We start from the raw sequence: 57,671 nt of genomic DNA on the forward strand, positions 1-57,671 counted from the left end.
TTCAAACTGCGAAGGTGCCAGGTAAATACCGCGTTCTAACATACCGCGATGGAAGCGGCTGAACTTCGCCAAGTCAGATTTTTTGGCATCCTCGTAATTGTGGACGGGACCAGAGGTAAAGAACAAACCGAACATCCCGCTGATATTACCGCCGCAAACTGCATGACCTTTTTCTTTGGCAATTTGCAACAATCCATCGGCTAGCTTTTTGGTAATGCGATCGAGATATTCGTATGTCCCCGATTTTTGGAGCAATTCCAGTGTCTTGATCCCCGCAGTCATCGCCAGAGGATTCCCGGAAAGCGTCCCCGCCTGATACATCGGCCCGGATGGTGCCACCATTGACATAATATCTCTGCGTCCGCCATAAGCTCCTACAGGCAAACCACCGCCGATAATTTTACCCAGAGTTGTCAAATCGGGAGTGATGCCGAATTTTTCTTGGGCCCCGCCGTAGGCAATCCGAAAACCGGTCATGACTTCATCAAATATGAGCAAAGCGCCGTTTTCTTTGGTAAGTACGCGCAAACCTTCCAGAAAACCGCCATCCGGAGGAATAAATCCCGCATTGCCTACCACAGGTTCCAAAATGACACCGGCAATCTGGTCTGGGTTTTCCTCAAATAAAGCTTTCACAGCTTCTAAATCGTTGAAGGGAGCCGTGAGAGTGTTCTGTGTAGCCGATTTGGGTACGCCGGGAGAGTCGGGTAAGCCAAGGGTGGCGACACCAGAGCCGGCTTTGACCAAAAACATATCGGCGTGGCCGTGGTAGCAACCTTCAAACTTGATAATTTTATCCCGTCCGGTGAAGGCTCGCATCAGGCGCAAAACGGCCATGCAAGCTTCAGTGCCGGAATTGACAAAGCGCACCATTTCAATGCTGGGAACGGCGTCGATGACCATTTCGGCGAGGACGTTTTCCAGATAGGAGGGTGCGCCGAAGCTAGTGCCTTTCTCTAAAGCTTTGTGCAGCGCCTCGATGACTTCGGGATGAGCGTGACCGCAGATGGCCGGCCCCCAAGTACCAACGTAGTCGATGTACTGGTTGTCATCGACATCCCAAATATAAGCGCCTTTGACGCGATCGAAAACTATCGGTTGTCCCCCCACGGATTTGAAGGCTCGCACGGGTGAACTGACACCCCCTGGCATTAGCTTTTGGGCTGCTGCAAAAATTTCTTCTGACTTGGTGGTTTTAAATGAGGTAGTGACCAAAGTTATCTGCTCCTTACTTGAGTCTTATCTTGGTGAAATGCTTAAAGGTCTATCTTGAGATAGTGGAAACCATTGTTCAAGCTTAGTAAGCTCATAAATTATCCTATATAGCACCCATAACCGCGATGTTATACAAAACGAATCAAGATTTGCCTGTCGATGTGCGCTCTCGTCTTTCAGAGCCCGCTCAAGAATTATACCGAGCTGCGTATAATTGTGCGCTGCACTGGTACGGCACAGAATCTAAGGCGCATGAGATTGCTTGGTGTGCGGTGAGAACTCAGGCGGCTAGTTTTAACTCTATGGCTGTAAGTTAAGTGATTTAAAGCTCTCTAGGACAAAGCATGATATCGTGATCGAGTGAGCTAAAGCTTTAACTTAATTTATGCCTGCGGCTGAGCCTACTTCTCTTAGTCAATCTATCCCGATCGATAATATCCGCTACGATGAGCGCGGATTGGTTCCGGCTATTGTCCAGGATTATCTGGATGGTACGGTGTTAATGATGGCTTGGATGAATCGGGAGTCGCTGCAAAAAACTCTCGCTACTGGAAGAACTTGGTTTTGGAGTCGATCGCGTGCCGAATTGTGGCCAAAGGGCGAAACGTCCGGTCACGTTCAAAATGTCAAAAGTCTCCGCTACGACTGCGATAGCGATGCCTTACTCATTGGTGTTGAACAGGTTGGAGATATTGCCTGCCACACAGGTGAGCGCAGTTGTTTTCATCGCGTGGATGGACAAAAGCAAGCGCCACCGGCTGATACTTTGTCTCAAGTATTTGATGTCATTTGTTCGCGCCGGGACAATCCTACAGAAAGTTCTTATACCTGCAAGTTGCTAGCTGGCGGCGATAACAAGATTTTAAAGAAGATTGGCGAAGAAGCTGCTGAAGTAGTGATGGCTTGCAAGGATGACGATAAAGAAGCGATCGCAGCTGAAGTTGCCGACCTATTTTACCACACTCTTGTAGCTTTGGCTCATCATCAAGTTGATCTCAAAGCGGTTTATCGCCAACTGCAACAACGCCGACGATAGGGAATTGACAAAAAGTCAAAAGTTAAAAGTTAAAAGTCAAAATAAAAAATGGGTTAGGGAAGTGGGGGAGCGGGAGATTTCAAATTTCAGATTTCAGATTTCAGATTTATCAAAATTGGAAATTTGAAATCTAAAATCTGAAATTTTCTTTCCTTTCCCTCTTCCCTCTCCCTCTGCCTCTTCCCTAAATCAAAGCATCCGCATCGGTTGGATGTTCCGAACCCATGACGACATCTTGATAAAGAGGCACCGTGAAAGTTACCGTCGATCCGAGTCCCTCACCCATACTGTAGAAATTCACCACACCTTTCATAGCTTCTATGAGTTTTTGGGAAATTGTTAATCCCAAACCAGTACCGCCGTATTTGCGGGTGCGCGAACCGTCTACTTGACTGAAAGACTGGAACAGCCTATCTTGCTTTTCTAAAGATACGCCGATGCCGGTATCTATGACGCGGACTTTCACCATTCCAGGAAGTTCCTGGTTCTGAACAACCACCTTCTTTCGCACAACTTCCGCTGTAATGAGAACCCCACCCTCGTGGGTAAATTTAATCGCATTGCCAACTAAATTTAACATTACCTGCAAAAGACGTTGGTAATTACCATAAACGGTAATTTTATCTCTTGTGGGCGGTCTTTGAATGCGGAAGCTAAGATTCTTTTGTAAAGCCTGAGTTTTGGTAAAATCTTCAACGTCCTCGAACAGTTCGTCCAAATCTACTTGGCTTAGTTCCAGCTCCATCTTACCAGCTTCGATCTTGGCAATATCCAAGATATCGTTAATAATGCCGAGCAGATGTAGAGCCGATCGATACGCTTCTTGGATGAATTCCATTTGCTCTTCCGGATCGTCTGTCATACCTTCCAGAATTAGCTTCAGGAATCCAATCATCCCATTTAACGGCGTGCGGAGTTCGTGGGAAGTATTTGCCAAAAACTCGCTCTTGTGGCGAGAGGCATCTTCTGCTTCCTGACGAGCTCGTTCCAACTCTTTGTATAGGGTGGCGTGAGTGATAGCAGTGCCAACTTGATCGGCTATTTCTCTCACCAATTCTATTTCTTCAGCCTGCCAGTCACCGAAACAATTTTCCCGATCGAGCCGGATCAAACCATTTGGTTGGTTTTGATAGCAAGTCGCCACAATCAGCATAGACTGCTGTAAAGTTTCTGGACTAGATCCCCGTTCTACCACTAACGGTTCCAGATTTGTGAGCGCTTCGGTTAGGTACGGTTTGTCCAACTGTAGTTTTTGCCCCAACAGCGAAGTTAGTGATTCTTGCCGATATTCGGCTACTACCTTCACTTCTCGATCCGAACTGCTGTAAGGACAAATAATGCACCGACTCACACCCAATCCTTGCCCCAGGTCGTCTACCCCTTGCTGCCAAATGGTATCGAGATCTAAGGTACGCCGGATATTGCGGGAAATTTTGCTGAGCAGTTTTTGGTAATTTTTAAAACTTGATAGTTGATCTACCGCAGGCGATGTGGTAGACAATTTCTCTTTAGAACAAGCGCTTAATTCATCTTGTATATCCAGATTTGCTTCTATCGTTTGGGCTGTCGCAATGGAGTTATGAGATACCACTGCTGACTGCGATCGCTCTATTTGATAGCCCATGACTAGCACCCTGGTAGCGCTGCCATCGGGCATTAAAATTGGGCTGATGACTAAATCGAAGGGGAAGGTATATTCCCTGTAGCGGAACTGACACTGGAAACGCTGGGGTAGGAGAGTTTCCAGAATCTGCCGCAAACGCTCCAGATACGGGTCAATTGCTGTTGGGCCAAATGCTTCGTTCGTTGAGCTAAAGGCGATCGCTTCTGGGTGCAGGCCATAGCGTTCTGCTTCCTGCCAGTAAAAAGATAAGTATTGTCCAGATGCGTCTTGGGTATATACCAATTGAGCCCCTAACTCCTGCCAACCGCTCGGATTAATTTGCCAAGCGGATTCCGATTTTACTGGAGCATCAGAAAGCCGTTTTTGGAGATCTATAGGCACGCTCATCAGAGTCGGTCTCTTAACTGCAAGTGTGAGTCATGAGGCAATCTGGGAAAAAGCCCAGATCTGATTTCGCCCGATCGCCTACGAAAGCACCCTGCACGATATGCCTACGGCAAGTGAAAGCGAAAGCGGCGAGCGGAAGCCGACAGGTATGCCAGATTACCGCTATTTTGATTAAAACCTAAATCTAGCATTACTGGTTAGGAATGTCTTTATCCTGGTCATTGCTACTTTGATGGTTATGGCGATCGAGTTCACAATCAGCGATTTTTTTGCTGGTGGCCGATGAAAATTTTAACGCCGCTAACTGAGTAAAGTATGAGTGTGTAGGTAAAAGTACTTCTCAAGTCTAGTCCGTCAATATTTTAGCAGTGGTTTTTCTGAGTATTCAGCCCTTCCTTCTTACTGAACCGATCGATCTTCTAAAATCACACGCTATTTAGGCGTAAAGGTATCAAAAATGCCGGATTTTTACGCTCAAACCATAAGTTTGTACTTTTATCAGTTATGCCTCTGAAAGCTAAAAAACCTTGAAATCGTTTAATTTCAAGGTTTTTTGTGGAGTGCCAGGAACCGGACTTGAACCGGTGACACGAGGATTTTCAGTCCTCTGCTCTACCAACTGAGCTATCCCGGCGGGTATGCTTTTTTTCCAGCGCTTAACTAACTTAGCAAACTTATCTGGGTTTTGGCAAGCCCCTATCGCTAAAATTGTGGAAATAATTTTAGCCTTACCCTGACACCCGATTTAACTGGGCTCAACAACGTCTCTTAGTGAGATCGTTAAAAATTTATAAAAATATATCTGAATAACTGTTCATACGTTAGAATAAAAAAACAACGATCGGGAGAAAACCATGATTGCGGTAAACACGATGAAATGCGCTTGCCAACCTTGCCTCTGTGTAGTCTCTATTTCCGAAGCCGTGCAAAAGGAAGGCAAATACTATTGCAGCGATTCCTGCGCTAACGGTCATAGCGATGGCAAAGGTTGCGGCCATCACGGTTGTGGATGCTAAAACATTCGTCGGGTGGGCATTGCTCACCCAAAAAGCAAGTCTCAGCTTTGCTGTATTTTCAGCTTGCGAAAACCGATAACGGCTAAAAATACTAAAAATTGGATTAATACGATACTTGGGCCGGAAGCCCAGTTGAGAAGACCGGACAAAAATAAACCGAGAATGCTACTGAGGACTCCCAAAATTACGGAGATTGCCAGAAAATGGCTAAATTGGTGACTCAGCAATTTGGCAGCAGAAGCTGGGATGACAAGAAAGGCATTGACCAGTAGAATGCCTACAGCTTTAGTTGCCAAGGCAACTGTGAGGGAAAGCAGTACAACAAATAAGTACCGATGCAGTTGCACTGGGATGCCTTGAACTTTAGCTACAGATAGATTAAGGGTCAACAGGATTTGCTGCTGGAGTGTGGATAAAAGATAAATAACAGCACCGAGCAATAATAATACAGTTAATACTATATCCGTCAGGTCGATCGCCAGAATATCGCCAAACAACACATTCATCAACCCACCTCGATAGCCTCGAATCAATCCGCTGAGGATAATGCCAACCGCCAAAGTTCCCGATAAGACAACGTTGAGAATATTATCGCTGGCTAGATCGGTTTGGTCGATTAAATAGAGTACGATTAAACCAAATGCGACGGTGAAGGGTAGCAGCATCCACGTGGGGTTTAACTGTAGCAGTATCCCTAAAACAATTCCTACCAAAGCAGAGTGACCGACTGCATGGCTAAAAAAAGATAACTGTCGCAGGGTGACGAAGCTACCGAGTAAACCTCCCAAGCATCCCATCAAGACGCCACCTGCGATCGCACGCTGCATAAAAGGAAACTGTAGCAGTTCTATCAAGTCGCTGCCAGAAGTGATAGCGAATAATTTAGGATGATATTGAGCAAGTTCGTCTAGCAAAATCATTATTCAAACACCTTGAAATACAAAAAACCTAAAAATTTATTTGAGTTGTAACTTTAATATGCCAATTCGCCCAAGCTTGAATAGTTTCCTTACTAATTTTGTTAAAGAGTCCGAAAACCTTGCCTGTCATCCGCCACACGCTCTTGAGCTTGTAGATGTCAACCATTTGCAACGACAAATCCTCAACACTGAAAAAGCTCAGCGGATGGCCGAATTTTTCAGTCTATTGGGAGATTGATGAACCAGCTTGAATTTCAAATTTGAGATTTGAGATTTCAGATTTAATTAAATTTCAAATTTCAAATCTAAAATTAATGTCGGTGTTGATAGCGACTGAAAGCTGGGCCATAGGTTGCTAGCAAGTTTTCTGGGGAAAGAATGATGTCGGGAGATCCGGAACAAACTAAAGTTTGGTTGAGACAGAGAACGCGATCGCAGTGACGGTTGACCATATCTAGATCGTGAGAAACTTGTAATACAGTCCAATGTTGCTCATTTTTGAGTTCGTTCAGTAAAGCGTAAAAATCTGCTTCTCCGGAAACATCCACTCCTGCGAAAGCCTCATCCAACACTAACAACCGTCGCGGACTCACCAAGCAGTAAGCTAGCAATACTCGTTTGAGTTCACCACCGCTTAAAGTGCCGATCGCTTGTTTGCGTAGGTGGTAAGCATTCACACGTTGCAAAGATCGTGCGATCGCTTCCTCCTTTTCCGGGTTGTGCCAAGATAACGAAAAAGGAAAAATCCCCAAATTATACTTTTGCCTTTTTTGCTTTCCTTGCCATAACTCGGCTTGGAAAAGCTTTTGCCTTTCATTATCCCATCCCAAGCCCACCAATTCAGCTACAGAAATGGGAAAAGAGCGATCGAAAATAAAATGTTGGGGAATGTAGCCAATATCGTGCCGCAAATGTCCTAGCCGTTTCACTGGACGACCGAATATTTCTACTTTCCCAGAAGTGGGCGCTATCAAATCTAGCATTGCTTGCACAAGCGTACTTTTACCCGAACCGTTTGGGCCAATCACTGCCGTATCCGTACCCGGCAGAAGTTCAAATGAAACATCCCGAACAGCTGGGTAAGTACCCCGGTATACCGTTAAGCCTTCTACCTTTAAAACCGGGGGTAATGTTGTTTCTTGTTTAAAGCTTTTCATTATTGACGCACGCAAGCAGAAAAGAATCGATTTTCATTGTGAATCTGAGTCTATCGAGATAAATACTTGCCAGATTCTATGCGATTGCAAGTTAAATTCATACAATTTAACTTCTTAATTCAAGCTCGATTGGAACTAATAACATTTTTCGTCTATCGGCAAGCAGATTCAAGGGTTTGCAGATTGGCTTTCATGGCAGTAAAGTAATGCTGCGGATCTACTGGCCCAGATTCCAGTGAATCCAACACACTCAGGTTTAATTTTAAATCTTGCGAAAGGTTTTTTAGCAATTTGTTATCTGTTCCCGATTCACCGAACAAAGCTTTCACTTTGTATTGTTTCACAGTTGATATTGTCTTTTGTATATCCCCAGGTGAAAGTTGATCTTCCGGAATTTGTACTACCGCAACTTGTTTAAGCTGATATCTTTGTGCCAGATAAGGATAAGCGTCGTGGAAAGTAACAAAAGTGCAGTTGGGATATTGCTGCAAACTCTGTTGAAATTCGCGATCGAGTGCTTGTAATTGCTGAATGTAAGCGGCAGCATTTGCCTGATAAGTCACTTTGTTTCTAGGATCGGCAGCAATTAAACCATCGCGAATATTTTCCACCTGTTTGATTGCTAATATCGGATCGAGCCAAACGTGCGGATTGCCCGCAGAGTGTTCGTGTTCGTGTTTGTGGTCTCGATCGGCTTTGTCGGCTACTTCAACGACTGGGGAAATTTCTTGTAAAGGTTTAATGCCCCTACTGGCTTCAATCTGTTTTAATTCGGTATTTTGGGCATTTTTTATCGTATTTTCCAGAAATTCTTCCAAGCCCAAGCCGTTTTTCACCAGCACATCTGCTTGTGCGATCGCCTGCACATCTTTTGGTGTTGCTTGATACTCATGCACCTCAGTACCCGGAGGCAGCAAAACTTCTACCCGAACTAAATTACCTGCTACCGCTTTGGTAAACCAATACATCGGCAAAAACGTCGTCACAACTTCGATCTGTCGCGACTGAGAGGAAGACCCGCTTGTCAGACTGTTGCGATCGGACAAACCTACTTCTCCTTCCCCCGTCCCTACGAGGGAAGGGGGCGAAACTTGACTCTCCTCTCCTTGTCGGGCAGGAGTAACGGTTGAATTAGATTGGTTGCAGCCAGCAGTTGCTAACATTGGCAACAACAAGGCTACTAGCAATCCTTGCAATTTAGGGCAAATCACGGTTTTTGTGCTGAAAGGGAAAGCCAGAAGCGATGCTGGCGAGTACAAAATGAGAACCGATCTAATTCTAACTTAGACGCGAGAATAAAACTCATTCTTGTACGAATTTGCTTTTTCTGGGCTTAAGGAATGTAAATGTCATAAAAACAGGGTATATAGGCTATATTTAGTCTATATATACAAATTTAGGCCATAAAACATTTGATTTGCCCAATTACTGTCTTTGTAAACTAGAAAAAACCCATAAAAAAACCTTTTAAATCTCTGCACAGAAGATAGGATGAGCTTAATGAGAGTTTACAAAGGGTCGATCCTGCTAACCTGAAAGTGGTGTGAGGTGAAAAATTTCGATATGTTGAAAATTTTGTGTAATTATGTGCTAATTAGCCCAGCCGTATTGGGCGCAACATTAGCGATCGCATTAGTGGGGATGCCTGCGTCCCAAGCACAAGAAGCATCGACAACACCAGAAGTGCAGTCTGATGCGTCAAGTATCCTAGAGCAAATCAACCGCTACAACAACCAAAAACCGAAAAACTCTCTCTCTCAAGTAACATCAGTTTCCCAACTGCGGGACGTGCAACCGACAGACTGGGCATTCCAAGCTTTACAATCTCTGGTAGAGCGCTACGGATGTATTGAAGGATATCCCGATCGCACTTATCGGGGCAACCGGGCCATGACCCGCTACGAATTTGCTGCCGGGTTAAACTCCTGCTTGAATCGGATTCAAGAATTGATCGGTACAATACGTCCCGACATCAGCGCAGAGGATTTAGAAAGAATCCGCCGTCTGCAAGAAGAATTTCGGGCCGAACTTACCACCCTGCGGGGTCGTGTAGACGCACTGGAAACACGCACCGCCAGATTGGAAGCCCAACAGTTTTCTACCACTACCAAACTGGCTGGAGAAGCCATTTTTGCGGTGGCAGGTATCGCCAAAGGAGATAATGCTTTTGGCGGCGACATCGACAACCAACCTATTTTTGGCGACCGAGTACGTCTCAACTTTGAAACCAGCTTTACTGGTAAAGATAGGTTGAGAACGCGATTGCAAGCAGGAAATCTGGGTGCGTTCTCCGCAACTTCTACCTTGACGCCGGAAGGAGACCTATCCTTCGCTGCGGGCGCTTTTGAGGAATCGGATAATAATAATATCGCCCTGGATGAGTTATCCTACACTTTCCCGATTGGAAAACGTACTGAAGTTGTGATTGGCGCAAATGCTACCGGCTCTGATAGTTTTGCCGATACTATCAACGTTCTAGATGGAGATGGCGGTAGCGGTGCGTTGTCTCGTTTTGGCACGCGCCACGCGATTTATTATCTTGCGGATGGTGCCGGTGTAGGACTGAGACACCAGCTAAACAATAACATTGAAATCAGTTTGGGCTATCAAGGCACATCAGTCAACAACCCCAGTGATGGTAACGGTTTGTTTGGTGGGCCTTATGGTGCGCTGGCACAAGCCGTATTTAAGACCGGTGGTTTAAAATTCGGTTTGACTTACGTTCACTCTTACAACACAGACCTGGGAACAGGTAGCCGAGTGGCGAATTTGCGATCGTATTTGGCGGCTAATCAGCCATTTGCAGGCGACAACGATTTGCCTATTTCCAGTAACTCTTACGGTGTAGAATTTTCTTGGCAACTAGCTCGTAATTTTGTCCTGGGTGGATGGGCTGGCTACACCAATACTCGCACTCTTTCTACCCTGAGCGGACAAATCAACCGTGGCAGTCTTGATATCTTTAACGGTGCGGTTACGCTTGGTTTTCCAGATCTGGGTAAAAAAGGGAACATGGGAGGTATTATTGTTGGCATTGAGCCGATCGCTGATGCGAGTAGTGCTTTATCCAACGATTTGTTTAGTGCTGGTTTAGGTGGCGACGATGATGATGCCTCCTATCACATCGAAGGATTTTACCAAATTCAAGTGAGCGATAATATTTCCATTACTCCTGGAGTAATCTGGCTGACAGCACCCGACCACAACGCCAATAACGAAGATGTCGTTATCGGTACGATCCGAACGACATTTAGTTTCTAAGCAGCGACGCATCTAAGTTGTATAAATGGGGCAGGCAAGATGCCCGCCCCACAAGAGTGTCACATTCTGGCAATTATTAAAACTAGATCCGCCACAGCTCAGTCATAGGTCAATACTCATTGGCACGCTCGCTCGATCCGTCTCTCAAAGAAACCCAGTTTCTAGCCGCCGCGATCGCCAACACATTTGTAAAGTTTCTATACAATTTTTTAATATCCAATACAAAAAACCAGCCTCCTCAAAGACTGGCTTGATAAATTAAAAACGTTGTGTTGTCGCTTCAATTCGAGGAAATTCCAACTGTGCGTTCCCAAGTTCACAGTCGGTAAAGCTCTGTAAACTTATTGTAACATGAGAAACAAATTTACAAAAGTTTACCTGGCATATTTATTTCCTTAGACAGAGGTACTTCCCATATACCTCTATTTCTATAGTCTACGCTGTTATGTACCAAATCCACCGTTAAAACACGTAAGTCAGTTTTTAATTTCGGTCACTTTGCGTGATATACTTAATAGCCTGCGGAGGACAACCCCAAATAATCCGTTCTTGCTTGTAAATAGCCACTCCAGGCTTTGCTCCTTTGGGCTTGTAGACGTACTTGGGTTGGGTGTAAACGACTGGAACGCGATCGCTTTGTCGAGAACGGCTATAGTAAGCAGCAAGATCGGCAGTAAACTGTAAATCCGCTTCGTCAGGTACAGCCCCAGGCTCCAGACGCAAGAGTACGTGACTTCCAGCAATCTCTTGAGTGTGGAACCACAAATCGTAATCGCCAGCAACCCGAAACGTCAGCTGGTCATTCTGGCGGTTATTGCGCCCGATCAATAACTCAAACCCGCTGGGAGTACGGAAACGGTACGGATGAGATTCCTCGTCGTTTTTGTTCGCACGGCTGTATTCTAATTCTTCAAGATATCGCTGTTGAATCAATTCTTCCCGTATTTCTGCCAGGGTTTGTAAATCTTCGGAAGTTGTGTATGTCTCTAGTTGAGATACGGTCGCTTCTACCTGCTCTAAATAATCAATTTCCGCTTTCACTTCCGCTAGTAGCGGCTCAACCGCTGCACGAGCGCGTTTGAGTTTTTGATGACGCTTGTAGAGCGCTTGGGCGTTTTGGACGGCATTCTTTTCTGGGTCGAGCGGAATAGTAACGGGATTTTCGGTGTTAAAGTCGGGCAAGGTAATCGATTTTAAGCCAGGTTCCCATTCCTGGAGATGCGCCATGAGCAAATCTGCTTGCTGTCGGTACAAATCCGATCCATCAGACTGGCGCAACCGTTCCGTGAAGGTCTGACCCTTAAGGCGCAATTTTCCTAAAATACTGTTGAGTTTCTGACTGAGTTGATGGCGTAGCTGAGAGAATTCTTGTCGATCGAGTTCTTCGGTATAGTAGCGATCGAGCAAAGTATGGATATCTTTAGCTGGTTCGATCGCACCCCAACCCAGTACGGTGTATCCTTCATATCGAATCAAATCCGATTTCTGTCCCGACTCCTTCCCTTGCAGGGAAAGGGGTTGAGCAGTTAGGTCTTTCCCTATCCAACCAAATTGAAATTTAGACTGTTCTAATGCTCGCAACCATTCTTGCCATTTAGCAAACAAACCCTGCCAATCGGATGGAGTTAAAGTTTCCGTAGATCGATCTGCTTCCAGTCCTGCGGCTTCCACCATCGACTGCACCAAAGAAGAACTTAAACCCCGGTAATTTTTCAGCAAACAGCGCCCGATTTTCCCAGGTACCAGACTAACTCGTTCCTGCCAGCGCTGTTGAGATTCGATCGAACTGGGTATAGGGTCAGTGAGAACTGGTGGAACTTCGTAGGGTTGTCCGGTGAGGATGGGACGGACGCTCGATTGTTGTGGGCTGACTTGATGCGCCGCAGTAATAATTAAATTGTCGGCATCAGCGAGAATGACATTACTGTATTTGCCCATTATTTCCACGTAGAGATGCCACAGTGGAGGTTCTCCGGGACGCCTACCAAACTGGAAGTCTAAAACCCTCTCCCAAGGGGCAATCTGTTCAATTGCGATCAGTGCCAAACCCCCTAATTGATGCCGTAACTGCTGACTGAACGTAAAGGTATCCGGAGTTTTGGGCGGCGGATCGGCAATGCAGAGGCGTGCGGCTTGGGGATGCCAAGAAACAGTCAGCCAACCGCGTCCCTTGAGAGTTCGCAAAGCTAGGGCAATGGTGTAGCGATCGCGCTGATAAACCTGTTCGATGCGCGATGGTAGCCAGTTGGCTCTCAAATCGCAGCTAGCAGCCGTCAGTGTGGTGAAATCAACAGGTTGCACGATCGAAGCTTTTTTGATTTACTCGCCAATCCCCAGTTTATAAGACTTGGACAAATAAACCCCTTTTCTATTTTTTATTTTGACTTTTGACTTTTAACTTTCTAGCCCCTCTTCAAGCTTTTTGCTGTTTTCTGCTACCTAAAGCCAGCGCACCAGTCAGCAACAGCGCACCCACGGTAGCAGGCTCAGGTATACTTTGAGACTGTGTATTACCAACTTTAATTTGATAAGCGAGTTGAGAATTTTTGGGGTTGTTGCCGATCCAGCTCATCATAGACTTACCGGTCAGCTTGAAGGGGGCAGATATATTGGCGATCTGGAGATAATCTACATCAGAGCCTGTGCCTGTAACGGAAGAAGACAAACTGCCAATTCCCACTTCTTCAAAAACCAGGTCGCTCAACCCCATTGTGCTACCATTGATTCCCTTGGAGACGTCTCCACCAGCACGGGTGCGGAGGAAAATGTCAGTTACTGGCCCACTAAAAGCTGTACTGCTGAGCAGCTGACCGCCAACAGTATAATTAACTACGCTTCCCGTATATTCCAAAACGAAATCCACTAGAGCCCCACTTGTCCAAGCACGTTCGCCAGAAACAACAGGCAAACCACCCACCAATTGATTAGGATTGTTAGGGTCAGGCGTAATAGCTGTATTTATACCTAATTCACGCTCTGCCGTACTCGTACTGTTGTTACCAATACGGCTTTCAGCAACAAACAATTCTGTAAATTTTCCCGTCTTAATGAGATCGTTAAACTCAGTATCGGTAAAACCGGTTCTATCCACTAGCGAGAAGGCGTTCGCTACTGCGGGTATCGAGAACATTCCCACCCCTGCTGCTGCCAGTGCGAATAATGTGTGGCGTATGCGGATCATCGTTTTTCCTCCCTAGCTTCCCTTGTGCTGTTTGTCTGGGTTTACTGAATCCGGGTTAAGTAAGACGCATCCCTTGCTAGATTCACATAGCGAACTCAGACATCTGGCTCCGTGTTCTTCCAGACTAAAGTGGGCATAACTGTACTGTCCATAAGGAGTAGTTGATTTTACACAATCTTTATATTGTCATTGTGTTCGTTAAAGTTTCAGGTAAGAGTGAATGTAGGGGAGAGGGGGAAATCGGTAACCCACAAAGCCTTACCATCTATGCCCTTCAGTTATATATCTTTTGATTGATGTCAAATTCGGAAAAAGGTGAAAAACAATAGATATAAGCTAAAAACAAGAACAATCGTCTTTTTTAGGCTTGTAAGTCCAAATTTTTGGAATTACCATTGAAATTATATTACTAGCTCCTCATATCGGTAGGCGGTCAATTGGTCATGGATATTCAGCTAATCAACATTGGTTTTGGCAATATCGTTTCTGCAAGCCGGGTGGTTGCCATTGTCAGCCCGGAGTCTGCCCCTATCAAGCGTATCATCACTGACGCTAGGGATAGGGGCCAGCTAGTTGACGCAACTTACGGGCGTCGCACTAGGGCTGTCATCATTACTGATTCTAGCCACGTTATTCTCTCAGCGATTCAGCCGGAAACGGTCGCCAATCGCTTCGTGATCAGTAAAGATGGTGCTGCCAGCGAACATTAAACCTGTCCATTTTAGATTTTAGATTTGGGATTTTGGGCTAAAAACCAATCTAAAATCTAAAATCTCAAATCTCAAATGGTTAATATGCAGACAGGCAGACTGATCGTTTTTACGGGGCCAAGTGGAGTAGGCAAGGGTACATTGCTGCGATCGCTCCTCAAACACCATCCCGAACTCGAACTTTCCGTATCCGTGACTACCCGTCTTCCCCGTCCGGGGGAAATTAACGGGCAGCATTATTACTTCGTCAGTGTCGAAGAGTTCGAGGAAATGGTGAAGCATGGCGAGCTGCTGGAATGGGCTCAATTTGCCGGCAACTACTACGGTACGCCCCGCCGACCCGTAGAACAGCTGATCTCGCAAGGCAAGTGCGCGATCTTAGAAATTGAGTTAGAAGGAGCAAGACAAATTCGACAGACGTTTCCTACCGCCTTGCGTCTATTTATCCTGCCACCTTCCCTATGCGAACTAGAGCATCGCATTCGCGGTCGAGGTCAAGATTCCGAAGATTCCATTACTCGTCGCCTTCGCCGCGCTAAAGAGGAAATTGAAGCTGCTAATGAATTCGATATTCAAATTGTCAATGACGATTTGGAAACAGCTCTCAAAAACCTGGAAGCAGCACTTTTTGCTCGATGCTAAGTTCAAATTTAAAACCGCATAGGAGTTACTCACACATCCTCCCAACCGGATTTTCGAGCGGTAAATGGCTAATACGGCCCATTTACCTTTAAGAAAACTGTTTGGTAGCGGAGGTACTGCGGCAGGCAAGCATTGATGAACGCAGATAATTTCATCGGCGTTCATCTGCTAGTTCCTGCGGTTTTTCTCCGCTATTTTTGGGCGCGATCGCAGCTACTTTTTGTAAATTAATAATATTTATTTCCGCGTATCCCTGCAATTTTGATAATTGCGATCGCATCTCTAATAAAATCTCGTTCAGTTTCTTTTCCAGATTGGCTTGACCTTCATAATGTTGCCGCAGTTTTTCAACGATCGGTTTTAATATGAAATTTATCTCTTCTGAAAGAAGATTTTCTCCCGTTGGAGATTTCCACAGGCAAAGGCGATGGAGCAGGTTTTTTTTATTAAAGGTTATCTCCTGAGAAATAAGTATAATTAAACGATTATTTACATAATCTTTAAATTCTGACATGGGAGTGTAAGTTGCTGAGTAGTTTTCTATGAGCGATCGGCTTTCCAAAGAAATCAGACTATCGGGTAACTTTTGCTTTGATTCCAGAGATAAAATATCCGATTGCAGTTCTACCATGCTCATTGGTTCCCGATTAATTGCCAGCCAATACATTATTTCTTTTTCCAAATCCGAACAACGGTTAAATTGTTCCTCTAAAAACTCGTTGATATTATCAAAAATTAGGTTACAGTGTTGCTGCAAAAACAGAAAATGAGAAATATTCCCATTAAATAAATCTTGAATTTTAGTTGCCACCATTTTTAACAAAAAAGGATTCCCACCGTAGTATTTCCCGATCGTTTCCCACTCCCACTCGGATGCTAAAAACGAATCTTTTAGTTTAAATATTTTGGAAATTTCTGCTCTTGATAAACCCTTTATCTGTAGAGAGCGAATAGGTAACTTTTCTCCTTCAAATAAGGCAATTTCCCTTGGTTTCTCCCGACTTGTAAGCAGCAAGCAACTATTTGATAAAGATTGTCCAAATTTTTTAAAGAGTTTGCCGTACTCTTCGTATCCTTGGCGATATTTACCAACTAATTCGCCAGTTGCAAAAAGTGACTCTACTTTATCTAGTATTACCAGGCACCGATACCGATACAAATAGTCAATCAATTGCAAAATACGACTATCTAAATCGTTTGGCAGAACACTTTCTTGATGATTGGAGAAAAACCCAATCATTGCAGCTAACTCATCAGCCAGATCTGGTGCGTGGCTCAGACTTCGCCAAATGATATAGTCAAATTCATCCCGAAGCTGTTGAGCAAGTTTCACCGCAAAAGCAGTTTTGCCAATTCCAGCCATCCCTAATAATGCTACCATTCGGCAACGGTCTTGCACGATCCATGTTTTTACGGTAGCGAGTTCTGCGGTACGTCCATAAAAATAGGAAACATCAATAGGTTCTTGCCAGTATTGTTGCGGATAACCGTTGGTAAAATATAAGCAAACAGCGTTTTCTTTTTGTCGCTCCGGTAATTGACTGAGGGTAGTTTGAAAGTAGGAATAGCGTTTTAAAACATTGCGAAAGTTAGTTTTGGTGACTCTTTCACCCAATGCTAAGCTGAGCTTTTTCCACAACTGACAGCCAATATTTTTGACATGACCGACATTGTAACCCGAACTTGTAGCGATTTCTTCATAACTGCGTCCTTCCCAGCATTGACGAAGCACCATTTTTTCAAATTTATTTAAAGGCTTTTCCTGTAAAGCTGCATTTATAATTTCTATGGCTTTTTCAACATCCATGTTGCTTAAGTATCTCCCGTCGTTGTGATGCACCGAACACTATGCCCAACTAGCACAGTATAACTTATTACTTTATTCTTACTTTCTGACTTTTTTGTTTTACTTCTTACAAAGAATGTGACTTTACTGTGACTTTTTCATATAGACAAAGTTTTTTAGAAAAGCTTTAATCGGAATCGTCAAAGAAAAAATTCCTGCTAATTGGAAGTTTTTTAAGCGACGTTGTGCATCTACAGCGCCGCTAGTTAAATGATTTTAGCACTTTTCCAGCTACCAGTCTAAGCCGGGACAGAAAAACCTTTGCCCCTGCCGCTAAAAGTAACTCGTGGGGTAGAAAAACTCCCCCTCTCCCAGATTCCAGAGGGAATTAGGGGGATGAGCTTTGTCTGGGCGATAGTTGCTAACCAATTTTTCAGGGATCGATCGTCATTAACTTCATTCAGGGTGAACAGATGAGTATTGATTTATTTGATGCCAGTTACTACCAAGCCGCCAATCCCGATTTAGCTAAAGCTGGTATAACTACAGAAGCTCAGTTACGCGCCCACTTTGAAACAACTGGGCTAAACGAAGGAAGAGAATTTTCGCCGTTTGTCAATCTCAACGTCTACCGCGCATCAAATGGGGATCTGCAAGCAGCCGGATTAACTACTAATCAGCAACTTTTAGCCCATTTACAAAATAAAGGTGTTGCTGAGGGGCGGAATTTTTCACAATTTGGCGACATAAATTTTTACTTACAAAGTAATAATGATGTCAACCAATTTTTTCAAGGAAATCGAGAACAAGCCTTCCTACATCTAAAAAATAATGGAGTCAAAGAAGGACGGCTATTTTCTCCCGTTGTTGACCTCAACTTTTATCGAGATGCTAACTCAGATCTGAAAAGCTTGGATAACAACCAAGCATTGCAGCACCTGGCAATGTTTGGGGTGGCAGAAGGACGAGAATTTTCCTACCCCTTAAACCTCAACTACTACGATTTAAACAATCCGGATCTCCTGACCTATTACGCTGGCTCTAGAAATTTGTCAACCGAAGCCGTGCTAGATAATCCAGCAGAGTTGTCATCTTATAACAAGTTTCTCCTGTCGCATTTTGCCACTTTTGGGATTCGTGAAGGTCGTCGATCTTCCGATGAATTTGATGTTAATTACTATCGCAGCGCTAATAAAGATTTAGCGAGTTTGAGCAACGAACAGCTTTACAATCACTTCCGCAACTTTGGCATCAACGAGCTGCGAGCATTCTCTGATTCTTACGATGCTGAATACTACAGCAAGGTAAGCTCGGCTCCCAACAGTTCTAACCTCACCTCCGCACAACTGTTCAACTATTATATTACCAGCGGGTTACAGGAAGGGGATCGTGCCGTCCGCAATCCTAAACCCCCAAATGAGGTGCTGCCTGGATTTGATTTGGTAAGTGGAAAAGGCTCAATTAGCGGCATCTTAAACGCATCTGATGGAGCAAATCTGAATCGCAAAGGTAGCTACTCAGAAGAGTATCTCCTCAGCGGACTCGATCCAGGTCAGCAAGTTCAACTGGACTTGACAGCAGATTATGACGCTTACTTGCAACTGGTGGATCCGATCACTGGAGAAGTGATTGCGGAAAACGATAACATTGGCTCCGGAAACGCCAACTCCCGGATCAATTTTACTGTGGAGCCAGGTACACCATATATGGTGCGCGTCAGCGGTGATAATGCCAATGCTGTAGGTGCTTTCACCCTTTCCGGTCAAGCTTCTTCAACCATTGTGGGCAATCTGGCTGCAAATGGTGGCAATATCTCTGACAATTTAACGAATACTGACCTGCCTGACCCGGATGAAGCCAACGCATTTAAACGCGATTACCGTTTGGATTTAACTGGGGTGAATCCAGGGCAAGAATTGAAAATCGTCCTCAATTCTTCCAGCTTCGATACTTACCTAGAACTGATTAATGCCGATACAAAAGAGTTCATTGACTCTAATGATGACAGCGATGACGAAACTACCAACTCCCAATTGAATTTTGTCGTCGAGTCAGGAATTAATTATGCAGTTCGTGTCACCTCTTGGGACGAGCAGGCAACAGGAAACTTTAGCCTAACCTCAACGCTGGAGGCGGGAGCTAATTCACAAATAGGTCGCGATGAAACGGTTGCAGGGACGTTTACCCCTGATGGCGATCCGAACAAGACAGATATTTACACTCTGCAAGGTGTTAATCCAGGGGAGCAAATTCGGATTAACGTCGAATCTGAAACATTTGACAATTCAGTGCGATTGCTTGCTAATGGCGTTCCTGTTAGCACCAATGATGATGCTAATGGCGAAACTGACTCGGAATTAACTTTGACTGTTCAGCCTAATACAACTTACCAAATTCAAGTCAATCGTTCTGATAAAGATAGGGCTGGTGACGGTCATTATACGATTACGACGACACCGTTAACAGGTGAAGGCAGTACGGTTACTCTCAGCGATCCGGGAATGCAAAGCCTCCTGGCAAATAAAACAAGCTTGGGGCGTGAAGATGTATTATCGTTCTTTAATCAAGCCGCAGCTGATGGAACGGTTTCGGTTCAAGAACAAGCGGATTTGAAGGAATTGGCTAGCGAGGCGGTAGCTTTGAGAATGCCTGATTCTGTCCAATTTCAGCTTGCTCAAGTGAACGATGCGATCGATCGAACAGGTCAAAATACCGCCGTCACTGCTACTGTACTTCAGAACGCGATGGCGGCGATCAAGGGAATAAATCCACTACCTCTATACATCGGAGCGGGTGATACAGCAAACAACAAATCCAACAAACCTGCTGTGGTGCAGACTAATGTTGAGCATTTAAAAATTGAAGGCGAGCTTTACGGTAAAGATAATGAAACAAGAATTCGTGGCATCAACCAAGGTGGTTTGGGTGACTGTACGTTTATGGCAGCGTTAGGGGCAGTTTTTGCGACTCCTCAATCTCAACAAATAATCGAGACAGGACCCTTCATTAAAGCAAACGGAGATGGCACTTATACATTTCGCTTTTTTGACGATAACCGTGAGACATATTACGTCACCGTCGATCAAACTGTGGCAACTGAGAAGCTGAATGTAAACTTGCCGGCAAACGTAATTGCTTTGACTAATTACAATTCCATACCTTTTGCTAAAAGGGGTGGGACTGAAACAGATATGCAATTGCCATTCCCAGTCAAGTTAAATGACGGGATCATACAAAACAGCACAATTAATCCCGATCGCAGAGTACTTCTTGTAAACAGTGACGCTTCAATTTGGGGGCCTTTGGCGGAGAAAGCTTATGCCGTATTTAGGGAGATAACGGCTAATGCAGGATTCATACAAGGCATAGAAACACGTTTGAATGGAGCAAAGGTTTATGGTGGTTATAGTTTGATTGGTAATGGTGATAATGTCAAAGATCCGCTTGAGCGAATTACGGGGCGCACTGCAACAGCTGAATTCAATGTTAAGACTATCGGCGAAGAACAAATAACTTTGTACAATGATACTCTACAAAGGCAAGTCGAATTTGATGAGCTTACCAACGCATTAAACAAAGGTCAAGCGATCGAGGCAGGTACACATTCTAAAACTGAAAATTTAGTACCCCTACTGGTCGGGAGTGCCAAAGGGACTCATGCTTATTCAGTCACTAGCACTTATTTAGAGCCAGGAGGTACTCAGCACGTCGTTGTGCGAAATCCTTGGGGTAAGGATAATGATGACAATTTAAGGAATGATCCTACTCGCTACTCTGGTGATTTCTATGATGGATTTATCGATCTGACTTTCGATCAATTCAAGAGTGGCTTTGGCGATTTGGCGATCGTCTAAACCTTTGCTTCAACCTCCCTCTCAATAAGGATTTGTCAAAATTCTCTAAGCTCTTTGATATCAAGTCCGGTAACATCGGATATCCATCTTGCAAGAAACAGAAATATTTCTTGCGAGATGGCTTTTTTCTGTAAAACCCACCTGCATTTTGTTTCTAATATAGAAACTATTTTTGTTTAAAGAAACAGGTTTCTATATTAGAAAATAGCTTTTGGCTAACTTTTATTGGAACAAATAGTTAGAGATAAATTTGGTTAAGTTCAATTTTAATACTCTGCCAAAAGATACAAAGATAAAACTCGCGATCGTTTACAGGACGCTACCCCAACGGCTATAAACAATCACGAGTTTTAAACAGTTATCCAATTGTTAAAGGTTGTTGCCAGTTTAGCTTACAGATATAACTTTAAGCAAAAACTAGCATACCTCTTTAGGTCGAACCAGCTCGTTAAGCGAGTTAGCCAAAAGATAGGTTCTTAAGGCATCGGGTGGAAAAGCAGGTCGGGGAAAAAGCGATTGAATTCAATCAAAATACCAGCAGTAATTGTCATCCAAACAGCGGCAATAACGGGAGCTGTGGAAAGATACTTAAGCAAATGCTGCATCGAACGATCCTCCTAATTAAGGCGTAAAACTAAACTAGCGCGGAGAAACAGGAATTTCTTCTTCCTTGGCAAACATTTCACCGGTGGTGATTTCTTTCAAAGCCAACAAAGGCCACAGTGGCCCAGTCAGCACTTTAGAAATCGCCAAAGGAACATCGATGATGATTTCTTTTTGTTCTGAGTCTTTATCTTTCTTGATGGCTTGCAGATAGGAACGACCTACCCAACCAATCCAACCGGTGATGTAGAGAAACAGAACGCTAGGAATCAGAAAGTCACCAGCGCGGTCTAGACGACCATCTACGACCAAGTGGGGCAAACCTTCTGGGCCGCAGAGTGCTTGGGAATAACGCTCAAAGCGCTTTTGGCCAGAAGCGGGGTCGCTGGTGGTATTGGCTGCACTAGCTGCCCGTTCTTGGAAAGCGGGGGAGTCTTTGCAAGGTACAAGACCGGCAACGTCAGCAGATGCAGCAGGGGCAAAAGTGAACCAGATACCGATCGCAAAAATCAGAGCTAACAATCGTCGCATGGATTGTTTCCTTTTGTTACAAAACAATAAGTTTTCCGAACAAGAAGTTGAAGTTGTTTGTACAACCAAGCTGGCTAAACTAGAAAGCAGCCAGTCTTGTTAAGAAAGCACATTGATTTTTTAAAGTACCAGTGAATGGCAACAGTTTTAGCAATTGAAACAAGTTGTGACGAAACTGCGGTGGCAATTGTAAAGAACCGTAAAGTTTTGAGTAGCATCATCGCTTCTCAAATACCAGTCCACCGACAGTATGGGGGAGTTGTACCGGAGGTGGCTTCCCGCCAACACGTCGAAACAATCAACCAGGCCATAGCCCAAGCCTTTGAGGAGGCAGGTACGGACTGGGCAGAGATTGAGGGCATCGCGGCCACTTGCGCCCCAGGTTTGGTGGGAGCTTTGCTAGTAGGCTTAAGCGCGGCAAAAACTCTGGCTATACTTCAGAATAAGCCTTTTGTGGGCGTTCATCATCTGGAAGGACATATTTACGCTTCTTACCTCAGCGCCCCCGATCTACAGCCTCCCTTTTTGTGTCTGCTGGTGTCTGGCGGTCACACGAGCTTGATTTATGTCAAAGATTGCGGTATATACGAAAAACTGGGAGAAACTCGCGATGATGCGGCGGGTGAAGCGTTCGATAAAGTGGCGCGGTTGTTGCAGTTGGGTTATCCTGGTGGCCCAGCAATTGATAAACTGGCGCGAGAAGGCAATCCCAATGCCTTTCCCCTCCCAGAAGGTAAAGTTTCGCTTCCTAGTGGCGGTTATCATCCTTACGATTCCAGTTTTAGTGGTTTAAAAACTGCTGTGCTGCGATTGGTACAAAAACTGGAACAGGAAGGCGTACAGCCGTTACCGGTGAATGATATTGCCGCTAGCTTCCAGGATACTGTAGCTCGATCGCTGACTCGACGTGCGATCGCCTGTGCCCTCGATCGCAACATCAACACGATTGCAGTAGGCGGCGGCGTCGCCGCTAACAGCGGATTGCGGAAACACTTGCAAGCAGCCGCAGAAACTCACAACTTGCGGGTCATCTTCCCCAGTCTTAAATTTTGCACTGATAACGCGGCGATGATTGGCTGCGCGGCGGCGGAACACCTCGATCGGGGTCATACCTCGGCTTTAACGCTGGGAGTGCGATCGCGGCTTGCTATTACCGATGTAATGCAGCTTTATTGAGAAACTGAGGAAAGTCAAAAGTCAAAAAGAAGAAGGAGCGGGGGTGCAGGGGAGCGGGGGTGCAGGGGTTAGGGGTGCAGGGGTGCAGGGGTGCAGGGGTGCGGAAAAATTAATATTTTCCCGTTTTCCTTTCACCTTTTCCCGTTTTACTCTTCCCCTTCCCTCTTCCCTCTGCCCTAGCCCCTAAACCCTACCCCCTGCACCCCTGCACCCCTAACCCCTAAACCCTAACCCCTAACCCCTAACCCCTAACAGGCTATTTTGTTACTAATCTTCAAGATGCGTGACGGTCAAGGATAGTAAAAATTTCTGTGGCGACGGTATCTGGCTGTTCTACCATTGCCAGATGTCCGCAGTTTGGTATTTCGATCGTATTCTCGCCACAGTACTGAAATAAGGCATGAAAGCTAGCCAAATGACGGACATATTTAGGTTCCATCACTGTGTCATTAGCACCGGCAATAAAATAAACCGGCTGTTTCAATTGAGAGACAATTTGTGGTAAGCGATTCACCTCTGCTTCCGTTGTCGAATCCAGCAAAGTCCCCAGTGCTGCTTCTGGGTGAGCCATGACAAAATCGATGAGACGCTGACGGCCCCAAGTACGTGCGATCGGGCGAGCCACGCTATCGCGAGTAAACACCAAATCGATCCAAGGCAGATGACAAAGCAAACGGGGCCGAAATCTAATCAGTTGCTGGCCAACAGAACGAAATCGCTCAAAAGCTTCCTTAAGGTAAATACCGCCACCTGCATTGATACAGATGACTCCGTTGATATAGTCCGGCCACTGTTGGGCTCCACAGAGGGCGATCGTACCGCCCAAAGAATGACCGATCAACCAGGCACTAGAAATATTTAATTTTTGCAGCAAAATGCCCAGATCGCGAGCGTAGACATCTGGGGTGTAGAGAGAAGTTGTCGAGTCTGAATTCGATTTTCCTAGATTTCCTCTACCGTTTGACTTTGGCTTGCTGCTGATTTGGGAATAGCCAAAGCCGCGTAAGTCATAAGATAAGCACTGATAAGTCGGTGCCAACCGCTCAATTAGAGGTTGCCAGTAGCGGCGGCTTAAGAGCCAACCGTGAATGAAGACTAAAACCGGTTCCGAGGTAGTAGGAGCAGTTAACTCGTAGGCGTGGGGCACACCCAGGATATCTATGCTTGGCATATTTCGATCCTATCCCGAAGTTTTGCCAAAAGCGATCGCCAGAAAAGTCAAAAGGCAAAAGTCAAAAGGGAGAGGGAGCGGGAAAAGGGAAAATATTAATTCTTCCGCTCCCCCGCTCCCCTGCGACCCTGCGACCCTGCTCCCCCACTCCCCCACTCCCTAGCCCCGGCCCATCAACCTGTAGCGTACACTTTCCGCTATTTTTTGGCCGAGATATTCTGGAATGATGTTTTCATTCGGGCCAAGCAGGTATAAAATCAGACGGGTTCGCCCGCGCCATACGAGTAAATTAGCGCTGATTACCAACAGATCTTCTTGCCAGATGGCATACATTACTTTATAGAACAAACCGGGCTGGTTATCTGCCTCAATCAATAGAGCGGGCAAATGGAAAACCTGATCGATGTGGAAGTCAGTTTCTACCTGCTCTAAGCCTGCATCGAGATTGAATTCCACAGCTAACATTTCTTCCACCTCAAACCGCCCTGCCAGCGCCTCTCTAATGGCGCGGCAGACATTTTCCGCAGTTTTCTCAGTCAAAGCTTTACTGCCACGGGATACTACCAGCTTAATAAACACCAACATCGGTGGGCGAATCTGACCGTATAGGCTAAGACTGTGGATAGTCAGCCCGTAGGCAGCCAGCACACCAAAAATGTCGCTGAGCAGGAAAGACTGATTGCGGTACGCGAAATAGAGAGCAGTTTTGTTGCCCTCCGGTTTCATTTCAATCACAGCTCGCCTACTTTTGTAGAGCCGATAGGCTAGCCTTAAGTTTTGCAGTTGGCTCTCACTGCTGACAAATTGCTCATAAAACTGAGGAAACGACCGATTAAAGCGTTTCAGCAGTTCGAGGGTAGATGATTTTAAGCCCTGGGCCATCATTTGGGGTCAAACTCGCCTGCCAGGTCAAAGGCCAGCAAAAAGGTACATTTCAACATTTGATCGATTCGATCGACTAATTTCCTACAGATGGCTGCACAGTAACAGCCGTCTGCCGATCGACCAATTTGGTAAAATCAGTCGATCGCTGAGGGGAAGACGAGAGATATACTAGCTAGTACGGCCATCCAACTTCCTTACTACTACTACAATAATCACGCCTGCATGGGTTTTTGGAAAAGCTGGTTTAGCGACTCTGATGCTGCCTCGACAACTGGGGCCATCCAAATGGAAGAAGATGTGGTTCCAGTCAATGGCGATCGAGCCAACCGGAACGGTCGTATCTTTTTCAGTACCGATCGGGATATAGACCTCTACGAACTAGAAGAACTCTGCGATGCGGTGGGTTGGTCGCGCCGTCCGCTGCGTAAGGTCAAAAAAGCCATTCAGCATAGTTTCCTCGTTACTTCCATGTGGGAAGTGCGAGGCAACCGCCGCCGTTTGATTGGCTTTGCCCGCGCCACCTCCGACCATGCCTTTAATGCCACAATCTGGGATGTGGTCGTTCACCCAGAGTTCCAAGGGAAAGGGCTGGGAAAGGCGTTGATGAAGTTTACGATCAAAAAACTTCGCAGTGAGGACATTAGCAACATTACCTTATTTGCCGATCCTCATGTCCTAGATTTCTATCGCGGTCTGGGATTTATTTCTGACCCGGAAGGTATCAAGGGAATGTTTTGGTATCCCAACTGAGTTAAACGCTAAGCATAGCAACCGATGAGGCATCGGTTAGGACGTTCTGAGTTCTGGAAACCCTTGATTTCAAGCGCTTATTGCCCGACGCCCCAGCCCCTAATCCCGACGCCCTAGCGATAAGTTTCGATCGTTTGCCCCCAATTGCCAAAAAGTCGGTTATAATAGAATCTGCGCGTCGGGATGTAGCGCAGCTTGGTAGCGCGCCTGCTTTGGGAGCAGGATGCCGGAGGTTCAAATCCTCTCATCCCGATTTACGAGTAATCTTGGCAATCACCGCCCTAGAAGTGCGGTGAGGATGTCAAGACCCACTCACAGCGATCGTATTCAGTACCTTGATACTACCGGTACTGTCAATAGTCCAGACATCGTAACTGCCCGTCACATCTCCTTGGGCGTTGATGTCCGCATTGCTGCTAGCTCCCTGATAATCGATTTCTTTGCCCTCGCGAATTAGGGATAGCGCTTGACAAACATCAGTGACTTGTTGTCCTGGTGGGTTGGCAACTTCTCGGATTTTGTCTTTGATGGCAGAACCGCTGGGAGATTTGGCAGCTTCAGCAGCCAGAAGCAGAAGAGCAGTAGCATCCCAGGTGTTGGCGTCAAAAACTCCCGGTTCCCGATTGAAAGCGCTTTTGTAGCGATCGAGAAACGCTGCCAAAGCTGGCCCTCGCGTATTGGGAGCTGTGCCGATAACGCCAGCTGCGATATATTGACCGGCTGTATTTTTCCCGATCAGCTGAGGTACTTTGGCATCTTTCATACCCTCAGTTAAGATAACTTGCGTTTTCTTTCCCAGCAATCCCTGTTGGTAAGCAGCTTTGAGGATTAAACTACCAGTTTCTGGATATCCAACTAGCAATACAGCATCCGGACTACCCCCAAAAGCCGCCCCTACTTCTGACTCGAAAGTGGAAGCGGTGGGAGGATATAGAACGGGTTTATCTCGATTGACCACTTTGCCACCCAAAGCTTCAAACGCTGTTATAAAAGATTGCGCCAAGCCCTTACCATAATCGTTATTGATAGCCATAACTGCCACAGACTGGAAATTTCTTGCTTTGGCCAATTTTGCCAGCGCTTCACCTTGAAACGTGTCCGGCGGTGCAGTGCGGAACCAAAATCCTTTAAAATCGCCTTTTTTCGCTCTTTCGCTAAAAATCGGACTGGTACTGGAAGGAGAAATTTGCACGACTTGATTGCGAACGGCAATATCAATAGCGGCGCTGGAAACGGCGCTGCCAGCAGCACCCACCACACCGGCAACGCGATTCACTTCTGCTAGTTTAGTCATTGCCGCAGCACCGGCGGCGGGTTGAGTTTGATCGTCTTCCGAGATTAGTTGTACGGGTTTACCTAAAACACCGTTACAGCTGTTAACGGTTTTAACCAAAAGGCTGGCGCTATCCTGCATGGCAGAACCAAACTGAGATAAGTCCCCGGTGATGGGTAAGAGGGTGCCAATCTTAACTCCACCGCTGCTATTTTGAGTCTGACAGGCAGAGGGAAGCAGTACCAGGGCAATGCCTACGGTAAGTTTTGCTAATGTCCGTTTTACGGACAACCGACTCGCCTTTGCGATGATAGATTGTTTGTATTTCTGCATAACGTCAAAGAGGGAAAAATAGGGATTTACAGTCATTTTGCATTTTGGAACTCTTGGTGCGATCGCAGAGTCAAAAGGACAGACATCCCACAATATGCGATTAGCGGTGGGAGTATGTCAAATCAGCCAAAATTATAAATGCTACCAAAAAAATCTCACAGCGAAAATTTTTACAGCAAAATTTATCGAAAATCGGCATCTGTTACACTATTAACCGCGCTAGGATAAAGCAGACCGGGAGCTATGTTAAATAAAGCAATATCCCCGCCACAGCTTAGCTTAGCTGAGGAGTGTCAATACTAAACACTAAACAGCCACCACATTCCAATTAAAAATGATTGCGATAGGATACCTAGTTAAGTGCTGTGCAATTTTTTCTAATATGGCATTACTTCAGGAGAGTTTATGAAATCAATTGTTCGCTGGGGTGCAACCCTGGGTTTGATTGGCAGTACCCTATTAAGCACTTTGTTTGTCGGGAATCTGAGGGCGCTTGCTTTAACGCAAGAGGAAATTGTCCAAAAGCTCAGACCGATACCAGTATTTATTGTTGCCAATCCACAATCTGGCGAACTGCTGGTCGGTCGCGTCAACAATCAACAAGGGGGGAATGCTGCCAACGCGCAGAACAATGTTTCTGTAGCTCGCATTTTTGTGAGCCAGCAGGACGCTGAGGCTTTTTTGAACAAGCTGAGAACTGAAAGACCGGAACTGGGAAGAAATATGCAGGTAATACCCAGGTCACTAGGAGAATTGTACCAGCGGGCGCAAGAAAATAAAAACCAATCAGAACGTTTGGTGTTTGATGTGGTGCCGGTGCAGCAGCAGGTAGATTCAGCATTGGCGCTGTTGCGGCAGAGCGGTCAGCAAGATAAAAACTTTGAAGGGGTGCCTTTGTTTATTGCCAGAGGTGGGCCAGACAAAGGATACATCACTATGCAGGTTCCGGAAATGGGCGAGCAGCAGATAATACCGGTATTTTTCAGTAAGGAAGATGCCCAGAATATGCTGAATCAGTTTAAGCAACAAAATCCCCAACAAGCTTCTAATGCCGATATTCAGGTGGTGAATCTGGAAGGGGTGATTCAAACTTTGTTGAGCAAAAACGACCCTTGGCTAAACCAATTAATGTTGGTTCCTCCTCCGGAGGCTAGGCAATTTTTGCGATCGCTCCAACAATCTTCCCCCCAAAATCAAAATCGTCCCGCTAATAGGGGAAATAATGCGCCTGCTCGCAATAATAATCAATCAGCACCTGCAAATAGACAGCAAAATCGCTAATTTGTCAAGAGTTATTTGTGAAATGCGAGTTGTCATTTAGCGATGGCGGACGATCGAAGTGTTTCCGGTTTAGAACTGTGGCGGTGGCGTCAGAATGCGTTGGCTGCGGCTAAAGCAGCTGATGTCCCGCTGACAGAGGTGGATTGGCTGTTGCAGGAAGTAGCTGGGCTCGATCGCTTGACGCTGCGTTTAGAATTGTATAAGGATTGGCCGGAAATTAAGTTAAAGTTGCGACTACCGGAGTTAAACCAGCTGTGGCAACGGCGTCTGCAAGAGCGCTTGCCAGTGCAATATGTTACTGGTATCGCTCCTTGGCGACATTTTAAACTGAAGGTTTCACCAGCAGTCCTGATTCCCCGTCCGGAGACAGAGTGCGCGATCGATTTGGCGATCGCATCTTCCCAAAGACTGAAAACTTTAGGTAATGGCAATTCTCCCTCTGTCCTCCACTGGGCAGATTTGGGAACTGGAAGTGGCGCGATCGCGATCGGTTTGGCAGAAGCGTTTCCGGATGCTACGATTCATGCTGTAGATAAAAGCCCAGCCGCTCTGGATATGGCGCGGGAAAATGCCCAAACTTTGGGATTTGCTAATAGAATTAATTTTTATCGAGGTTCCTGGTTTGCGCCTTTGGAACATCTCAAAGGCAAGCTGAGTGGTATGATATCTAATCCACCTTATATTCCCAGCGAGATGGTGCCAAGTCTGCAACCGGAAGTGACCAAACACGAACCGCACCTTGCCCTAGATGGTGGAACTGATGGTTTGGATTGCATTCGTCACCTGGTAGAAAAAGCGCCGGAATATTTGCGTCCTGGTGGTGTATGGTTAATTGAAATGATGGCAGGACAGGCCGATGCTGTCGCCGATTTGCTGCAACATCAGGGAAATTATGATGAAATTCAGATATTTTCAGATTTAGAAGGAGTTGATCGATTTGCTTTGGCTTATCGCTGTTAATAGTCTACGCCTTTGATGGGTCAATTCGCTGTTAGAAGAGTCATATCTTGTCCGGTTGCATTGGTAGTGTAAGCAGGTCAATCGCATCTAATTTTGGGTTGACAAAACGCTGAAAATATGTAGATGAGGGCCATCGCCGCACCGTATGCTCGCGGTACACTCGTTGCGATCGATAAATTAAACTGCAAAACTGTTGCCTCTTTCGTCACTAATTCTTCCTTTGAACTATAATTTTTTTTAATGAAACAGCCCTGCCCCAAATGGGAACTCTACTTTGAGCAACGACGCTTTCGTAGAGTGGCGGATGCGTTACCTCGTCGTCCAAAGTTACTGACCTTATCATTAATTCATTTAACTCGACAAGGAGAATATCAATACATGAACATTTCACCATTTCTCAATAAAAAGCTCGCTCGACGTTTTAAAGGATATGACTTTGATGGCAATGGCTACGTCGAGAAAACAGATTTCGAGCAGGCTGTTGCCAGGATGTGCGAGGCATTTGGTCATGGACCTGATTCCGCAGCGCGACAGCGGTTATATGACCTCACCATGCAACTTTGGCAGCGTCTTGTCACCACTGCCGATGCCAATGCAGATGGTCGTATCAGCGAAGCCGAATACAAGAATGCATTTGCCAACAGTATGCTTGTAACCCCTGAAAACTTTGAGCAAGGCTATCGTCCGTTTTGCGAGGCGGTCATGGACATCGTCGATGTCGATGGCGATGGTCGTCAAAGTTTAGAGGAATATGAACTTTGGATGCATACGTTGATCAACGTGCCAAAGGCCGATACATATGTGGCTTTCCGCCTGATCGATTCTGATGGCAGCGGCTATATCACCACCGATGAAATGGTGGAGGCTATCCGCGAATACTACTTCAACGAAGACCCGCAATCGATTGGAAGCTTGTTGTTAGGTCCGCTTGATTCCTAACCGGCACAAGATGGACTGGTACACAGCGGCAGAAGTAACGCCAAAACCGTTTGTTCATTCTTTTCCTTTCCTGTTACTTTTTCAGCAAGCCCTAAGTAGGTCTACTTGACAATAGCAGACCTCTTTTTTTTTGACAAAAAGCTGTAAAACCAGCACGAAGTAATGGTTTTACAGCTTTTTGTCGCCCCGCCAGGGCGGATGCAGAAAGATTATCTGTGGAGATCGGGGGTTAAGTTTTTACCGCAGATAAACGCAGATAAGAACTCCGCTCGGAACGTATTTTTTTATGCCAGTGATGCTCGCGGATATGATATGATTTGGTTGTTTTGAGAAAGTTGCCACATGACGCGATCGCTACTGTAGGTTTGCAAGTCAATTTCTGCAAAAGTTACACAGAATTAAGATCGAGAGCGGGGAAATTCTCTTGTTTTGCAACGGAAAGATAGAGCATAACTAATGAGTAAAAACCAATGACTGAGACCGATGACCCAAGTTTCTCTCGATATCCTCATAGATAAAGCGCGTTCTGGCTTTCTGGTAAGCTTTCCTACAGACACGGTACCAGCACTGGCGGTGCGTCCTGATAGGTCGGATTTAATTTTTGAGGCGAAGCGACGGGGGCAAGATAAACCGCTGATTTTGATGGGGGCGTCGTCCGATGACCTGTGGCCTTTTTGTCGCGGAACTGCCGAAGAATTGCCACTTTGGGAGAAAGTAGCCGATCGCTACTGGCCAGGTGCGTTAACTTTAGTATTACCGGCATCGGCAAAAGTGCCGCCAGCAGTTAATCCGGCTGACCCCTCCACAATCGGGTTAAGAGTGCCTAACAGTGCGATCGCTCGGCAGATTCTGGCCCAGACTGGCCCACTGGCCACTACTAGCGCCAATTTATCCGGTCAGCCAGCTTTGCAAACAATGTCAGAAATAGAGGCCCAGTTTCCGGAAGTATTGACTCTTGCTGCGATTGAATTGGAATTGACAAATGCAGGCGAGGGTATTCCTTCTAGTGTTGCCAAATGGACTGGCAATAGTTGGGAAATATTACGACAGGGAGCGGTAAAGTTGGAAGTTTGATAGGCTGAATTGTTGATATTCTCCTGTCAAGCTGACGAACAAAGTTTTGATTGTTGCGGTGTCCGAGATTAATTCTTGTTTAATCCGCAGATTGTAACCCACAACAACTTTGTTAATTCCTTGCTCAATACAGTGATTGATAAGTAGGGCTTGCCGTTTTGTTGAGGTAATATCTAACTTTCTGGTTGCGCCTATCAGTCAATCTAGCTTGTTGATGCGTAATCCCTTTAATCCCTTGCAAGTCTTTCATAGATTGCCATTCGTAATTACGTTTGTTATACCACTGATTGAAAGATTTCAATTTTTTCCCATCAATGATAAAAGATTAATTTTTTGTGGTAACACAACTAGCCGACACGAATCGGAATAATAAGAGCGAAATATCCTTCTTTATCCAAGTAGCGAGGGAGGCTTATTTTTGCATCAAACCTACCTTTTTGCTTGGCTTGAATGAGTTCGTAAAAAGATTGAAAACCTCGGTCTACTACTTTAAGTGTTTGTTGTCCGACATCTGTTGCCAACAATTTATAGTTTTCGTTGGTTTTACAGATGTGATAAGCCCCTTCATAAGGCAAGTGCTTACGCTCAGTAAAGAAGTATTGCCGCACTGCATAAAGCCCGACATTGTAAAGGTTTTTAGACAACCGACACAACTGTCTCAAAACGTTTTGCTCGCTTCTATTCAGTTTAAGTCTGTTGGTTTGAGTTAACAATATAAACATATTCCACTATATACTTGTAACTATAGCGGAAGTGATATTAGTTAGCAACAAGTAGGGCATCGAACCCTACTTGTTGCCCCAAATTCCTCTCCTGTTAGAGCGATAGCTTAACGGGAGTCCCCTTTAGAGGTTTTGATGGACTCTGACTCGGAAGTATTTGCCCTCAAACAACAATTGCAGAAAACTGAGCTAGCCTACCATATGGCAGCCCAGATGAGCCAGTTTAAAGCTGGGTTTTTGGCTCGGATTTCTCACGAATTGCGATCGCCGCTCAATAGCCTGATCGGTCTGCATCAGATCATTTTGTCCGATTTGTGCGAAGATGAAGCCGAAGAGCGCGAATTTGTAGCGCAAGCTCACGTCTCTGCCCTGAAGATGGTAACGCTTCTCGATGAAATTCTTAACGTTGCCAGAACAGAGTACGGCACAAATAAGCTGGAGATACAACCTTTGCAGTTAGCTCAGGTTTTAGCGCAAGTTTATGATTTGACCCATCTCCTGGCGGCAAATCGCAATATTCGTCTTCAGGTAACACCTGCTGACTCAGAAATTTACGTTTTGGCAGACCCTCGCTGGTTGCGCCAGGTGCTGCTCAATCTGGTAGACACGCCGCTGAAATTAATGCAGGAAGGTAGTGTGGCGGTTTCCGCCGATCCCGATTTGGCGTCCGGGTATGTTCGCATTGTGATTGAAGATGAGCGTCCGGCGAGTGCTTGGAGCGAGCCGATCGACTTGTTCGAGTCTCCTCCCCAAACCGATAAGTCAACCGATAAGTCAACCGATAAGTCAGATGATGAAAATTTTACGCTTTCACCCGGACTTTCTCTACTGATTAGCCAAACTCTTTTGGATTTAATGAAGGGACGCTTGGAAGTTTTGGCAGTCCCTTCACCAAGCGAGCAGTCTCATCTGACTCGCTTGCAATGTTCTATCCCCTTGGTGACTCCCCAGACACCATAGCTGGCGTGGCAAGGGAACTGGTAGCTTGAGGTTTGTTGTATAGCAGCATTGTGGTACTGGGGTTGGGAAACTGAAAGCCCAGCCGCAAGTAAAAGCCTTGTTGATACGTAGTCATCAGATATACCCGTTCTACCCGCACAATCCGGGGGTGATTGAGAAGGGTTTCGATCATTTTACGTCCCAAACCTAGACCCCGGTAGTCTGGGTGAACTACCACATCCCAAATTGTGGCTCGGTAAACGCAATCTGAATTAGCCCTGCAAAACCCGATTAAGCGATTTTCATCCCAAACGCTGATGACGGGATCGCTGTTGGCGATCGCAACTGCTAAATCTTCTATTTTCCGGTTTTGCGCCCAAAAAGCTGCTAATTTAAACAACTCCTGGAGTTGGTTGAGGTCTACCTGCGATTGCAAATCGCAGAACCGAATCTCACTAGAATTCATCTTTGTCGATAACCTAGAGTCTCTTACCGGGTCATTTTACTAATCAGTTTGGCGTCGATTGGTGTTCGATCGCACTGAAATTTTGCCATTACGGGCTTTTCGGACAAAACTTAACGGCAATACTATTGGGGCTCTCTTTCGTTGTAACAGTATCTATAGGTGGAATTTCAGATTGCAAATTTTAGATTGCAGATTTAAAGAGCTTATTTGCAATCTGAAATCCTCAATTTTTTATGAGACCTCTCCAAAAAGTCTTGTAGGGTAGGCATCCTGCCTGCCGAGATTCTTGTGGAGGAGATGTCTGCTGACTACAACCAACGGGCGGCGTCTTTGGCGTGGTAGGTCAAAATCAAGTCAGCACCCGATCGCTTGAAGCCGGTCAATGTTTCCATGACTACCCGTTCTTCATCGATCCAGCCGTTGAGAGCAGCTGCCTTAATCATGGAGTACTCGCCAGATACGTTATACGCAGCTACAGGTAAGTTGGTAGCTTCTTTGACACGCCAGATGATATCCATGTAGGCAAGCGCCGGTTTTACCATCAGCATATCGGCTCCTTCGGCGATGTCGAGTGCGATTTCTTTGAGGGCTTCGCGAGAATTGCCTGGGTCCATTTGGTAGGTTCTGCGATCGCCAAACTGCGGTGTTGACTCGGCGGCATCCCGGAACGGCCCGTAGTAAGCCGAAGCATACTTAGCTGCGTAGGAAAGTATCGGTGTATCTTCATACCCAGCTTCATCCAGAGCAGTCCGAATTGCTTGCACGAAACCGTCCATCATTCCCGAAGGCGCGATAATATCCGCACCGGCTTTAGCTTGGGAAACTGCTGTTTTTTTCAGCAATTCCAGCGTTGGATCGTTCAACACCCGGCCCATCAAGTCACCTGTTTGCAGATAGCCGCAGTGACCGTGACTGGTGTACTCGCACAGACAGGTATCAGCTATCACAACTAAATCCGGTACGGCTGCTTTGACAGCAGACGCTGCTTTTTGTACAATTCCGCAATCGTGCCAAGCCCCAGTCGCATCTGCATCCTTATCTTCAGGAATGCCAAACAGAATGATGGCAGGGATTCCCAGGTCGTAGACTTCTTTTGCTTCTTCGACAATTTTGTCTACCGAAAGTTGGTAGACTCCCGGCATGGATTTCACTTCTTTAGCAATTGCTTGACCGGGTACGGCAAATAGGGGGTATATTAAATCACTTTTGGTAAGTGTAGTTTCCCGCACCATGCGACGAAGCTGAGGAGAGGTGCGAAGGCGGCGAGGGCGATTAATGGGGAACATGGTATTTGATAAAGCTCGGTTGCAGAATAAATTTAGGGGCAATTTGCAAATTGCCCCTAAGCAGGAATTTTATCGAAATTGTGGATCGTGCCGACTGAAAATATTGCGAACTTGTATGAAGTCAGCAGTCTAATACGGCTCGGATAAGCATGAAATTCGGGTTTTCGTGGGTTGGGTTTCCTGGCGTCAACCGAACCTACAATTCCTTAACTTATAGCTCCCCGAACCCCTCGTTAGTTAAACTGCGGCTGCTACAGGTTCGGAAGCGGTAGCTTCAGATGCTGCGGCTGGATAAACGCTGACTTTCTTGCGAGTTTTACCTTTTCTCTCAAAGGTGACGATGCCATCGATGAGGGCAAACAGGGTATCGTCGTTGCCGCGTCCGACGTTATTGCCGGGGTGAAATTTGGTGCCGCGCTGACGGACTAGAATATTACCCGCTCTGACAACTTGACCGCCAAAGCGTTTGACGCCGAGACGCTGGGCATTTGAGTCGCGCCCGTTGCGCGTACTGCCTGTTCCTTTCTTATGAGCCATGATTTCCTTTGTTTGTTTCTACTACTATCTATTCTGCTGCGTTCTCAGTTGTTTCTTCTGGAGCAGGGGTTTCTGGTGCGGCGGTTGCAGTAGCTGGTGCGGCTTCGGCGGATGCGATCGCACTACCGTTCAAGTTGATCGAGTCTATCATCAGGCGAGTAATTTCCTGGCGATGTCCCCGTTTTTTACGGGTTTTCTTTTTGGGCTTCATCTTATAGACAAGTACTTTGCGCCCGCGAAAATGCCGCATCACCGTGCCTTCTACGGTAGCACCTTCAACTAGGGGCTGACCGATGGTTACTTCACCGTTGTTGTGAACCAAAAAAACTTTGTTGATGCTGACTTTTGAGTCCGGTTCGACGTGCAGCAGTTCGATATCGTAGAAGCGACCCGGTTCTACCCGCAGTTGTTTGCCGCCAGTTTCAATAATTGCGTAAGCCATGAGATTGTTTGATAAGGTTGCCGTACAGGTAGCTACTCGGTCATCGATCGTCGGTCATCGGTAAAGGATAAATGACTGATGAATAATGACAATCCATTAGCTTTTGGAATGTGTTGACCCGATCCGAGCAGGATTATACACACAATCTACTATTATCCTTTATTAAATAGAGTAATGTCAAGCAATTAAAAGTCAAAAGTCAAAAGTCAAAAGTCAAAAGTCAAAATTAAGAATTTCTTCCCGCTCCCCCGCTCCCCCACTCCCCTGCTCCCCCGCTCCCCCACTCCCCCTAACCCCTAACCCCTAACTCCGCGATCGCCTGCACCAATTCCTCCGGTTCCACGGGTTTGGAGATGTGTCGCCCAAAACCAGCTTCTAGAGCTTGTTGCCGATTCAATTCGCCCGCATAGGCAGTCAGGGCGATCGCCGGAATTTCACCTCCCTTATCTGGCGGTAGAGCTCTGACTTGACGCATGAGCATATAGCCATCGGTTTCCGGCATACCGATGTCGCTAATCAGAACATCCGGATTGTACTGGAGCAGGATAGCCAAAGCCTCAACTGCGGATGCAGCCAATCTTACCTCTGCGCCAGATTGTTCCAGAATTACTCGTACCAATTCCCGCATATCAGCTTCATCGTCTACGACGAGAATTCGCAGTTTGGCGAGGGGAGAGGGATCGAGAGGGAGGGATGAGGAATAGCCTTGTTTATCGTCGATCGTGCTGTCGAGCTGCTTGTACAAGGGCAGCCTGACGGTAAACGTCGCGCCCAGCCCTTCTCCTGGACTTTCTACAGACACAGTACCGCCGTGCAACTCGGTGATATGACGCACGATCGCCAATCCGAGTCCCAGCCCGCCAAATTTGCGAGTTATTTTACCATCTTCCTGACGAAAATACTCAAATACATACGGTAGAAACTCGCGACCGATCCCTTTACCGGTATCGCTGACAGTAATTTCAGCGTAGTTTCCATCTAGCTGGAAACGAACTTCAATTCTTCCACCTGCTGGGGTGAACTTAACGGCATTGGAGAGTAAATTCCAAACAACTTGTTGAAGGCGCGTAGCATCGCCGGACACTTGTCCTACGTTTGCAGAAAGGAAAGTTTGAATCTGAATGCCTTTTGCTTCTGCTGCTAGTTGAACTGTTTCTACGGCAGCTGCGATCGTGCTGACCAAATTCAACGCAGCGACATTCAAAACCAACTTCCCGCGCAAAATCCGGGAGACATCCAACAAATCCTCAATCAGTTGGGTTTGCAATTTGGCATTGCGTTCGATCGTCTCCAAACCACGAGCGGTTGTCTCCTCGTCAAACTTGCGTTTTTGCAACAACGTTGCCCAACCTAAAATTGGGTTAAGGGGCGATCGCAATTCGTGCGATAATACTGCTAAAAATTCATCCTTAATGCGGTTAGCTGCTTCGGCTTCTTCCCGCGCTGTTCTTTCCCGCGCTAACAGTCGATCTCGTTCATTTTCTGCTTGTTTGCGTTTGCTGATATTGCGACAAATAGCTTGTACGGTGGGCAAATTGTTTAATGTAAATAAGGTGGCGCTGACTTCTACAGGAATGACTTGACCGTCTTTCGTGATGTGTAGAGATTCGACAACTATATGTTTTTGGTGCAACAAGTTTTGAACGCTTAGCTTGGGATCGATCGCGTCTGAACTGATGATATCGGCAACTGACATTGCTAGCAGTTCTTCTCGGCTATACCCTAATTTCTGACAAGCTTGCTCGTTCACTTCGATTAATTGTCCGGGGCGATCGTCCGCAGTCAGGTGATAAACTAGCACCCAATCTTCCATACCGTTGAATAGGGTAGTGAAGCGTTGTTCCCTTTCTCTGAGGGCTTGTTCGACTTGGATGCGATCGGTAATATCGTTTACCAATGCTACGAATCCGTCTACGTTTCCGTGGCGATCGAATTGAGGAATGTAGCTGACACTAACAGAACGCATTCCTACATTTTTGTAAATAATTTGGTTTTCAAAGCTAACAGATTGACCGGATAAGACTTGCTCTACGTAAGGGCGAATTTGCTCGTAAGCAGATTCGCCCATTATTTCCCACAGGTACTTACCATAAATCTCAGATGGAGGAATTGCAAACCATTGTTCGTAACTGCGATTATTGAAACGGTAGCGTTTTTCAGTATCGACATAAGCAATCAAGGCGGGTACTGCGTCGGCGATGGAACGTAATTCTTGTTCTCGCCGACGCAATGCTTCTTCAGCGCGGATGCGATCGGTCACATCAATTGCCACTCCCGCTAGCAATTGTCGTCCTGAAGTATTGCTGACGGGGAATTTGAAGGACATATAATAATTTTCCCCATCCTCGTGTGCAATTTTTTCTAGAATCTGGAGCGGCTGAGCGCTGGTTAAAACATTCACATCATTGGTGCGAAACTGCTGGGCTATTTCAACGGGAAGCAACTCAAAATCTGTTTTGCCGATCAACTCGCTTGACTGGCGCTGATACACGCGCTGCACCCACGAATTTGCATAAATGTATCGCCCTGTTTCATCTTTAATGAAGGCAGCGATCGGGCTGTGGTTCATGAAACTTTGGAATAATTCTTGGCTCTCTCGCAATGCAGCTTCGGTTCGTTTGCGACAAGTGATATTTTCAACCATTGCAAAACCATAAAGAAGCTCTCCTTGCAAGTTAAAAACAGCCGTAGCTGTCAGATTTACCCACACTATCTGACCGTTTTTATTAAAATAACGTTTTTCTATTTTGTAGCTGGATATTTCCCGATTGAATAATTGCCGAATATAGCCCGATTCGGCTTCCATATCTTCTGGGTGAGTTATGTCTGCAAATGTTAATTCTCTCAGTTCTTGTTCGCTATATTCCAAAATTTCGCAATAGGTTTTATTGGCTTGAATCAACCTACCATTAATGTCAATTATAGAAACTCCTATGGGAGAATTTTCAAAAATTCTCCGGAAGCGTTCTTCGCTTTCTTTCAGTGCGGCTTCTGTTCGCCTGCGCTCTGTAATGTCAACAGCTACTCCAGCAAGAAGTGTTTCTCCATTGCTGCCGATAATCGGGAATTTATACACGAGAAATTCCCCTATGCTGCCGTCTGGTCGGGGTGCTGGTTCAATTGTTTCAAAGACTTGCTTAGTTTGAAAAACTTGGTGATTGTTCTCTATAAATTTTTTGGCAAACTCTGCCGGATAAATATCGATGATGTTTTTTCCCACGGCATCTTGTTGGGGAAATTGGAACATCCGAAAGTAAGTGGGGCTGAGGTAAAGAAGACGACCATCTTTATCTGCTATCCACGCAGAAGCAGGACTGTAATTCATGAATGCTTGGAAGCGCTGTTCGCTTTCCCGCAATGCTTCTTCTGCTTGTTTGCGATCGGTGATATCTTGAGCCGTACCTAAAATTTGACGAACTTGTCCTTGGGGTGTGCGATTAAATACTGTATCGCAGCTGCTAAACCAGCGCCATGAGCCATCTTGGTGCTGCATCCGGTATTCAATTTCCAGGAAAGTGCCGTCAGTAGAGGCACTCAGCCGTTCAAGATGAGCTGCGATTTTGGTACGATCGTCTGGCTGGATCGCTTGAGTGATGAAGTCCGATCGCATTGCCAGCGCAGTCTCTGGTGGATATCCTAGCAGTTCGAGCGATCGCCTGTTGATATAAACATTGCGTTGTTCAACTACGTCAAAGAGGTACAATAATGCGGGACTCATGTCGGCAAGCTGCTGTACAAAACGTTGTTTTTCTTGGAGTTCCTCTTCAGCTTGCTTGCGATCGGTTATGTCTATACAAAAGATGGCTATTCCGTTTTCTAAAGGATCGACTCGGTTCTCAAACCAACGATTGCAAGCGGCATAAAAATACTCGAATCGTACAGAGGTTCGTTCTGCTTGAGCTTGATGTAATTGAATGTAGAGTTCGGTGTCGATGGTGTCTGGAAACAAGTCCCAGATATTTTTGCCCAGTACGTCTTTTCGTCGCATTCCCATAATTTCGGTTTGGCGATTGTTAATGTATGTGTATCGCCATTGCCGATCCAATACAAAAAATCCATCATTGATACTGGATAAGATGGTTTCGAGATTTTCTCTGACTGTCTCATCTGGGGTTATGTTTGCTTCCTCAGCCATCGTCCCGGCTCCTGTTGTAAAAAATATTTCCATGCTTTCGCTACTGCTCCCATTTTCAGGTGTCTCTGAGGAAGAGCGACCCAGTTCGTTGAGGCTTTCGCATCTACCGATAGCACTGCATCTGATGAGATTGAGCCGATCTGTGCGATCGCAATTAGCATAGCTATTAAAAGCTTATGCTGTCTAGCTTTCAGTCAAATTTACCGAGAAAACTGGAGTTAGAGCCTCGCATATAAGAGAGCGACTTTATTCTACAAAGCGTTGCATCGATTAGTAGATATGTTAATATAAATTAGGAAAATCGCCCTTGTGTTTAACCTAACTTACGAGTTTAAATTAAAGCCAACAAAGTCCCAAGTTGCGATATTTGAGCAATGGTTAGAAGGATAAAAGTTTGGAAATTACTTGACTTGGAATTTTGATCGTCGGCAGTGGCAATACCAGAAGTCAGAAAAAAAGTGAGACTCAACAAATCTATCAAGAATGTTGAGTCTCACCTCTCAAAAATTGGCGATCTCGTTATGGCTAAAATAGCCCTAGCTGATTACTGCTGTTGTGAGCTAATCCATTCGAGAATTTGATCGACCTTCTGTTGTAAACTGGCAACATCAACAATGACCTTACCAATCCCCACATTTTCATCCCGAACTTTAAACTGACGCACATCACGACCAAAGCCCATCAGTGCTGGACGTTCTACATAAGTGACACGGTGCAACACCCGCCAAGCTTTGTTAGGTTTACCCGCTTGAGCTTGACGCAAAGCCCGTGCTTCCTCGTCATTGCTACGCAGCCATTCCGGGTCAACCACATAGTTGAAAAAGTCTTGGAAGTTTTGGGTACTACCTTCGAGATAGAAACTCATAAACCGATAGCGATCGACTTTTTCTCCAGGCAGAATGGGGTTATCGTTATAATCAGTCACCCCTTTATTTTCCATACCACTCAAGTCGATATTCAACTCAAAACCCCGGCTACGAGCTTCAGTTTTACTCATGGTTTGAGTCAGGTTAACGGTAGCTTGGGCGGTTAGTTCTGCCGCAAAGCCCAACTCGAATTCAAACTCAGTCCCTAACCCAGCAGCCATAGTATAAGAACCACCAATGGTATGTTCGACGGTATTGGCAAAGCTTTGAGCTTCAGTTCGCAGTCCACCGTCAGCATCCCAAACGTAGGTGTTGACAATGTTGCGTTTCCCGGCGCGAATTTGGATATTTTCCATGTTGCGCTGCCAGCCGTCAAAACTTGCCATCGCGTGTACTTGTTTATCCTGGTCGGTAATTTTACTTTGGATTTCCGCCTGTTTAGCCTTGGCAGCAGCACTTGTTTCCTGAGAAGCTGCCGCACTTTGAGCTTGAAATTCTTCAGCCTTTGCCGTTTGTTCCTCCGCAGTCGCGACCGTAGTCGGTTTGTCTTCTTCCCGTTGTACTCCAATAGTGGTAGGTGCATCACCACTATTGATGTTGCGATCTAAAGAGATTTCATCAATCGTCCGCACATTAAAGTTATTGAAGTAAGATTCCCGGCGTTTGTCATCCGCTTCGATTTGACGTTTGAGATTGTAGGCTTCTTGCAAGCGATAGTAACTGGCAGGATAGAGAGAACCATACTGCGATCGCATTTCGGGAACGTGCTTAAAGAAGCGTTGGCTAGTGGCAGAGCTTCCGGTCATACCATCCAAACTGCCATTCATGGTGTAAGCCGGATTCATCAAGAAGGTGATGGTGTTAACATCGGGGGGAATGCCATCTACAGGTAGTGTTTGGTAGCCAACCATTTTCTTACTGCGAGCCAGTCGGGTGACAAACACATCTGCCAAAGCTGAAACCACCAACGCATAGCCGATATTTTTGGGAATAAATCGGTTGCCTAAATGGGGGAATTTGGGATCGTCTTCAAATGTACCGCGCAATTCCAGCTTATCGGTCATACTCAGGGATGAGCTAGAGGTGATACTGCTCTCATTCTGGAATTGGTAGCTGAACTCGAAGTTGCCTTTGAACCCTCTTCTGTCAGAGACTGTTACTGCATATCCGGCACCTATAGTTATTTCGTCTGCTGCACCGTAGAAAATCTCAGCCGCCGCCCCCAAACCACTATCTTGCGATCGCGTCCAATTAAACTCCACATCTTCAGTCATGGTTAATTCCACCGAAGTTGCACCGTTATAATCATCGGCTAAGGTGAGGTTTTCAGTGGGTACAGGGGGAGCTCCTTCGATGTAACCGAGCAAAGTGGGAGCAAATTGGGCATTGCCAATCCATTTGAGTTCCAAGGTTTCCAGGGGTTTGTCAGGGAATAGATTCACACCATTGAGAGTCGGAGAAGCAAACAACCGTCGCATCATCGCCGTTCTTTGCCCCGTCGTCTGGTCTATGGTAATCGTGCTATATTCTGCACTCACTACAGAAGAGCCAATGCTTAACCAGGGGGCAGTAATATCTTCTACAATGGTCGCTTCGGTGACAGTACCATCATTAATGCCGGTGTAGTCTAAGACTTTGTTGGTCAAAATGCCATCTAAAGGCAAATAAATTGCCAAACCCGACTCTTGACCTGTCAGCCGCTTATTGAGATTACCCTTAATTTCGGCTTCTGTACGGGCTTTGTTCCACAAGCGAAATTCAGCCATTTGTCCATCAAAATAGGCATCAACAGCCCAGTTACTCCGTCCGATGTAATTAAGCGTGCGGTTCACGTTATTAGGAGTTTGACAAGTTCCCGATTGGATTAGCTGACCGTTCTTGTAAATTTTGCAACTTCCAGAAGGTTCAAGAGTGACAGCAATGTGCATCCATTTTCCAGCTTCTAAGAAATTTGGAACTTGTATATTCTGTTGAGCAGTTCCCCGATTGACATAGAATCCCAGCGTATTACTCGTGCCTGGATTAGCTAAGACAATGTTATCTGCGGGCGCACCATTCCCGAAATCGATAATTCTTGACCAATTTTTAAAGCTGTTGTAACGCACCCAGACTTCTAAGCTCAATCCTTGGGAGTAGTCGATGTTCATTGCGGGTAAGGTGATGTGATCGTTGACCCCATCAAACTTCATCACCTGATTATTCGGTGTGTCACTACTCGGTTGACCCATCGGTGCCACACAAGCCCACCAAAGAGCATTCGTCAGCGTCCCGTGTTGACCATTACCGGAATTATCACGGATGTCAGTTCCGGTGGCTTCATTCAGGGGATAGTAAGCTAACAAACCGGATTCATTCCCACTAATGAGGGTGCGGCTATTGGCTTCAATTTCCTCATCACTCAAAGCCATTCCCCAAATACGAACTTCTGCAACTTTACCAAATTGCTCGCCTTGCATCACGGGCACGGGGGTAAGTGCTAGGGTTTGATCTGTGACGTTTATGGCTTCAAATACAGTGCCATGATTGCCTGCCACTAGGTCTAAGACTTTTCCGCTTTCTACCTTATTTAAAGGATAATAAGCCACCAAGTTTGCTTCTTTGCCAGTCAGTCGCTTACGCATATCCGCTTGAATTTCTGCCTGAGTCCGGGCTTTGTTCCAGATGCGGACTTCTGTAAGTTGACCGTTGGTAAACTCTCCAGTACCCCAGATACTGGCGAGGAAAATAAATTGGCTAGCGCTAAAGGTAGGTAGTGCTACGTTCGCACTCGTTCTTTGGGCTACCAGCACTCCGTCCAGATAGCTGACAAATCCGTTGACGGTGTTCGCTTTCCAAGTCATGGCTATGTGGTGCCAACTGCCATTGGTTGCAGCGTCTCCCACCTTGATACCTGTAGTACCCCCATCTGTAGAAATAATATGTAGACCTTGCCAGCCTGCAACAATAAACGCACTACCACCTTCTTGCTGTCTGACGGCAGATTGTAGACTACTCCCCTTGAACCAGTATTCGATGGTAATTTCATTACCACTGGGCATTCTGGCTGTAGTCTTAATATGGTCATTGACCCCATCAAACTTCATTACCCCATAGTCGGGAGGCTGGCTACTAGCAATGAGATGGTTATTGCCGATCGCATAAACATCGCCAATCGGTTTCAAACTCGCTTGCTTGATATCTTCTAGCTTTTGCTTGAATGTGGCATTATTGGGATCGCTACTGAGATCGACTTGAGCATCAACTAAGGCTTTGGCTTTAGTATCACCCACCTCTTTACCATCAATGTAGAAGCGAGTTGTATTTCGCTCACCAACAACCGTGAGATGATGCCAACCTGTGGACAATGCTCCCATACTAAAACCACAGTCATAAAAATATTGTTTCAGGGGGTCATCGGTCAGGTAAATTCCTAACTTTTTATCCTTGCTGACGACAATGTGCTGATCGGCATTTTGCCCCCGAATGAGAGTATTCCATTTGGCGGTTTGTGGTAAGGGATAACAGAACCAAGCTTCGATACTCCAGTCTGCTGTCAGCGACAGGGGTTGATTCAATTTAACGATGCTGTTGTCATTGCTAAAATTCAAACAGGGTCGTAGAGTATTGGGAATCCACTGCTCAAAGGCGGTATTCAGACTATCAGCAGTCGCATCATAGTTTGTGCGTCGCATCCGTCCTTGTTTATCAAAGTAACTCAGTTGCACATTGCCTTCGCAGGTTTCGATCGCATTGAGTCCACTAGCCGGACGCACAAACCCTAACAATGCTCCCTGTGTCACCAAACCCTTCCCATCTTTAGCAATCTGAGGCATAGTTTGGGGCGTTTGCTGGATGGTTCTCACCCCATTGAGAAAGTCAGTATTTAAGGTGTTAATCTCAGTTTGAACGGAGGTCAGTAAAGCATTAACTTGTTGCAGACGATTTTGCAGTTGGGTTTTCTGTGCCGCTAGGTCAGTGCTAGGAGTTTCTAAAATTTTCAGTTCATTTTGTAACTGAATTAATTTTTCTTGCGCTCGTTGTAACTCAATGGTTTTATTGTCCAAGGCTTGTTTGGCATTGGCAATATTATTATTGCTGACTCGACCCAGATTGACAATTTTCCACTGCTGATTGCTTACTCCACCATTAGGCCAAATCCCAATCCGGCGATCGCTATGACCATTGTAAAAGTCAACGACCATATTATTGTCTTGACGAGTCCGAATCAACCAGAAATTTTCCGGAATTTGCTCGAACTTCCAATGGTAAATCGGAGAGTTAGGGTCAGCATTCAGATCCGCTTTGATCGGCTCACCTTGGACGGGAATTTTCAGGGTACGATTGCCATAGCTACTAACAATGCGATAATAACCGGAGTCAGCAGGTTCAAATTTAAAATCAATGTACTTGCCACTGATATTACTATTACCCGCCATGATTTCTGTGTAAGGATCGAAATGGGCTGTCCATTCTTCATTCAACCACATCCGAGAGATAAATTTACACCAGTAGTTAAACAAGTTGCCTACTTCAGCATTGTATTTGGTTTGGCATTGACTCAGTTGACTTTGGAGACTACTGATGAGAGCTTGTTGATTGCTGATTTCAGTTTTTTTGGCACTGATTAAGGTCGGCAGTTGGGTAGATGAAATTTGTTCTTGAGCAAGAATAACCGCCAGTTTGCTTTCTATATCCCGCTTTTCAACGAGGAGCGTCCCTTCTTGTTGCTCTTTCACCCGCAACATTGGCACTTTGCCTTCTAATGACAACTGATTATCAGCCAAAGTTGTTAAGCTAACGGTGTCCGTATATCGGGCTTCAGTAATTACATCAGATATTAACTGAATTGTTTGTTTGCGAATATCCAACGTTGTCCAAGAACCCTTCAGATTACCAATGCCAAAAGAGCGCACTAAAGACACTCCATCAGGGATAACAAAGCGGCATTTGGCTTGATACCATCCGTTACCTAGATTGATAAATTCGGTGGCATTAGGCGTAATATTAATCCAGTCTAAAGAACTGCGATTATTTTTGCCCTTGTAGGTAATTGCAAAAATCTTGTTATTTTGCCCATCAACATTATTGGGGTCTACCGCAGGATTGACTTTAAACTCAAAGTCTTCGGCGTAAGTTGCCCCTTCAGAAACCGCAAACAGTTCCTCATTTTCGTATTTAATTGCAGGAGTTGTTGTACCCGTAAGGTTGCGGGATAGGGACACAGCACTAACATAAGCACCGCCATAAACAATGGCATCATTACCATTAACAGAAAAATCAAGAACTTGACGATCTTCACCATCTTCAACAACGGCACCTAATCGCCAGTAACCCATTAAACCGACTTCTTTGCCTGTCAGTTGCAGGTACATGGTATCTCGGATCTGGGCTTCTGTGCGGGCGACTTTCCAGATGCAGAGTTCCGAAACAGTGCCTTCGTAACCACCTCCTAAAACCAAGCTCACTGTTTTGGGCAGAGGTCTTTTGTAGGCAGTTCCACTATGCCATAGTGTGCCATTGCGATAGACTTTCATTTCTCCGGTGGTGGCATTTTTGGTAAATGCCCAGTGAACCCATTGTCCTTTATAATCGGTAGGTTGGGCGGCTTTATCGATTCGATCGAACCCACTCGCATCGGCTCCACAATCAAAGTAAACTGTGCCGTTGATCCAAGGAAAATGGATATTCAAAACTCGCTCATTATTAGCACCAGTGGCATAAATCAGCGAATTATAATTAGGTAAGGAATTTCCTCCTTTAGCCCAAAAGGTCACCGTGATTTGATTCCCAACGGGCATACTTTCAGGGGGAATTTGCACCTTATCATCTCCCCCATCAAAAACCAAACCTCGCCGTTTCAGCGATTCCATTTTTAGGTTAACGGCTGTTCCCGTTTGCCATTTAATATCATCGAGGCTGAAGGTTTTATCGTCAATTTTCGTGACGGTGTAGGTGCCGTTATAATCTCTGGTATCGACAATCTGGACTGATTCTCCAGTATTTAAACCGTGATTGAAGGCGGTAATTCTTAATTTGCCTGTCGGAGTGATTTCACAACCGATCACCGCACCATTAAAAACTAACCCCGTTTGTTCTTCGGGGATAACTTCCCAGTTTCCTAACACCGGAGTTGGTGGTGTTACTTCAAAGACATCATTATCAATTTTGGTGATGCCTTGTTGGAAGCTATTGTAGTTCCGAGTGCCAGTAATTTTAACTTGGTTAATTTTTGTGGGATCGAGGTTTGTCAACGTTGAGGAAATGACATTGACTGCATCTTCTTCTCCCTGTTCTAAACGAGTAATTTGTCCTTGGGGAGGTGGGGTGGTTGTGCCAATGATTTTGACGTTATCTAAGGTGTTTAAGGGTAATAACACTTGACGAGCGGTATTGCGCCAAATTTTCTCGGTCGCCGTGGGAGCAATTTGGGACAATGTACCATCACCTGCTACCGCAAAACTGAAAGCTGCTACATTCCCGGTGTTTGTGGGAATGGCTAACATGACTTTAGTACTTTCCCGCAATAGCTGCATCCCTTCGTCAGTTTGCTGTTCCCGTTGTACGTCGTATTTTGTAGCACTTAAACCGTTAACAACACTCAAAGTCCCTAAATCTAAGATACGTTTGATAATCCCTGGCAGACTACGGGGAATTAGATTATCGTTGGATTCTTCAAAAACGGTGTAATCTTGAACATCAAACAGCCCTTCATCTGACATTAGCAGGGTTGTCAGTTCGACTTTCTTGGTTTGGCTGTTGTAGGCAAAAATATGCCAGCGATAAACGTCATTTTCGATGGTGGGAACCAATACCACAGAAAACCAACCGTTTTGCAGATTATTGATTAAACTTAATTCAGTGGTAGGTTCGTAGAAAAAGTTACCATTGATATCTCGGAAGTCCAGGGTGTCAATATTGACGAGTCCACTGGCTCCTTTTTTCATGTTTTTACTGGCTTCGTGTTTCTGGCGACTGCGCTTGAACCGCACTTCTAGTTTGCGGTTTAGTTTATTGGTCATGCCATCTAACACAAATCGGTCTACCAGGAGGGTATTTGTTTGAGATTGGCGAAACACATAAACGTGACCCAAAGCAGAAAGCAGTTGCACTGGTGCGACGGCAGTTTGGTCAAAGGTTTTGTAGCGAGAACGCAGCACAAAACTGCTGGGATTGGCTGCATCGGTCAGTTCTGCGGTTTCTTGGTCAATAACTGACTGGTCATCGTCTTCATTGGGAAATTCTAATTCTTGCCAACTTTCCCAGCCAGTTCTTTCATCCGGGGGTGTGTTGAGGTAGCTGTCTTCAAAGCCGTCTTGTTTGATGCTGTACCAAATTTTACCATCGGCATCGGTAGCGACAATTACCACTTTGCCTTCGTGGGCAATGGTATTGATATGTTGGAGTTTGTCTTTACTTAGATACATATGTAACCAAATATGGCATCTTTCTTTTTATATATTTACAGAGTATGCCTTTAGATAGAAGCGTTATAATTATTCATTTTTATCAAAAAATGTTAATTATTTTGTATTAGTTTGTGTATAAATATTAATCGCGATCGTCAACAATATTTTTGCCTGAATGTTAATACCTACGAAACGGAATAGGCCAAGATGAAAGCCTGGGTATACAGCAGAGCTACTTTATTGTCGTCATTGTCGTCAAAAAAAATTTAAGGGATGGGAATTTTGCGATCGAATCTTCGCGGACGACGCCAAGCGGGGTCGAGACGATCGTTTAGATAAAATGGTAAGGAGCTAAGGGTTCTCCCAATATTAATTGCCAGCGGGGACAAGCTTGTTGCCAAGCAAGAAATTGTTCTGCGAGTAAGGGTTGGTCTTGGCGATCGATTAAAATATAAATCCGCGCTTCTTCACCCTCTTGGGGTACAGCAATTGCAGATTTATATATTGCGGTGATGATTTCTACGGCCTTTTCCCATTCCGCTGTTTGAGTGGCGTAAAATTCCTGCTGTGCTTTATAAAGTTGCTTCTTAGCCAAAAAATATTGTTTTCCCCCACCTTCTGTGGAAATTTTTTGTTCTTCTGGAGTGCGGGGAATAAATTTCAAGATACATTCAGCTTTACCATTTAGCTGGCGTAGTTTTTCCAGATATTCTTCAGCGTGGGATTCCAGATGATTCAACAAGTTTTCTTTGGAGACAAAGGAAATGCCAAAGCGCAAAGGTAAAACTGTAGTTTGACGGAATAGTTCGCCAATCACGCGATCGTGCGACAAAACCGCTTCGATTAATTGTCGATCGTCGTTTTGCAATGCTTCTACGAATACATCCGCTTCTACTACAGAGGAAACGCCGGCGCTGCTAATCAGAATTACGCGATCGCTAATTCCCACGGGCAATTCGAGAGAAGCTGTTGGCGTTGCCAAAAAGCCGTAAGTATAAAGATTTTGCTGTTCCACACTTAATAAAAAAGGTAAAGATTAAAAACGAAAAAGCCTGATTGCCTATCCCGCAACAACAATTGCAAACTCTAGGTTGCCAAGTTTAATTTTACTACCCACCGTTAGCACAACCGGATCTGAGGGCCGATCGGCAGAGGGGGAGTAAGTTGTTGCCCATTTACAAAAGTACCATTGCGGCTGACAAGATCGATAATTTGAAGTTTATGATTTGCCCACTGGATGACGGCGTGCTGACGGGAGATGGTCGTAGGGAGGCTGGGCTCGTAGCCGCTGAGGTCAATATCGACAATAATATGAGGAGGATGGCTGCGCTCGATGAGCGATCGCAACCGATTCAAAGAAAAGTATTGATTCGCTTTTGGCCCATTGAGAACAAGCAAATAAGTTACTTCCGGTTTAAGCTGAGTTAATCCAGGAATCGGATCGAAACCAAAACCAACAACCATCATAAACTCGACTAGACTTTTTCGGCAATATTAAAAGCTGACAGATATGAAACATGGATATCGCTTCCCCAGTTACTCTCCAGCACTGACCGCAAACTTTGAAATACAAAATCCATCTTCTCCGGTTCTTGTATCCGATAGAATGACAAAGTACTCAAAAGCATCAGATAATCATCTATACTATAGGTGACTTCACACCGTAAATGTTCTGAAACTAAGCTATTAAACATACCTGAATCGATGACATTCTGTCCAAATCCTCTGATAATTTCTGCTTGCTTACAAAATATAGTAAAGTCTAAAATGCAAAAATTCAGAGAAAGCTGGCAGAAACCTGCCTTGATTTTGGATATCAACTACCGATTATTTGTACGCTTTACGAACCGATCGGAGAATAGAGGATGTAGCAAGATGATATTTTGAAAAACTGCACAAATCTGTTCAAATATCATTTTCATCTGACTCAAACAAGTCTTTTATATTGCGCGAACCATGTACCACCCGGAGAATTTCTAAAGTGTTGTCCCTAACCTGATAAATAATAATATATCCATCTAAAGGTACACCTCGTAAATCAGGTCTAATATCTTCATAACTGCGCCCCATCATGGGAAAATTGATTAAATTTTGACATTTTTTCTCGAAAGCTGCAATTAAACGATCTCCTGCCTCAACATTGAGGTTGGCAAAATAATCTATAATTTCGTTTAAATCGCGACTAGCAGAGGGAGCAATAATGTAACGATTCATGCTTGCTCCTGACGCGCTTGACGTAATTTTTCTTTCAATTGAGCGACAACTACATCTCCGTCAATCCCTTCACCGCGTTTGAGTTCCTCAATAGCCACATCTACCTTTTGTCGAGTTTCTTCTAGCCATTTTTGATATTCTCGATCGCGTTCATCTAATAATCGAAAAGCTTCCACAATTACTTGCTCGACGTTACTGTATTTCCCACTATTGAGTTTTTGTTGTATAAACTCAGCTTGTTCTGGTTTTAGATTGATATTCATAGTTAATTTTTGGGAGATTATCGTTTTAAATAGTATATTAGCATAAAATTACGGCTTTTGGATGGTATGGTTTCATTTGCATATATTACACCCTAGAAACCCGGTTTCTCGAAGAAACTGGGTTTCTTTGCACCTTATTCGCCTGAAAACGCTATAATCGAGCGATCGCAATCAACCCAAATCATTACGATTTATAAAGCTACTTTCTGCCTCGAATTCGCTGAATATCTTGCCAAAACTCCTCTCTCGTTACTTGTGCTAAAGATTCCTTTCGTTCTTTGGTATAGTCACCACGTCCCCAGCCAAATTGTTGTAAAAAACGAATAGCATCAACCTGTCCCAAATGCTCTACTAAAACTTGATAACCCTTTTTTTGTAATTCCACAGGTGTCATTTTTACTTCTCCTTTCTAATTAAGCTTCCAAAACGTTCATTAACCAGGTAACAGGATTATCCACAAGAATTCCTATTACACCTTGATGACGTGATACATTTCTCAGTAAACGGTCATCAGTAGAAAGTAAAACATCTGCTTGAGCTATTTCTGCACAAGCAATATGAAACGAGTCATAAAGACCAAAGCCTAGACTTTCCAGTTGCTGGGATCTTCGATTGGTATCATCATTAAGATTGACTTTAATCGTGGCAAACTCCAATAGCTTTAATACATTCTCTAACTTTTCCAAATTAGGCATTCTTTCTAGTTCGACTTCTATAGCCTCACTAGAAATAAGTTGTCATTTTCGATCGTAAATCTGCTCCATAATGCTGAGTACGGCTTCTCCCTCCCAACGAACTCGCTCCTGATTCCAATCATCAAAAGGACGATTCAAACAGCAAACATCTAGATAAATTTTATAACTGTTCTCTTGCCGATCCATGATTATCATTTTAAACACTTTGCATTGGATAGTACCAGATTCAACCATCAAAATATACCTGCTTAACTACCTCCAAAGGTAGGTCTAGTAACTCTGCAATTTCCTCGTTGCTTAAGCCATACTGTCGTAATTTATCAATTTTTTGCTTCTTTGTTTGATGGTTGTTGCCTTGCTGGAAGTCAGGAGTTGCAAGCTGAGTTTTATCTGGGCTAGGATTGGGCCGATCGGAACCAATATTTATGCAGCCAACTATATTATTAGTACTTTTATTACCTAAAGATATATTCAGATTTGATTGCCGTTCTAGAATAGATTTAAGATGTTTTTTATCAACCGTTTCACCAAAAATATCAGATAATAGTCGCCAAAGCTCGAAACCTACTTCCTTAGTATGACCAGTCGTACAATTATAATCTTTAGCAATATCAGAATACTTTTGCCGCTTCAGCGTTCCCTCGATAATTCCGCGCTGCAAATCATTTATACGCTTGCCTGTTTTAGCGTAGACAACTTCGTCTACGAATTGCAATACCTCGCGACTATCCATAAGTGAGGAAGTGAGAAAACTGGAGTTATTATAGCTGACTTTATCCTCCCTAATCCACCTTTTTCCGCCTTGGGCTTAAATTTTACAAAAATTTAAGAAATATCCACCTTTTTCCACCTTTTTCCGTCTTTTCAGGTTGGGTGCGCTTGGTCTAGTATGTAGCAAAAGTTGGAGAAACAGTATGGGTAGTAAGTCTAAAAAAAAACATGATGTTATAAAAGAACGCCAAAAAGAACATGATGCTATCGTGGAAAAATCTACTGAGATCGGAGCAGGAATAGGTACCGCTGTGGGAGTCGCCTATGGCTCAGCAGTGAAAGTGCAGATGGTTACTGGTGCTGCTGTAGCCAGTGCTGCGAGTCTCGGTGCTGACGGAGGAGCTTCCATAGCGGCTGCTAGTGCAGCAGGTGATGCTGTTATAGGTGCATCAGCTGCTGTTGGAGGGACTATTGGGGCTGGGGCTGGATATGTTGTCGGAAAAAAAGTAGTTGAAGCACGTGAAAAAGCCGAAAATCTAGCACAGTAGATAATATTGGCTTTGTGGTCTAACATTTTGTGGCGCTGGGCGGCAGATTGAGGCTTTCACTTTGTATTCCGAGTGTCTGCCGTTCGCTATTATTTCCTATTTTAAATCAATGCCTAGTTCTTTAATGCTCGGTTCTATCAATGCCTTCGCAATTCTGGGACAAGGGATTGTCTGGATGATTGCAGGACTTATCGCTGGGGTGTTAGTTGGTATACCCTTCTATTTCATAGCTTTGTCTTCCAAGAATAGCTCTACCGAAACAGCTACAAAAGCAACAATGTTTGTGGTTGCTTCAATTACTTTAGCTGGATTGTTAATCGGTGGATATCAAGAATTCGATAAGCAACACCGTTCGATAATCAACAACGAGCGAAGAGAAAATGTTCCGACTCTCACTAGCCCGCAGCTATGAAAATGTTATCCAAGAAAGGCATCCAATAAACAGAGAATTACTATGACCCTTTTTGTTAACTATGGAAAAGTTTTGGCTGTTTCTAACTATGGACGAAATATTAGAGTCGATATTGAACGCTTTGGAATATATGATATGGAATTATTTCAAGAAATTCGAGCCAAAGTAGGGGATACTGTTGAAATAAAAATTCTTAAAGAACTGCAACCAGATTTTTCAGAAACAACGACATTTACTTTTATTTCACATTTGAAGTCGGGGAATGGTTCAAATATTCTCAGTTGTTATTCTTGGTAGCAGCAGCTATCGAGCATACAGTTGCTGAACTTAAACGCCGAATTGATTCGTTGAAAGTGTTGAAGTTGTCGCCCGTGCCTAACCCACCCTACGATTATATCGGTTTGTATAATCACCACAAAAACGGGAGATACTATATTATTGATATCTCAAGTGTACACTTTGCCTTTCTCGACTACAATGATGCGATCGCAATCTCGAATTGTGCTGAGGCGATGCGCTATTACAATACAAGAACAACCGCGTCGGCGCAGATTGCGATCGATAATTAATTCGGTTTCCGTATCTAAAGAACTCGTCGCTTCATCTAACACTAATACTGAAGGATTCATCACCAAAGCTCTGGCAATTTCTAACCGCTGGCGTTCTCCCCCACTAATATTTGTGCCTGCTTCGGAAATTTCGGCGTCGTATCCTCCCGGCATAGATAAAATGCGCTCGTGAATTGCCGCATCCTGACAAGCTTGCACTAAGTTTGCTTCCGTAACTGTTGAGTTCCAAAGGGTAAGGTTTTCTCGCACAGTTCCTTTAAACAAAAAGATATCTTGTTCGACCATTGCGACTGAATTTGCTAACATCAAGCGAGGAATTCGATCGCGAGGAATACCATCAAACAGAATCTCACCTTGCCAAGGCGTATATAAACCTGCAATTAGCTTGGCAATTGTCGATTTACCAGCACCGCTACCGCCAATTATTGCCACGCGCTGTCCGGGTTTTAAGCTTAAATTAAAGTTTTCAATTAAGGGAGATTCCAGACGATTATAGCCAAAGGTAAGATTGCGTAACTCAACATAACCTTGCAGTTTGGGGGATTGGGGACTGGCGAAAGATAAAGCATTATTCTCTCTTTCTACTTCCGGATCGACAGGATTTTGCCAAATATCATCAAGCCGTTCTAAATCCGCTTCTAGTAGTTGCAAAGTGCTGCCAAAATTCACCAAACTATTAACAGGCCCTAAAAAGCTGCTGACTAAACTTTGATAAGCAACTAACATCCCAACAGTCAGGCTACCTTCCATCACCCGCAAACCGCCAAATCCTAAGAGAGCCATGCTTGCTAGGAAACTCAAAATTGTTGGTAATAATGTTAAGATTTGACTCTGTAAAGCTAATTCTTGCTGTGCGTTAATCGCTTTAGTATTGTACCCGGCAAACTTAGCAAATAAATCGGAATCAAGACCGGAAGCTTTGACAGTTTCGAGGGATTGAAGACTGTCAACGATCGCACCTGAAACTTTACCGCTTTCTTGGCTAATCCTTAAGTTAGCATCAACGCGAAAACGGCGTATTACTTGCAAGGTAATAATATTAATTGCGGCGAAACAAACTGTCATCAGTGTCAGCACTTTGTCATACATAACCATGAGAATGGCGTAAAATACCAGCATCACGGTATCGATAATCGTGGTAGAAACGCTATTCAATACATTGACAATTTTGCCATTAAGTGCAACGCGATTGACGATTTCTCCGGCAAAACGCTGAGCGTAAAATGTCACTGGCAAACGTAAAATATGCCAAATAAACTGTCCTGTCATCATTGCCGATAACTTAATTGTCAGCCGTCGTATGTACATGAGCCGCAATCTTGATAACAAACTCTGAAATATGGCTGTAACTATCATCCCTAACAATAAAGGTCGCAACCAATTATCGCGACCTTGCACGAGGATTTCATCTGTAAAAATTTGGCTAAATGCTGGCAATGCTAAGCGGGGAAAGGTGAGAAGCAATCCGGCAAAGATGGAGAATAAGACTGCATCGTAAGAGTTTTTCAGGCGGGAGTGTAAGGACAAAATTATATTGCGCTTTTGGCCGCCTTTTTTGAATTCTGGGCCTGGTTCTAAAACTAATACAATACCAGTGTAAGCTTGCGAAAATTCTTGTTTAGATACGCGGCGGCGTCCGCTGGCTGGGTCGTTAAGATAGACGCGATCGCGCTTAAATCCCTCCACTACCAAAAAATGATTGAAGTTCCAAAACACGATGTAGGGAGTTGGCAATTCCATTAACGCTTCTAGTCCTTTTTTAAAGCCTTTCGCTTGCATTCCGTAGCGTTTGGCAGCTTTGAGCAAATTGGAGGCGTTACTTCCGTCGCGAGATACGCCGCATTCTTGACGGAGTTCTGTTAAAGGGACAATGCGATCGTAATAAGCTAGAATAATTCCCAACGCAGCAGCACCGCATTCCACTGCTTCCATTTGCAGTACTGTCGGAGTCTTAACGATTTTGGATTTTGGATTTTGGATTTTGGATTTTATCTTTGGGGTTATCATAGGTCATTTATGGCTGATTGCTAATTGAAATTAAATCGGGTATTTCGGGTTTATGGTAGAAAATTTTTGTGTATGTTACAGATAGGTGTGATGGTGGGTTACGGCACGGAAACTTAATTATTGGTTGAAAGTACTGAGCCGATCGCCCGTGCCTAACCCACCCTACAATTAAATAAGTTTTGATTATCACCACAACAACGGGAGAGCCATTAAATCTGAAATCTAAAATCTAAAATCTAAAATCTAAAATCTAAAATTAATTTATGCCGCTCCATTCGCGCAAAAAGGGTAAGATAAATTCTATTGGTGCGCGTTTGTCTATTGTAACTTGTACTGTGGTAGTAGTTCCAGTAGATATTTTTAAATCCGGTGGGCCTTTGGATGAAGACCACTCATAGCCGCTAAAGTTGGAAGGATTTTCTTTTAGTTTAGCCCAAACTTCTATCTGAGATTCCTTCGATTGAGACATCAAACTTTCTACTAACTCTGGATTGCCGATCGTACTGGCAGCACCCTGTTTAGTAACGGGAAAAGGCGACACAGAAATAACAGTACCGACAATACCGCCAAATCTTTCTCGCTTCACAGTCGTAGGTGTAATTTGCATAGCCATTCCCGATTTAACTTGCTTGCCATCTTTAATGCCAAAATAGGTAATAGCTAATAAAGGCTCGTTAGGTTTTTCTACCTCGATTGAACCGATGCGAGTGCCGGGATTAACAACTTGTCCGCCAGTAACTGTCAGTTCTAATATACATCCGCTATATGGAACTTTAATAGTGCTATTAGTCTGAATTTGTTGATCTAATCGTTTAATTTCCTGTTCAATATTCAAAATTTGGTTTTTCCTCGTGTTAGTAGTTTCCAAGTTTTGCTGTTCCAAGCTTTTGTCCTTGGTATCGAGTTCTTTTAAATTTGTTTGAATTTCGGATATTTTACTCAGGTTTTCCAAATATTTTTGTTCGGCTTCCGTTTGTTGAAGATCCAATTGCTTTAATTGAGTTTGAATTTCGCTGATTTTACTGAGGTTATCTAGATAAGCTTGTTCGGCTTGCGCTTCATCGACATCTAATTGCTTCAATTGGGTTTGAATTTCGGAGACACGCTGGAGACTGTCAGTGTATTCCTGTTCTGCTTCCAGGACTCGATCGGCTGCGATCGCACCTTCGTTCAGTAGTTCTTGGCGTCTTTTTACCCTTTCTTGTAGAATGGGAGCTTTTGCTTGTGCATCTCGCAATCGTTGCTGCAAACTTACACGCTGCTGTTTGATAGAATCGCTTCTTTTATTCTTAAGTACAGGCGTTAAAGTCTGCATATCCTGAAGGCGTTTTAGTAAATTTTCTCGCTGCTGTTGAATAGAAACAGTACTTTCTGTTTTCAGCAAAGGCGTTAAAGCTTGCGTATCTTTGAGGCGTTGTTGCAAGCTACTTCGCTGTTGCTGCAACTCCGCTTTTTCTAATTGACGGCGTTGCAGTGCGATCGTTGTAGCTTGCAAATCCTGTTTTTGCAGTTCTTGCAATTTCACAAGTTCGATCTGCCGTTTTTGCTTTAACTCCAGCGGGTCAACTACTGCAAGAATCTCTTCTGGATCGTTAATATCATCGCCATTATCTTTTTTTACGCAATCCCCCACTTTTACTTTTAAGTCCTGAATTTGTCCCGATATGGGGGATTGAATTTCTACTACCTGGCGCGATCGCAGAATCACT

At 44.8% G+C, this 57,671-nt stretch carries 50 protein-coding genes and 2 tRNA genes (2 of these 52 cut by a window edge); 19 read left to right on the forward strand and 33 right to left on the reverse strand.

Annotated features, from left to right (window positions below; all coding sequences use genetic code 11):
• Nucleotides 1–1,215 carry the 5' portion of a glutamate-1-semialdehyde 2,1-aminomutase gene (gene hemL / locus ACE1CD_RS33035; RefSeq protein WP_374827450.1) on the reverse strand. It extends 84 nt beyond the left edge of the window, so the window shows 1,215 of its 1,299 coding nt (coding positions 1–1,215); its start codon is at nt 1,213–1,215; its stop codon lies beyond the left edge, outside the window.
• A 125-nt stretch (nt 1,216–1,340) separates the two neighbouring features.
• Here hemL and ACE1CD_RS33040 point away from each other — a divergent pair, with 125 nt between their 5' ends.
• Both ACE1CD_RS33040 and hisIE read left to right on the forward strand, forming a co-directional pair.
• Nucleotides 1,341–1,532 carry a ChaB family protein gene (locus ACE1CD_RS33040; protein WP_374799137.1) on the forward strand — a complete coding sequence of 64 codons (192 nt, stop codon included), beginning with the start codon at nt 1,341–1,343 and terminating at the stop codon, nt 1,530–1,532.
• A 68-nt stretch (nt 1,533–1,600) separates the two neighbouring features.
• A complete protein-coding gene (hisIE, locus tag ACE1CD_RS33045; RefSeq protein WP_374827451.1) occupies nt 1,601–2,251 on the forward strand; it encodes a bifunctional phosphoribosyl-AMP cyclohydrolase/phosphoribosyl-ATP diphosphatase HisIE in 651 nt (216 codons plus the stop codon).
• Between the two features lie 184 nt (nt 2,252–2,435).
• Here the strand turns inward: hisIE and ACE1CD_RS33050 are convergent, their stop codons facing one another.
• Both ACE1CD_RS33050 and ACE1CD_RS33055 read right to left on the reverse strand, forming a co-directional pair.
• Entirely contained in the window at nt 2,436–4,262 is a 1,827-nt protein-coding gene (locus tag ACE1CD_RS33050) for a sensor histidine kinase (RefSeq protein WP_374827452.1), read from the reverse strand.
• Nucleotides 4,263–4,823: 561 nt separating this feature from the next.
• Nucleotides 4,824–4,896: transfer RNA gene (locus ACE1CD_RS33055), tRNA-Phe, on the reverse strand.
• A 220-nt stretch (nt 4,897–5,116) separates the two neighbouring features.
• Between ACE1CD_RS33055 and ACE1CD_RS33060 the strand changes: the two genes are divergently transcribed.
• Nucleotides 5,117–5,278, forward strand: coding sequence for a metallothionein (locus ACE1CD_RS33060; protein ID WP_374827453.1), 162 nt, complete (start codon nt 5,117–5,119; stop codon nt 5,276–5,278).
• A gap of 41 nt (nt 5,279–5,319) precedes the next feature.
• Here the strand turns inward: ACE1CD_RS33060 and ACE1CD_RS33065 are convergent, their stop codons facing one another.
• Nucleotides 5,320–6,198 (reverse strand): metal ABC transporter permease, encoded by an 879-nt coding sequence (locus tag ACE1CD_RS33065; RefSeq protein WP_374827454.1) that lies wholly within the window; start codon nt 6,196–6,198, stop codon nt 5,320–5,322.
• A 58-nt stretch (nt 6,199–6,256) separates the two neighbouring features.
• On the opposite strand from ACE1CD_RS33065, the gene ACE1CD_RS33070 reads away from it, so the two are divergent.
• A complete protein-coding gene (locus ACE1CD_RS33070; RefSeq protein ID WP_374827455.1) occupies nt 6,257–6,436 on the forward strand; it encodes a hypothetical protein in 180 nt (59 codons plus the stop codon).
• 73 nt (nt 6,437–6,509) lie between these two features.
• Here the strand turns inward: ACE1CD_RS33070 and ACE1CD_RS33075 are convergent, their stop codons facing one another.
• Together ACE1CD_RS33075 and ACE1CD_RS33080 are read right to left on the reverse strand one after the other, a co-directional pair.
• Nucleotides 6,510–7,355 (reverse strand): metal ABC transporter ATP-binding protein, encoded by an 846-nt coding sequence (locus ACE1CD_RS33075; RefSeq protein WP_374827456.1) that lies wholly within the window; start codon nt 7,353–7,355, stop codon nt 6,510–6,512.
• Nucleotides 7,356–7,507: 152 nt separating this feature from the next.
• A complete protein-coding gene (locus tag ACE1CD_RS33080) occupies nt 7,508–8,566 on the reverse strand; it encodes a metal ABC transporter substrate-binding protein (RefSeq protein WP_374827457.1) in 1,059 nt (352 codons plus the stop codon).
• Nucleotides 8,567–8,918: 352 nt separating this feature from the next.
• Between ACE1CD_RS33080 and ACE1CD_RS33085 the strand changes: the two genes are divergently transcribed.
• The gene (locus tag ACE1CD_RS33085) at nt 8,919–10,616 is read left to right on the forward strand and encodes an iron uptake porin (protein ID WP_374827458.1); all 1,698 of its coding nucleotides are present in this window, start codon (nt 8,919–8,921) and stop codon (nt 10,614–10,616) included.
• Nucleotides 10,617–11,099: 483 nt separating this feature from the next.
• Here the strand turns inward: ACE1CD_RS33085 and ACE1CD_RS33090 are convergent, their stop codons facing one another.
• Nucleotides 11,100–12,917: an NFACT family protein gene (locus ACE1CD_RS33090; RefSeq protein WP_374827459.1), complete on the reverse strand. Its 1,818-nt coding sequence runs from the start codon at nt 12,915–12,917 to the stop codon at nt 11,100–11,102.
• A 112-nt stretch (nt 12,918–13,029) separates the two neighbouring features.
• Nucleotides 13,030–13,797 carry a choice-of-anchor W domain-containing protein gene (locus ACE1CD_RS33095; protein ID WP_374799159.1) on the reverse strand — a complete coding sequence of 256 codons (768 nt, stop codon included), beginning with the start codon at nt 13,795–13,797 and terminating at the stop codon, nt 13,030–13,032.
• Nucleotides 13,798–14,240: 443 nt separating this feature from the next.
• Here ACE1CD_RS33095 and remA point away from each other — a divergent pair, with 443 nt between their 5' ends.
• Nucleotides 14,241–14,507 (forward strand): extracellular matrix/biofilm regulator RemA, encoded by a 267-nt coding sequence (gene remA / locus ACE1CD_RS33100; RefSeq protein ID WP_190470974.1) that lies wholly within the window; start codon nt 14,241–14,243, stop codon nt 14,505–14,507.
• 84 nt (nt 14,508–14,591) lie between these two features.
• Nucleotides 14,592–15,149, forward strand: a complete 558-nt coding sequence (gene gmk / locus ACE1CD_RS33105; RefSeq protein WP_374799186.1) for a guanylate kinase — start codon at nt 14,592–14,594, stop codon at nt 15,147–15,149.
• 151 nt (nt 15,150–15,300) lie between these two features.
• Here the strand turns inward: gmk and ACE1CD_RS33110 are convergent, their stop codons facing one another.
• Nucleotides 15,301–16,956, reverse strand: a complete 1,656-nt coding sequence (locus ACE1CD_RS33110) for an NACHT domain-containing protein (protein WP_374827460.1) — start codon at nt 16,954–16,956, stop codon at nt 15,301–15,303.
• Between the two features lie 452 nt (nt 16,957–17,408).
• On the opposite strand from ACE1CD_RS33110, the gene ACE1CD_RS33115 reads away from it, so the two are divergent.
• Complete coding sequence (locus ACE1CD_RS33115; RefSeq protein ID WP_374827461.1) at nt 17,409–20,789, forward strand: C2 family cysteine protease; 3,381 nt, start codon at nt 17,409–17,411, stop codon at nt 20,787–20,789.
• Between the two features lie 476 nt (nt 20,790–21,265).
• On the opposite strand, the gene psaJ is transcribed toward ACE1CD_RS33115, so the two are convergent.
• Nucleotides 21,266–21,394, reverse strand: a complete 129-nt coding sequence (psaJ, locus tag ACE1CD_RS33120) for a photosystem I reaction center subunit IX (RefSeq protein WP_190470966.1) — start codon at nt 21,392–21,394, stop codon at nt 21,266–21,268.
• 34 nt (nt 21,395–21,428) lie between these two features.
• Nucleotides 21,429–21,923, reverse strand: coding sequence for a Photosystem I reaction center subunit III (locus tag ACE1CD_RS33125; RefSeq protein ID WP_374799166.1), 495 nt, complete (start codon nt 21,921–21,923; stop codon nt 21,429–21,431).
• A 135-nt stretch (nt 21,924–22,058) separates the two neighbouring features.
• On the opposite strand from ACE1CD_RS33125, the gene tsaD reads away from it, so the two are divergent.
• Complete coding sequence (gene tsaD, locus ACE1CD_RS33130) at nt 22,059–23,099, forward strand: tRNA (adenosine(37)-N6)-threonylcarbamoyltransferase complex transferase subunit TsaD (RefSeq protein ID WP_374799168.1); 1,041 nt, start codon at nt 22,059–22,061, stop codon at nt 23,097–23,099.
• A gap of 274 nt (nt 23,100–23,373) precedes the next feature.
• On the opposite strand, the gene ACE1CD_RS33135 is transcribed toward tsaD, so the two are convergent.
• Nucleotides 23,374–24,270: an alpha/beta fold hydrolase gene (locus tag ACE1CD_RS33135; protein WP_374794962.1), complete on the reverse strand. Its 897-nt coding sequence runs from the start codon at nt 24,268–24,270 to the stop codon at nt 23,374–23,376.
• 159 nt (nt 24,271–24,429) lie between these two features.
• On the reverse strand, nt 24,430–25,152 hold the full coding sequence (locus ACE1CD_RS33140; RefSeq protein ID WP_190475841.1) for a hypothetical protein: 723 nt from the start codon (nt 25,150–25,152) through the stop codon (nt 24,430–24,432).
• A gap of 288 nt (nt 25,153–25,440) precedes the next feature.
• On the opposite strand from ACE1CD_RS33140, the gene ACE1CD_RS33145 reads away from it, so the two are divergent.
• Nucleotides 25,441–25,905 (forward strand): GNAT family N-acetyltransferase, encoded by a 465-nt coding sequence (locus ACE1CD_RS33145; RefSeq protein ID WP_374794961.1) that lies wholly within the window; start codon nt 25,441–25,443, stop codon nt 25,903–25,905.
• A 179-nt stretch (nt 25,906–26,084) separates the two neighbouring features.
• Nucleotides 26,085–26,158, forward strand: a tRNA-Pro gene (locus tag ACE1CD_RS33150).
• Nucleotides 26,159–26,206: 48 nt separating this feature from the next.
• On the opposite strand, the gene ACE1CD_RS33155 is transcribed toward ACE1CD_RS33150, so the two are convergent.
• Nucleotides 26,207–27,547: an ABC transporter substrate-binding protein gene (locus tag ACE1CD_RS33155; protein ID WP_374794960.1), complete on the reverse strand. Its 1,341-nt coding sequence runs from the start codon at nt 27,545–27,547 to the stop codon at nt 26,207–26,209.
• 369 nt (nt 27,548–27,916) lie between these two features.
• Between ACE1CD_RS33155 and ACE1CD_RS33160 the strand changes: the two genes are divergently transcribed.
• Both ACE1CD_RS33160 and prmC read left to right on the forward strand, forming a co-directional pair.
• Nucleotides 27,917–28,792 carry a Tic22 family protein gene (locus ACE1CD_RS33160; RefSeq protein ID WP_374827462.1) on the forward strand — a complete coding sequence of 292 codons (876 nt, stop codon included), beginning with the start codon at nt 27,917–27,919 and terminating at the stop codon, nt 28,790–28,792.
• 42 nt (nt 28,793–28,834) lie between these two features.
• Nucleotides 28,835–29,752 carry a peptide chain release factor N(5)-glutamine methyltransferase gene (gene prmC / locus ACE1CD_RS33165; RefSeq protein ID WP_374827463.1) on the forward strand — a complete coding sequence of 306 codons (918 nt, stop codon included), beginning with the start codon at nt 28,835–28,837 and terminating at the stop codon, nt 29,750–29,752.
• 77 nt (nt 29,753–29,829) lie between these two features.
• Here prmC and ACE1CD_RS33170 read toward each other — a convergent pair whose 3' ends face one another.
• Complete coding sequence (locus ACE1CD_RS33170) at nt 29,830–29,961, reverse strand: hypothetical protein (RefSeq protein WP_374794957.1); 132 nt, start codon at nt 29,959–29,961, stop codon at nt 29,830–29,832.
• Between the two features lie 169 nt (nt 29,962–30,130).
• Between ACE1CD_RS33170 and ACE1CD_RS33175 the strand changes: the two genes are divergently transcribed.
• Both ACE1CD_RS33175 and ACE1CD_RS33180 read left to right on the forward strand, forming a co-directional pair.
• Nucleotides 30,131–30,691: an EF-hand domain-containing protein gene (locus ACE1CD_RS33175; RefSeq protein WP_374794956.1), complete on the forward strand. Its 561-nt coding sequence runs from the start codon at nt 30,131–30,133 to the stop codon at nt 30,689–30,691.
• A 483-nt stretch (nt 30,692–31,174) separates the two neighbouring features.
• A complete protein-coding gene (locus tag ACE1CD_RS33180; RefSeq protein WP_374794955.1) occupies nt 31,175–31,765 on the forward strand; it encodes an L-threonylcarbamoyladenylate synthase in 591 nt (196 codons plus the stop codon).
• Between the two features lie 347 nt (nt 31,766–32,112).
• Here the strand turns inward: ACE1CD_RS33180 and ACE1CD_RS33185 are convergent, their stop codons facing one another.
• Nucleotides 32,113–32,487, reverse strand: a complete 375-nt coding sequence (locus ACE1CD_RS33185) for a transposase (protein WP_374794954.1) — start codon at nt 32,485–32,487, stop codon at nt 32,113–32,115.
• A gap of 135 nt (nt 32,488–32,622) precedes the next feature.
• Between ACE1CD_RS33185 and ACE1CD_RS33190 the strand changes: the two genes are divergently transcribed.
• Nucleotides 32,623–33,447, forward strand: coding sequence for a sensor histidine kinase (locus tag ACE1CD_RS33190; protein ID WP_374794953.1), 825 nt, complete (start codon nt 32,623–32,625; stop codon nt 33,445–33,447).
• Here the strand turns inward: ACE1CD_RS33190 and ACE1CD_RS33195 are convergent.
• The 15 genes from ACE1CD_RS33195 to ACE1CD_RS33265 all read right to left on the reverse strand — a co-directional run bounded on the left by ACE1CD_RS33195 (nt 33,416) and on the right by ACE1CD_RS33265 (nt 52,448).
• On the reverse strand, nt 33,416–33,892 hold the full coding sequence (locus ACE1CD_RS33195) for a GNAT family N-acetyltransferase (RefSeq protein ID WP_374794952.1): 477 nt from the start codon (nt 33,890–33,892) through the stop codon (nt 33,416–33,418). The two genes, ACE1CD_RS33190 and ACE1CD_RS33195, sit on opposite strands and share 32 nt — an antisense overlap.
• A 308-nt stretch (nt 33,893–34,200) precedes the next feature.
• Nucleotides 34,201–35,178: a porphobilinogen synthase gene (hemB, locus tag ACE1CD_RS33200; RefSeq protein WP_374794951.1), complete on the reverse strand. Its 978-nt coding sequence runs from the start codon at nt 35,176–35,178 to the stop codon at nt 34,201–34,203.
• A gap of 237 nt (nt 35,179–35,415) precedes the next feature.
• Nucleotides 35,416–35,715: a 50S ribosomal protein L27 gene (gene rpmA, locus ACE1CD_RS33205; RefSeq protein ID WP_374794950.1), complete on the reverse strand. Its 300-nt coding sequence runs from the start codon at nt 35,713–35,715 to the stop codon at nt 35,416–35,418.
• Nucleotides 35,716–35,743: 28 nt separating this feature from the next.
• The gene (gene rplU / locus ACE1CD_RS33210; protein WP_374794949.1) at nt 35,744–36,157 is read right to left on the reverse strand and encodes a 50S ribosomal protein L21; all 414 of its coding nucleotides are present in this window, start codon (nt 36,155–36,157) and stop codon (nt 35,744–35,746) included.
• A 289-nt stretch (nt 36,158–36,446) separates the two neighbouring features.
• Nucleotides 36,447–40,292: a PAS domain S-box protein gene (locus ACE1CD_RS33215; protein WP_374827464.1), complete on the reverse strand. Its 3,846-nt coding sequence runs from the start codon at nt 40,290–40,292 to the stop codon at nt 36,447–36,449.
• Between the two features lie 544 nt (nt 40,293–40,836).
• The gene (locus ACE1CD_RS33220; protein WP_374827465.1) at nt 40,837–48,561 is read right to left on the reverse strand and encodes a LamG-like jellyroll fold domain-containing protein; all 7,725 of its coding nucleotides are present in this window, start codon (nt 48,559–48,561) and stop codon (nt 40,837–40,839) included.
• Between the two features lie 313 nt (nt 48,562–48,874).
• Nucleotides 48,875–49,558, reverse strand: coding sequence for a GvpL/GvpF family gas vesicle protein (locus ACE1CD_RS33225; RefSeq protein ID WP_374794944.1), 684 nt, complete (start codon nt 49,556–49,558; stop codon nt 48,875–48,877).
• Nucleotides 49,559–49,662: 104 nt separating this feature from the next.
• A complete protein-coding gene (locus ACE1CD_RS33230; RefSeq protein WP_374794943.1) occupies nt 49,663–50,010 on the reverse strand; it encodes an FHA domain-containing protein in 348 nt (115 codons plus the stop codon).
• Nucleotides 50,011–50,018: 8 nt separating this feature from the next.
• Nucleotides 50,019–50,237: a hypothetical protein gene (locus tag ACE1CD_RS33235; protein ID WP_374827466.1), complete on the reverse strand. Its 219-nt coding sequence runs from the start codon at nt 50,235–50,237 to the stop codon at nt 50,019–50,021.
• 211 nt (nt 50,238–50,448) lie between these two features.
• Nucleotides 50,449–50,757 (reverse strand): type II toxin-antitoxin system RelE/ParE family toxin, encoded by a 309-nt coding sequence (locus ACE1CD_RS33240; protein ID WP_374827467.1) that lies wholly within the window; start codon nt 50,755–50,757, stop codon nt 50,449–50,451.
• The gene (locus tag ACE1CD_RS33245; RefSeq protein WP_374827468.1) at nt 50,754–51,020 is read right to left on the reverse strand and encodes a type II toxin-antitoxin system ParD family antitoxin; all 267 of its coding nucleotides are present in this window, start codon (nt 51,018–51,020) and stop codon (nt 50,754–50,756) included. The genes ACE1CD_RS33240 and ACE1CD_RS33245 overlap by 4 nt, the downstream gene beginning before the upstream one ends.
• A gap of 199 nt (nt 51,021–51,219) precedes the next feature.
• Nucleotides 51,220–51,414: a hypothetical protein gene (locus ACE1CD_RS33250; RefSeq protein WP_374827469.1), complete on the reverse strand. Its 195-nt coding sequence runs from the start codon at nt 51,412–51,414 to the stop codon at nt 51,220–51,222.
• A gap of 19 nt (nt 51,415–51,433) precedes the next feature.
• Entirely contained in the window at nt 51,434–51,715 is a 282-nt protein-coding gene (locus ACE1CD_RS33255) for a hypothetical protein (protein WP_374827470.1), read from the reverse strand.
• A 42-nt stretch (nt 51,716–51,757) separates the two neighbouring features.
• Nucleotides 51,758–51,910, reverse strand: coding sequence for a hypothetical protein (locus ACE1CD_RS33260; RefSeq protein WP_374827471.1), 153 nt, complete (start codon nt 51,908–51,910; stop codon nt 51,758–51,760).
• A gap of 31 nt (nt 51,911–51,941) precedes the next feature.
• Nucleotides 51,942–52,448: a hypothetical protein gene (locus ACE1CD_RS33265; RefSeq protein ID WP_374827473.1), complete on the reverse strand. Its 507-nt coding sequence runs from the start codon at nt 52,446–52,448 to the stop codon at nt 51,942–51,944.
• A gap of 181 nt (nt 52,449–52,629) precedes the next feature.
• Between ACE1CD_RS33265 and ACE1CD_RS33270 the strand changes: the two genes are divergently transcribed.
• The 3 genes from ACE1CD_RS33270 to ACE1CD_RS33280 all read left to right on the forward strand — a co-directional run bounded on the left by ACE1CD_RS33270 (nt 52,630) and on the right by ACE1CD_RS33280 (nt 53,683).
• Complete coding sequence (locus tag ACE1CD_RS33270; RefSeq protein WP_374827474.1) at nt 52,630–52,974, forward strand: hypothetical protein; 345 nt, start codon at nt 52,630–52,632, stop codon at nt 52,972–52,974.
• 109 nt (nt 52,975–53,083) lie between these two features.
• The gene (locus tag ACE1CD_RS33275; protein ID WP_374827475.1) at nt 53,084–53,386 is read left to right on the forward strand and encodes a hypothetical protein; all 303 of its coding nucleotides are present in this window, start codon (nt 53,084–53,086) and stop codon (nt 53,384–53,386) included.
• Between the two features lie 42 nt (nt 53,387–53,428).
• Complete coding sequence (locus ACE1CD_RS33280; protein ID WP_374827477.1) at nt 53,429–53,683, forward strand: hypothetical protein; 255 nt, start codon at nt 53,429–53,431, stop codon at nt 53,681–53,683.
• Between the two features lie 149 nt (nt 53,684–53,832).
• Here the strand turns inward: ACE1CD_RS33280 and ACE1CD_RS33285 are convergent, their stop codons facing one another.
• Both ACE1CD_RS33285 and ACE1CD_RS33290 read right to left on the reverse strand, forming a co-directional pair.
• The gene (locus ACE1CD_RS33285) at nt 53,833–55,962 is read right to left on the reverse strand and encodes an NHLP family bacteriocin export ABC transporter peptidase/permease/ATPase subunit (RefSeq protein WP_374827478.1); all 2,130 of its coding nucleotides are present in this window, start codon (nt 55,960–55,962) and stop codon (nt 53,833–53,835) included.
• 256 nt (nt 55,963–56,218) lie between these two features.
• Nucleotides 56,219–57,671, reverse strand: the 3' portion of a protein-coding gene (locus ACE1CD_RS33290; RefSeq protein ID WP_374794935.1) for an NHLP bacteriocin system secretion protein. Its footprint extends 194 nt past the window's final position; 1,453 of the gene's 1,647 nt are visible here — the last part of the coding sequence; its start codon lies beyond the right edge, outside the window; its stop codon occupies nt 56,219–56,221.

The organism is Aerosakkonema sp. BLCC-F183 (genome assembly GCF_041929145.1).
Classification (GTDB): Bacteria; Cyanobacteriota; Cyanobacteriia; order Cyanobacteriales; family Aerosakkonemataceae; genus Aerosakkonema.

Excerpts from the sequence above, each read along its gene's own strand:
- ACE1CD_RS33040 (WP_374799137.1), top strand. The coding sequence starts at position 1,341 with ATGTTATACAAAACGAATCAAGATTTGCCTGTCGATGTGCGCTCTCGT.
- hisIE (WP_374827451.1), top strand. The coding sequence starts at position 1,601 with ATGCCTGCGGCTGAGCCTACTTCTCTTAGTCAATCTATCCCGATCGAT.
- ACE1CD_RS33050 (WP_374827452.1), bottom strand. The coding sequence starts at position 4,262 with ATGAGCGTGCCTATAGATCTCCAAAAACGGCTTTCTGATGCTCCAGTA.
- ACE1CD_RS33060 (WP_374827453.1), top strand. The coding sequence starts at position 5,117 with ATGATTGCGGTAAACACGATGAAATGCGCTTGCCAACCTTGCCTCTGT.
- ACE1CD_RS33065 (WP_374827454.1), bottom strand. The coding sequence starts at position 6,198 with ATGATTTTGCTAGACGAACTTGCTCAATATCATCCTAAATTATTCGCT.
- ACE1CD_RS33070 (WP_374827455.1), top strand. The coding sequence starts at position 6,257 with ATGCCAATTCGCCCAAGCTTGAATAGTTTCCTTACTAATTTTGTTAAA.
- ACE1CD_RS33075 (WP_374827456.1), bottom strand. The coding sequence starts at position 7,355 with ATGAAAAGCTTTAAACAAGAAACAACATTACCCCCGGTTTTAAAGGTA.
- ACE1CD_RS33085 (WP_374827458.1), top strand. The coding sequence starts at position 8,919 with ATGTTGAAAATTTTGTGTAATTATGTGCTAATTAGCCCAGCCGTATTG.
- ACE1CD_RS33095 (WP_374799159.1), bottom strand. The coding sequence starts at position 13,797 with ATGATCCGCATACGCCACACATTATTCGCACTGGCAGCAGCAGGGGTG.
- remA (WP_190470974.1), top strand. The coding sequence starts at position 14,241 with ATGGATATTCAGCTAATCAACATTGGTTTTGGCAATATCGTTTCTGCA.
- gmk (WP_374799186.1), top strand. The coding sequence starts at position 14,592 with ATGCAGACAGGCAGACTGATCGTTTTTACGGGGCCAAGTGGAGTAGGC.
- ACE1CD_RS33110 (WP_374827460.1), bottom strand. The coding sequence starts at position 16,956 with ATGGATGTTGAAAAAGCCATAGAAATTATAAATGCAGCTTTACAGGAA.
- ACE1CD_RS33115 (WP_374827461.1), top strand. The coding sequence starts at position 17,409 with ATGAGTATTGATTTATTTGATGCCAGTTACTACCAAGCCGCCAATCCC.
- psaJ (WP_190470966.1), bottom strand. The coding sequence starts at position 21,394 with ATGCAGCATTTGCTTAAGTATCTTTCCACAGCTCCCGTTATTGCCGCT.
- ACE1CD_RS33125 (WP_374799166.1), bottom strand. The coding sequence starts at position 21,923 with ATGCGACGATTGTTAGCTCTGATTTTTGCGATCGGTATCTGGTTCACT.
- tsaD (WP_374799168.1), top strand. The coding sequence starts at position 22,059 with ATGGCAACAGTTTTAGCAATTGAAACAAGTTGTGACGAAACTGCGGTG.
- ACE1CD_RS33135 (WP_374794962.1), bottom strand. The coding sequence starts at position 24,270 with ATGCCAAGCATAGATATCCTGGGTGTGCCCCACGCCTACGAGTTAACT.
- ACE1CD_RS33140 (WP_190475841.1), bottom strand. The coding sequence starts at position 25,152 with ATGGCCCAGGGCTTAAAATCATCTACCCTCGAACTGCTGAAACGCTTT.
- ACE1CD_RS33145 (WP_374794961.1), top strand. The coding sequence starts at position 25,441 with ATGGAAGAAGATGTGGTTCCAGTCAATGGCGATCGAGCCAACCGGAAC.
- ACE1CD_RS33155 (WP_374794960.1), bottom strand. The coding sequence starts at position 27,547 with ATGACTGTAAATCCCTATTTTTCCCTCTTTGACGTTATGCAGAAATAC.
- ACE1CD_RS33160 (WP_374827462.1), top strand. The coding sequence starts at position 27,917 with ATGAAATCAATTGTTCGCTGGGGTGCAACCCTGGGTTTGATTGGCAGT.
- prmC (WP_374827463.1), top strand. The coding sequence starts at position 28,835 with ATGGCGGACGATCGAAGTGTTTCCGGTTTAGAACTGTGGCGGTGGCGT.
- ACE1CD_RS33175 (WP_374794956.1), top strand. The coding sequence starts at position 30,131 with ATGAACATTTCACCATTTCTCAATAAAAAGCTCGCTCGACGTTTTAAA.
- ACE1CD_RS33180 (WP_374794955.1), top strand. The coding sequence starts at position 31,175 with ATGACCCAAGTTTCTCTCGATATCCTCATAGATAAAGCGCGTTCTGGC.
- ACE1CD_RS33185 (WP_374794954.1), bottom strand. The coding sequence starts at position 32,487 with ATGTTTATATTGTTAACTCAAACCAACAGACTTAAACTGAATAGAAGC.
- ACE1CD_RS33190 (WP_374794953.1), top strand. The coding sequence starts at position 32,623 with ATGGACTCTGACTCGGAAGTATTTGCCCTCAAACAACAATTGCAGAAA.
- ACE1CD_RS33195 (WP_374794952.1), bottom strand. The coding sequence starts at position 33,892 with ATGAATTCTAGTGAGATTCGGTTCTGCGATTTGCAATCGCAGGTAGAC.
- hemB (WP_374794951.1), bottom strand. The coding sequence starts at position 35,178 with ATGTTCCCCATTAATCGCCCTCGCCGCCTTCGCACCTCTCCTCAGCTT.
- rpmA (WP_374794950.1), bottom strand. The coding sequence starts at position 35,715 with ATGGCTCATAAGAAAGGAACAGGCAGTACGCGCAACGGGCGCGACTCA.
- rplU (WP_374794949.1), bottom strand. The coding sequence starts at position 36,157 with ATGGCTTACGCAATTATTGAAACTGGCGGCAAACAACTGCGGGTAGAA.
- ACE1CD_RS33215 (WP_374827464.1), bottom strand. The coding sequence starts at position 40,292 with ATGGCTGAGGAAGCAAACATAACCCCAGATGAGACAGTCAGAGAAAAT.
- ACE1CD_RS33220 (WP_374827465.1), bottom strand. The coding sequence starts at position 48,561 with ATGTATCTAAGTAAAGACAAACTCCAACATATCAATACCATTGCCCAC.
- ACE1CD_RS33230 (WP_374794943.1), bottom strand. The coding sequence starts at position 50,010 with ATGATGGTTGTTGGTTTTGGTTTCGATCCGATTCCTGGATTAACTCAG.
- ACE1CD_RS33235 (WP_374827466.1), bottom strand. The coding sequence starts at position 50,237 with ATGTTTAATAGCTTAGTTTCAGAACATTTACGGTGTGAAGTCACCTAT.
- ACE1CD_RS33240 (WP_374827467.1), bottom strand. The coding sequence starts at position 50,757 with ATGAATCGTTACATTATTGCTCCCTCTGCTAGTCGCGATTTAAACGAA.
- ACE1CD_RS33245 (WP_374827468.1), bottom strand. The coding sequence starts at position 51,020 with ATGAATATCAATCTAAAACCAGAACAAGCTGAGTTTATACAACAAAAA.
- ACE1CD_RS33250 (WP_374827469.1), bottom strand. The coding sequence starts at position 51,414 with ATGACACCTGTGGAATTACAAAAAAAGGGTTATCAAGTTTTAGTAGAG.
- ACE1CD_RS33255 (WP_374827470.1), bottom strand. The coding sequence starts at position 51,715 with ATGCCTAATTTGGAAAAGTTAGAGAATGTATTAAAGCTATTGGAGTTT.
- ACE1CD_RS33260 (WP_374827471.1), bottom strand. The coding sequence starts at position 51,910 with ATGATAATCATGGATCGGCAAGAGAACAGTTATAAAATTTATCTAGAT.
- ACE1CD_RS33265 (WP_374827473.1), bottom strand. The coding sequence starts at position 52,448 with ATGGATAGTCGCGAGGTATTGCAATTCGTAGACGAAGTTGTCTACGCT.
- ACE1CD_RS33270 (WP_374827474.1), top strand. The coding sequence starts at position 52,630 with ATGGGTAGTAAGTCTAAAAAAAAACATGATGTTATAAAAGAACGCCAA.
- ACE1CD_RS33275 (WP_374827475.1), top strand. The coding sequence starts at position 53,084 with ATGCCTAGTTCTTTAATGCTCGGTTCTATCAATGCCTTCGCAATTCTG.
- ACE1CD_RS33280 (WP_374827477.1), top strand. The coding sequence starts at position 53,429 with ATGACCCTTTTTGTTAACTATGGAAAAGTTTTGGCTGTTTCTAACTAT.
- ACE1CD_RS33285 (WP_374827478.1), bottom strand. The coding sequence starts at position 55,962 with ATGATAACCCCAAAGATAAAATCCAAAATCCAAAATCCAAAATCCAAA.